At 72.4% G+C, this 55353-nt stretch carries 51 protein-coding genes and 1 pseudogene (2 of these 52 cut by a window edge); 24 read left to right on the top strand and 28 right to left on the bottom strand.

Annotation, left to right across the window (positions count from 1 at the left end; all coding sequences use genetic code 11):
- A protein-coding gene (locus tag ACGFU6_RS28100) for a pseudouridine synthase (protein ID WP_393614864.1) crosses the window boundary here: on the top strand, positions 1 to 309 show its 3' portion. Its footprint begins 627 nt before the window's first position; 309 of the gene's 936 nt are visible here — the last part of the coding sequence; its start codon lies off the left edge, out of view; the stop codon is at positions 307 to 309.
- Positions 310 to 320: 11 nt separating this feature from the next.
- Here the strand turns inward: ACGFU6_RS28100 and ACGFU6_RS28105 are convergent, their stop codons facing one another.
- The 3 genes from ACGFU6_RS28105 to ACGFU6_RS28115 all read right to left on the bottom strand — a co-directional run bounded on the left by ACGFU6_RS28105 (position 321) and on the right by ACGFU6_RS28115 (position 2822).
- On the bottom strand, positions 321 to 950 hold the full coding sequence (locus ACGFU6_RS28105; RefSeq protein WP_393614866.1) for an MBL fold metallo-hydrolase: 630 nt from the start codon (positions 948 to 950) through the stop codon (positions 321 to 323).
- Positions 950 to 2035 carry an S-(hydroxymethyl)mycothiol dehydrogenase gene (locus ACGFU6_RS28110; RefSeq protein ID WP_393614868.1) on the bottom strand — a complete coding sequence of 362 codons (1086 nt, stop codon included), beginning with the start codon at positions 2033 to 2035 and terminating at the stop codon, positions 950 to 952. Before ACGFU6_RS28110 ends, ACGFU6_RS28105 begins: the two co-directional genes overlap by 1 nt.
- Positions 2036 to 2120: 85 nt before the next feature.
- On the bottom strand, positions 2121 to 2822 hold the full coding sequence (locus ACGFU6_RS28115) for a FadR/GntR family transcriptional regulator (RefSeq protein WP_393614870.1): 702 nt from the start codon (positions 2820 to 2822) through the stop codon (positions 2121 to 2123).
- A 143-nt stretch (positions 2823 to 2965) separates the two neighbouring features.
- Between ACGFU6_RS28115 and ACGFU6_RS28120 the strand changes: the two genes are divergently transcribed.
- Together ACGFU6_RS28120 and ACGFU6_RS28125 are read left to right on the top strand one after the other, a co-directional pair.
- Positions 2966 to 3475: a gluconokinase gene (locus ACGFU6_RS28120; protein WP_393614872.1), complete on the top strand. Its 510-nt coding sequence runs from the start codon at positions 2966 to 2968 to the stop codon at positions 3473 to 3475.
- Between the two features lie 11 nt (positions 3476 to 3486).
- Positions 3487 to 4884: a gluconate:H+ symporter gene (locus tag ACGFU6_RS28125; RefSeq protein WP_393614874.1), complete on the top strand. Its 1398-nt coding sequence runs from the start codon at positions 3487 to 3489 to the stop codon at positions 4882 to 4884.
- 74 nt (positions 4885 to 4958) lie between these two features.
- Here the strand turns inward: ACGFU6_RS28125 and ACGFU6_RS28130 are convergent, their stop codons facing one another.
- Together ACGFU6_RS28130 and ACGFU6_RS28135 are read right to left on the bottom strand one after the other, a co-directional pair.
- A complete protein-coding gene (locus ACGFU6_RS28130; RefSeq protein ID WP_393615025.1) occupies positions 4959 to 5525 on the bottom strand; it encodes a cytochrome b/b6 domain-containing protein in 567 nt (188 codons plus the stop codon).
- Between the two features lie 67 nt (positions 5526 to 5592).
- Positions 5593 to 6336 carry a molybdopterin-dependent oxidoreductase gene (locus tag ACGFU6_RS28135; RefSeq protein ID WP_393614876.1) on the bottom strand — a complete coding sequence of 248 codons (744 nt, stop codon included), beginning with the start codon at positions 6334 to 6336 and terminating at the stop codon, positions 5593 to 5595.
- Between the two features lie 109 nt (positions 6337 to 6445).
- On the opposite strand from ACGFU6_RS28135, the gene ACGFU6_RS28140 reads away from it, so the two are divergent.
- The gene (locus tag ACGFU6_RS28140) at positions 6446 to 6889 is read left to right on the top strand and encodes an ASCH domain-containing protein (protein ID WP_393614878.1); all 444 of its coding nucleotides are present in this window, start codon (positions 6446 to 6448) and stop codon (positions 6887 to 6889) included.
- Positions 6890 to 6895: 6 nt separating this feature from the next.
- On the opposite strand, the gene ACGFU6_RS28145 is transcribed toward ACGFU6_RS28140, so the two are convergent.
- On the bottom strand, positions 6896 to 8146 hold the full coding sequence (locus ACGFU6_RS28145; RefSeq protein WP_393614880.1) for an aromatic acid exporter family protein: 1251 nt from the start codon (positions 8144 to 8146) through the stop codon (positions 6896 to 6898).
- A gap of 103 nt (positions 8147 to 8249) precedes the next feature.
- Positions 8250 to 9905, bottom strand: coding sequence for an FAD-binding dehydrogenase (locus ACGFU6_RS28150; protein WP_393614881.1), 1656 nt, complete (start codon positions 9903 to 9905; stop codon positions 8250 to 8252).
- 217 nt (positions 9906 to 10122) lie between these two features.
- On the opposite strand from ACGFU6_RS28150, the gene ACGFU6_RS28155 reads away from it, so the two are divergent.
- From ACGFU6_RS28155 to ACGFU6_RS28180, 6 genes are all read left to right on the top strand, one after another.
- The gene (locus ACGFU6_RS28155; protein ID WP_393614883.1) at positions 10123 to 11016 is read left to right on the top strand and encodes a DMT family transporter; all 894 of its coding nucleotides are present in this window, start codon (positions 10123 to 10125) and stop codon (positions 11014 to 11016) included.
- A 138-nt stretch (positions 11017 to 11154) separates the two neighbouring features.
- Positions 11155 to 11793 (top strand): TetR/AcrR family transcriptional regulator, encoded by a 639-nt coding sequence (locus ACGFU6_RS28160; RefSeq protein ID WP_393614884.1) that lies wholly within the window; start codon positions 11155 to 11157, stop codon positions 11791 to 11793.
- 46 nt (positions 11794 to 11839) lie between these two features.
- On the top strand, positions 11840 to 12613 hold the full coding sequence (locus ACGFU6_RS28165) for a glucose 1-dehydrogenase (protein ID WP_393614886.1): 774 nt from the start codon (positions 11840 to 11842) through the stop codon (positions 12611 to 12613).
- 34 nt (positions 12614 to 12647) lie between these two features.
- Positions 12648 to 13160, top strand: a complete 513-nt coding sequence (locus ACGFU6_RS28170; protein WP_393614888.1) for an NUDIX hydrolase — start codon at positions 12648 to 12650, stop codon at positions 13158 to 13160.
- A gap of 43 nt (positions 13161 to 13203) precedes the next feature.
- Positions 13204 to 13599: a YidH family protein gene (locus tag ACGFU6_RS28175; RefSeq protein WP_393614890.1), complete on the top strand. Its 396-nt coding sequence runs from the start codon at positions 13204 to 13206 to the stop codon at positions 13597 to 13599.
- Positions 13596 to 13907 (top strand): DUF202 domain-containing protein, encoded by a 312-nt coding sequence (locus ACGFU6_RS28180; protein ID WP_393614892.1) that lies wholly within the window; start codon positions 13596 to 13598, stop codon positions 13905 to 13907. Before ACGFU6_RS28175 ends, ACGFU6_RS28180 begins: the two co-directional genes overlap by 4 nt.
- A gap of 31 nt (positions 13908 to 13938) precedes the next feature.
- Here the strand turns inward: ACGFU6_RS28180 and ACGFU6_RS28185 are convergent, their stop codons facing one another.
- Positions 13939 to 14874, bottom strand: coding sequence for an NADP-dependent oxidoreductase (locus ACGFU6_RS28185; protein WP_393614894.1), 936 nt, complete (start codon positions 14872 to 14874; stop codon positions 13939 to 13941).
- Positions 14875 to 14917: 43 nt separating this feature from the next.
- Between ACGFU6_RS28185 and ACGFU6_RS28190 the strand changes: the two genes are divergently transcribed.
- Positions 14918 to 15190: a winged helix-turn-helix transcriptional regulator gene (locus ACGFU6_RS28190; protein WP_393614896.1), complete on the top strand. Its 273-nt coding sequence runs from the start codon at positions 14918 to 14920 to the stop codon at positions 15188 to 15190.
- A 57-nt stretch (positions 15191 to 15247) separates the two neighbouring features.
- Here the strand turns inward: ACGFU6_RS28190 and ACGFU6_RS28195 are convergent, their stop codons facing one another.
- A complete protein-coding gene (locus ACGFU6_RS28195; protein ID WP_393614898.1) occupies positions 15248 to 16537 on the bottom strand; it encodes a glucarate dehydratase family protein in 1290 nt (429 codons plus the stop codon).
- A 155-nt stretch (positions 16538 to 16692) separates the two neighbouring features.
- On the opposite strand from ACGFU6_RS28195, the gene ACGFU6_RS28200 reads away from it, so the two are divergent.
- Positions 16693 to 17715, top strand: coding sequence for a phosphotransferase family protein (locus ACGFU6_RS28200; RefSeq protein WP_393614900.1), 1023 nt, complete (start codon positions 16693 to 16695; stop codon positions 17713 to 17715).
- A gap of 8 nt (positions 17716 to 17723) precedes the next feature.
- Entirely contained in the window at positions 17724 to 18938 is a 1215-nt protein-coding gene (locus ACGFU6_RS28205) for an acyl-CoA dehydrogenase family protein (RefSeq protein ID WP_393614902.1), read from the top strand.
- Positions 18939 to 18974: 36 nt separating this feature from the next.
- Here the strand turns inward: ACGFU6_RS28205 and ACGFU6_RS28210 are convergent, their stop codons facing one another.
- Positions 18975 to 23633, bottom strand: coding sequence for a HEAT repeat domain-containing protein (locus tag ACGFU6_RS28210; RefSeq protein ID WP_393614904.1), 4659 nt, complete (start codon positions 23631 to 23633; stop codon positions 18975 to 18977).
- 63 nt (positions 23634 to 23696) lie between these two features.
- Positions 23697 to 23861 carry a hypothetical protein gene (locus ACGFU6_RS28215; RefSeq protein ID WP_393614905.1) on the bottom strand — a complete coding sequence of 55 codons (165 nt, stop codon included), beginning with the start codon at positions 23859 to 23861 and terminating at the stop codon, positions 23697 to 23699.
- Positions 23862 to 23935: 74 nt separating this feature from the next.
- Here ACGFU6_RS28215 and ACGFU6_RS28220 point away from each other — a divergent pair.
- Positions 23936 to 24920, top strand: a pseudogene (locus ACGFU6_RS28220) (LysR family transcriptional regulator).
- On the opposite strand, the gene ACGFU6_RS28225 reads toward ACGFU6_RS28220, so the two are convergent.
- Genes ACGFU6_RS28225 through ACGFU6_RS28235 form a run of 3 tightly spaced genes read right to left on the bottom strand, consistent with a single transcriptional unit; the run spans position 24859 to position 27907 of the window.
- Positions 24859 to 25452: a TetR/AcrR family transcriptional regulator gene (locus tag ACGFU6_RS28225; protein WP_393614906.1), complete on the bottom strand. Its 594-nt coding sequence runs from the start codon at positions 25450 to 25452 to the stop codon at positions 24859 to 24861. The pseudogene ACGFU6_RS28220 and the gene ACGFU6_RS28225 sit on opposite strands and share 62 nt — an antisense overlap.
- Positions 25453 to 25490: 38 nt before the next feature.
- Positions 25491 to 27146, bottom strand: coding sequence for a class I adenylate-forming enzyme family protein (locus ACGFU6_RS28230; RefSeq protein WP_393614908.1), 1656 nt, complete (start codon positions 27144 to 27146; stop codon positions 25491 to 25493).
- Positions 27143 to 27907, bottom strand: a complete 765-nt coding sequence (locus tag ACGFU6_RS28235; protein ID WP_393614910.1) for an SDR family oxidoreductase — start codon at positions 27905 to 27907, stop codon at positions 27143 to 27145. The genes ACGFU6_RS28230 and ACGFU6_RS28235 overlap by 4 nt, the downstream gene beginning before the upstream one ends.
- 184 nt (positions 27908 to 28091) lie before the next feature.
- On the opposite strand from ACGFU6_RS28235, the gene ACGFU6_RS28240 reads away from it, so the two are divergent.
- A complete protein-coding gene (locus tag ACGFU6_RS28240; RefSeq protein ID WP_393614912.1) occupies positions 28092 to 29369 on the top strand; it encodes an exo-beta-N-acetylmuramidase NamZ domain-containing protein in 1278 nt (425 codons plus the stop codon).
- 48 nt (positions 29370 to 29417) lie between these two features.
- Here ACGFU6_RS28240 and ACGFU6_RS28245 read toward each other — a convergent pair whose 3' ends face one another.
- Positions 29418 to 32258, bottom strand: a complete 2841-nt coding sequence (locus ACGFU6_RS28245; protein ID WP_393614914.1) for a penicillin acylase family protein — start codon at positions 32256 to 32258, stop codon at positions 29418 to 29420.
- A 232-nt stretch (positions 32259 to 32490) separates the two neighbouring features.
- On the opposite strand from ACGFU6_RS28245, the gene ACGFU6_RS28250 reads away from it, so the two are divergent.
- The gene (locus ACGFU6_RS28250; protein ID WP_393614916.1) at positions 32491 to 33102 is read left to right on the top strand and encodes a hypothetical protein; all 612 of its coding nucleotides are present in this window, start codon (positions 32491 to 32493) and stop codon (positions 33100 to 33102) included.
- Positions 33103 to 33175: 73 nt separating this feature from the next.
- Here the strand turns inward: ACGFU6_RS28250 and soxR are convergent, their stop codons facing one another.
- Positions 33176 to 33658 carry a redox-sensitive transcriptional activator SoxR gene (gene soxR, locus ACGFU6_RS28255; RefSeq protein ID WP_393614918.1) on the bottom strand — a complete coding sequence of 161 codons (483 nt, stop codon included), beginning with the start codon at positions 33656 to 33658 and terminating at the stop codon, positions 33176 to 33178.
- 130 nt (positions 33659 to 33788) lie between these two features.
- Here soxR and ACGFU6_RS28260 point away from each other — a divergent pair, with 130 nt between their 5' ends.
- Positions 33789 to 34250, top strand: coding sequence for a MaoC family dehydratase (locus ACGFU6_RS28260; protein WP_393614920.1), 462 nt, complete (start codon positions 33789 to 33791; stop codon positions 34248 to 34250).
- Positions 34251 to 34272: 22 nt separating this feature from the next.
- On the opposite strand, the gene ACGFU6_RS28265 is transcribed toward ACGFU6_RS28260, so the two are convergent.
- The 3 genes from ACGFU6_RS28265 to ACGFU6_RS28275 form a co-directional block, all read right to left on the bottom strand.
- Positions 34273 to 34896 (bottom strand): TetR/AcrR family transcriptional regulator, encoded by a 624-nt coding sequence (locus tag ACGFU6_RS28265; protein ID WP_393614921.1) that lies wholly within the window; start codon positions 34894 to 34896, stop codon positions 34273 to 34275.
- Positions 34897 to 34979: 83 nt separating this feature from the next.
- On the bottom strand, positions 34980 to 35270 hold the full coding sequence (locus tag ACGFU6_RS28270) for a YiaA/YiaB family inner membrane protein (RefSeq protein WP_393614923.1): 291 nt from the start codon (positions 35268 to 35270) through the stop codon (positions 34980 to 34982).
- 91 nt (positions 35271 to 35361) lie between these two features.
- Positions 35362 to 36513, bottom strand: a complete 1152-nt coding sequence (locus ACGFU6_RS28275; RefSeq protein WP_393614925.1) for an acyl-CoA dehydrogenase family protein — start codon at positions 36511 to 36513, stop codon at positions 35362 to 35364.
- Positions 36514 to 36576: 63 nt separating this feature from the next.
- Between ACGFU6_RS28275 and ACGFU6_RS28280 the strand changes: the two genes are divergently transcribed.
- Genes ACGFU6_RS28280 through ppk2 form a run of 4 tightly spaced genes read left to right on the top strand, consistent with a single transcriptional unit; the run spans position 36577 to position 39865 of the window.
- Positions 36577 to 37251: a TetR/AcrR family transcriptional regulator gene (locus tag ACGFU6_RS28280; RefSeq protein ID WP_123528083.1), complete on the top strand. Its 675-nt coding sequence runs from the start codon at positions 36577 to 36579 to the stop codon at positions 37249 to 37251.
- A gap of 15 nt (positions 37252 to 37266) precedes the next feature.
- The gene (locus tag ACGFU6_RS28285; protein WP_393614926.1) at positions 37267 to 37977 is read left to right on the top strand and encodes an ArsR/SmtB family transcription factor; all 711 of its coding nucleotides are present in this window, start codon (positions 37267 to 37269) and stop codon (positions 37975 to 37977) included.
- A 33-nt stretch (positions 37978 to 38010) separates the two neighbouring features.
- Positions 38011 to 38976: a DMT family transporter gene (locus ACGFU6_RS28290; protein WP_393614927.1), complete on the top strand. Its 966-nt coding sequence runs from the start codon at positions 38011 to 38013 to the stop codon at positions 38974 to 38976.
- A complete protein-coding gene (gene ppk2, locus ACGFU6_RS28295) occupies positions 38942 to 39865 on the top strand; it encodes a polyphosphate kinase 2 (RefSeq protein WP_393614929.1) in 924 nt (307 codons plus the stop codon). Before ACGFU6_RS28290 ends, ppk2 begins: the two co-directional genes overlap by 35 nt.
- On the opposite strand, the gene ACGFU6_RS28300 is transcribed toward ppk2, so the two are convergent.
- From ACGFU6_RS28300 to ACGFU6_RS28340, 9 genes are all read right to left on the bottom strand, one after another.
- Entirely contained in the window at positions 39862 to 40941 is a 1080-nt protein-coding gene (locus ACGFU6_RS28300; RefSeq protein ID WP_393614931.1) for a Zn-dependent alcohol dehydrogenase, read from the bottom strand. The two genes, ppk2 and ACGFU6_RS28300, sit on opposite strands and share 4 nt — an antisense overlap.
- A 53-nt stretch (positions 40942 to 40994) precedes the next feature.
- A complete protein-coding gene (locus ACGFU6_RS28305) occupies positions 40995 to 42389 on the bottom strand; it encodes an aldehyde dehydrogenase family protein (protein ID WP_393614933.1) in 1395 nt (464 codons plus the stop codon).
- A gap of 116 nt (positions 42390 to 42505) precedes the next feature.
- Positions 42506 to 43864 (bottom strand): ABC transporter ATP-binding protein, encoded by a 1359-nt coding sequence (locus ACGFU6_RS28310; protein WP_393614935.1) that lies wholly within the window; start codon positions 43862 to 43864, stop codon positions 42506 to 42508.
- Between the two features lie 172 nt (positions 43865 to 44036).
- Positions 44037 to 46289 (bottom strand): molybdopterin oxidoreductase family protein, encoded by a 2253-nt coding sequence (locus ACGFU6_RS28315; protein ID WP_393614936.1) that lies wholly within the window; start codon positions 46287 to 46289, stop codon positions 44037 to 44039.
- Between the two features lie 152 nt (positions 46290 to 46441).
- Positions 46442 to 47062, bottom strand: coding sequence for a TetR family transcriptional regulator (locus ACGFU6_RS28320; protein ID WP_393614938.1), 621 nt, complete (start codon positions 47060 to 47062; stop codon positions 46442 to 46444).
- Between the two features lie 179 nt (positions 47063 to 47241).
- On the bottom strand, positions 47242 to 47931 hold the full coding sequence (locus ACGFU6_RS28325; RefSeq protein WP_393614939.1) for an SDR family NAD(P)-dependent oxidoreductase: 690 nt from the start codon (positions 47929 to 47931) through the stop codon (positions 47242 to 47244).
- 99 nt (positions 47932 to 48030) lie between these two features.
- Positions 48031 to 49359 carry a hypothetical protein gene (locus tag ACGFU6_RS28330; protein WP_393614941.1) on the bottom strand — a complete coding sequence of 443 codons (1329 nt, stop codon included), beginning with the start codon at positions 49357 to 49359 and terminating at the stop codon, positions 48031 to 48033.
- Positions 49356 to 50207, bottom strand: coding sequence for a hypothetical protein (locus ACGFU6_RS28335; RefSeq protein ID WP_393614943.1), 852 nt, complete (start codon positions 50205 to 50207; stop codon positions 49356 to 49358). Before ACGFU6_RS28335 ends, ACGFU6_RS28330 begins: the two co-directional genes overlap by 4 nt.
- The gene (locus ACGFU6_RS28340) at positions 50204 to 52360 is read right to left on the bottom strand and encodes a right-handed parallel beta-helix repeat-containing protein (RefSeq protein ID WP_393614945.1); all 2157 of its coding nucleotides are present in this window, start codon (positions 52358 to 52360) and stop codon (positions 50204 to 50206) included. Before ACGFU6_RS28340 ends, ACGFU6_RS28335 begins: the two co-directional genes overlap by 4 nt.
- A 122-nt stretch (positions 52361 to 52482) precedes the next feature.
- Here ACGFU6_RS28340 and hmgA point away from each other — a divergent pair, with 122 nt between their 5' ends.
- The 3 genes from hmgA to ACGFU6_RS28355 all read left to right on the top strand — a co-directional run.
- A complete protein-coding gene (gene hmgA, locus ACGFU6_RS28345) occupies positions 52483 to 53811 on the top strand; it encodes a homogentisate 1,2-dioxygenase (protein ID WP_393614947.1) in 1329 nt (442 codons plus the stop codon).
- Positions 53812 to 53954: 143 nt separating this feature from the next.
- Positions 53955 to 54740: a GntR family transcriptional regulator gene (locus ACGFU6_RS28350; protein WP_393614949.1), complete on the top strand. Its 786-nt coding sequence runs from the start codon at positions 53955 to 53957 to the stop codon at positions 54738 to 54740.
- Between the two features lie 59 nt (positions 54741 to 54799).
- Positions 54800 to 55353, top strand: the start of a protein-coding gene (locus tag ACGFU6_RS28355; protein WP_393614951.1) for a type ISP restriction/modification enzyme. It continues 709 nt past the right edge of the window; 554 of the gene's 1263 nt are visible here — the first part of the coding sequence; the start codon lies at positions 54800 to 54802; its stop codon lies beyond the right edge, outside the window.

Genomic DNA, 55353 nt, shown 5'->3' on the forward strand with positions numbered 1-55353 from the left:
CGTGAGGAGCCGGGCGAGCCGAACAGCGAGAGCCGGATCGAGCTGTTGGAGCACCGGGAGGGGCTCGGGCGCTACCGGCTGCTGCCCGCCACCGGGCGGACGCACCAGCTGCGGGTCCATATGAACAGCCTCGGGCTGCCGCTCGTCCATGACCCGGTCTACCCCGTGGTGGAGGCGGAGGGGGCGCCGGACGACTGGTCGCGCCCGCTCCAACTGCTGGCGCGGGTGCTGGAGTTCACCGATCCGGTCACGGGAGAGCCGCGCCGCTTCGAGAGCGGGCTGCGGCTCTCCGCGTGGCCGCAGGGGTGAACCTGGCGGGCTCAGTGGCCGCGGGCGATCCATTCGTCCAGGTGCGGGGCCTCCGCGCCAATGGTGGTGGAGTCGCCGTGCCCGGTGCGGACGGCGGTGTCCGGGTCGAGGGCGAGCAGCCGGTCCCTGATCGAGGCGACGATCGTCGGGAAGTGGGAGAACGACCGGCCGGTGGCGCCGGGCCCGCCCTGGAAGAGCGTGTCACCGGTGAAGACGGTGGACAGCCCGGGGGCGTACAGGCAGACGGCGCCCGGGGCGTGCCCCGGCGTGTGCAGCACCTTGAGGGTGGTACCGGCGACGGTCAGTTCCTGGCCGTCGGCCAGTTCGCCGTCGGGGGCCCGGTCCGGGTGGGTCTGCTTCCACAGCGGCAGGTCGTCGGGGTGCAGCAGGATCGGGGCGCCGGTGGCGTCGGCGAGCGCCGGTGCCGCGTCGATGTGGTCGTTGTGCGCGTGGGTGCAGATGATGGCGCGCAGCGTACGGCCGTTCAGCGCGGTCTCGATGGCGGCGGCGTCGTGGGCGGCGTCGATGACGACGGCCTCGGTGTCGTCACCGATGATCCAGACGTTGTTGTCGACGTCCCATTCGCCGCCGTCGAGGGCGAAGGTGCCGGAGGTGACGAGGTGGTCGATGCGGGCGGTCATCAGAACACCACCACCGAGCGCAGGACGTCGCCGTCGTGCATCCGGGCGAAGGCCTGCTCGATGTCGCCGAGTGCGATGGTCTCGGTGACGAACGCACCGAGGTCGATGCGGCCCTGCTGGTGCAGGTCGATGAGCATCGGGAAGTCGCGCGAGGGCAGGCAGTCGCCGTACCAGGAGGACTTGAGCGAGCCGCCGCGTCCGAAGACGTCCAGGAGCGGGAGTTCGAGCTGCATCTCCGGGGTGGGGACGCCGACCAGGACGACGGTGCCGGCGAGGTCGCGGGCGTAGAACGCCTGCTTGTACGTCTCCGGGCGGCCGACCGCCTCGATGACGACGTCGGCGCCGTTGCCGCCGGTGAGCGCGCGGATGGCCTCGACCGGGTCCTGGGTGCGGGAGTTGACGGAGTGCGTGGCACCCATCTTCTTCGCCGTCTCCAGCTTGCGGTCGTCGATGTCGACGGCGATGATCTTCGCCGCTCCGGCCAGCCGGGCGCCGGCGATCGCCGCGTCGCCGACTCCGCCGCAGCCGATGACGGCGACGGAGTCGCCCCGTCCGACCTGGCCGGTGTTGATGGCGGCGCCGATGCCCGCCATCACGCCGCAGCCGAGGAGTCCGGCGACGGCCGGGGCGACCTCGGGGTCGACCTTGGTGCACTGGCCGGAGGCGACCAGGGTCTTCTCCGCGAAGGCGCCGATGCCGAGTGCGGGTGACAGCTCTGTACTGTCGAGCAGGGTCATCTTCTGCTTGGCGTTGTGGGTGTCGAAGCAGTACCAGGGGCGGCCGCGCAGACAGGCGCGGCACTGTCCGCACACCGCGCGCCAGTTGAGGACGACGAAGTCGCCCGGTTCTACGTCCGTGACGCCCTCGCCGACGGACTCCACGACGCCCGCCGCCTCGTGGCCGAGGAGGAAGGGGAACTCGTCGTTGATGCCGCCCTGCTTGTAGTGCAGATCGGTGTGGCAGACGCCGCATGCCTGGATCTTCACCACGGCCTCACCGGGGCCGGGGTCCGGGATCACGATCGTCTCGACCCGGACCGGCTCGTTCTTTCCCGGTGCGATGACCCCTTGTACGTGCTGCGCCATTCCCGTGGTCTCCCTTTCCCGACTTTCACTGAGATCGATCACCGACAACCGTATCCCTGCGGGGACGCCCCGCGGGGCGTCCGGGTCAGGGCGCGAGTACGTCGAGTTCGTGCAGGGCGCCCACGGCGATCTCCTTCGTGAGCCGTTCCGCCTGCGCCGCGTCTCCCTCGCGGACCGCTTCCGCGAGCCGGACGTGGAGGGTGACGGCCGCCGGGTCGGGGTCCTCGAACATCACCTGGTGGTGGGTGCGCCCCGCCAGGACCTCCGCGACCACGTCCCCGAGGCGCGCGAACATCTCGTTGCCGGAGGCGTTGAGGACGATCCGGTGGAAGGCGATGTCGTGTTCGAGGTAGCCCTCCAGCTGCTGGCCGCGCGAGGTGGCGACCATGCCGAGGGCCCGTTCGGTGAGCTGCGCGCACTGGTCGGGGGTGGCGTGGCGGGCGGCGAGCGAGGCGGCGACGGGCTCGATCGCCGAGCGCAGCACCGTCAGTGAGCGCAGCTGGCGCGGCCGGTCGGCGCCGGCCAGCCGCCACCGGATGACCTGCGGGTCATAGACGTTCCACTCCTCGGTCGGCCGCACGGTCACGCCGACCCGGCGCCGGGACTCGACCAGGTGCATGGACTCCAGGACACGGATCACCTCACGCACGACCGTGCGCGAGACGTCGAAGCGCTGGGCCAGCTCGTCGGTGCGCAGCACCTGACCGGGCAGGTGTTCACCCGCGGCGATCTCCAGACCCAGGGTGTCCAGCACATGTGTATGCAGCCCCTGGCTCTGTGTGGTCATGAGCCAAGGGTACGGGGACCCCTGCGGGAACATTAAGTACGACGTTTATGTCACAGCATCTTGAATAAGTCGTACGTATGAGTTTCAGTAGCGCGACGGACCGATGTCGAGGAAGACATCGAAGAGAACAGCGAGGCAGCGCAATGAGCACCCCCCACGTCGTCGTGGTGATGGGCGTGGCAGGGACCGGCAAGACCACGATCGGTCCCCTGCTCGCCGCCGCACTGGGCGTTCCGTACGCCGAGGGCGACGACTTCCATCCCCCCGCGAACATCGCCAAGATGTCGGCCGGCACCCCGCTGGAGGATGCCGACCGGTGGCCCTGGCTCGACGCGATCGGGCAGTGGGCGCACGGCCGGGCCGGGCTCGGCGGCGTGGTCAGCAGCTCGGCCCTGAAGCGGGTCTACCGCGACCGGCTGCGCGGCGAGGCCCCCGGTGCCGTGTTCCTCCACCTGACCGGGGAGCGGTCCCTGATCGAGGAGCGGATGGCGGACCGCAAGGGCCACTTCATGCCGACCGCACTCCTCGACTCCCAGTTCGCCACCCTCCAGCCCCTGGAGGACGACGAGGCCGGTGTCGCCGTGGATGTGTCCGGCACGCCCGAGGAAATCACCCATCGAGCCGTCGCGGCACTGCGCCGGCTGGACAGCTAAGGATCATCACCGTGACCAGTCTCAGCGTCGAGACGCTGGCAGCGGACGCCGTCGAACCGATCACCTCGGCCGGCAACGCGCAGTTGGGCATCGCCGTCCTGGCGGGCATCGCCGTCATCGTCCTGCTCATCACCAAGTTCAAGATGCACGCGTTCCTCGCGCTGACCATCGGCTCGCTGGCGCTCGGTTCGTTCGCCGGCGCCGCGCCGGCGAAGACGATCGCGAGCTTCACCGCGGGCCTCGGCTCGACCGTCGCGGGCGTCGGCGTCCTCATCGCGCTCGGCGCGATCCTGGGCAAGCTGCTCGCGGACTCCGGCGGCGCGGACCAGATCGTCGACACCATCCTCGCGCGGACCAGCAAGCGGGCCATGCCCTGGGCGATGGTCCTGATCGCCTCGATCATCGGCCTGCCGCTGTTCTTCGAGGTCGGGATCGTGCTGATGATCCCGGTGGTGCTGCTCGTCGCCAAGCGCGGCAACTACTCCCTGATGCGGATCGGCATCCCGGCCCTGGCCGGCCTCTCCGTGATGCACGGGCTGATTCCCCCGCACCCCGGCCCGCTGGTGGCTATCGACGCCCTCGGCGCCAACCTCGGTGTCACGCTGGCCCTCGGTGTGGTGGTCGCGATCCCGACGGTGATCCTCGCCGGTCCGGTCTTCTCGCGCTACGCCGCCCGCTGGGTGGACATCAAGGCGCCGGAGAAGATGATCCCGCAGCGCCCGTCCGAGGACCTGGACCGCCGGCCCAGCTTCGGCGCCACGCTGGCGACGATCCTGCTGCCCGTCGTCCTGATGCTGGTCAAGGCACTCGTCGACATCGTCGTGGACGACCCCGAGCAGGGTGTCCAGCAGGTCACCGACGTGATCGGCTCGCCGCTGATCGCGCTGCTGACGGCCGTCATCGTCGCCATGTTCACCCTCGGCCGGGCGGCCGGGTTCACCAAGGGCCGGCTCTCCTCCACCGTCGAGAAGTCGCTGGCGCCGATCGCCGGTGTGCTGCTGATCGTGGGCGCGGGCGGCGGCTTCAAGCAGACCCTGATCGACGCCGGTGTGGGCCGGATGATCCTGGACTTCTCCGAGAGCTGGTCGATCCCCGCGCTGCTGCTCGGCTGGCTGATCGCCGTGGCGATCCGCCTCGCGACCGGCTCCGCGACCGTCGCCACCATCTCGGCGGCCGGTCTGGTCGCCCCGCTGGCGGACGGCATGTCGACCTCGCACGTCGCCCTGCTGGTGCTGGCCGTCGGCGCGGGCTCGCTCTTCTTCAGCCATGTCAACGACGCCGGGTTCTGGCTGGTGAAGGAGTACTTCGGCATGGACGTCGGCCAGACGGTGAAGACCTGGTCGGTGATGGAGACGATCATCTCCGTCGTCTCTCTGGTCTTCATCCTGCTGCTGTCGCTGATCCTCTAGCCGGGCCCCGCGGCCCGGTCACGGGTCACCGGTCACGGGTCACGGGTCACGGGTCACGGGTCACCGGTCACGGGTCACCGGTCCTCCTCCGGTGGCCCGGCCGGGTCCGCCGGAATCCGCCACAGCGAGTGCTCGCGACGGGCCCACCGCCGCTCGACCGACCCGGTGCGCATGCCGCGGCGTGCCTCCGGGTCGGCGTACGCCATGGCGATGTGGCCGCCCAGCACGATGCCGATCGCCAGGGCCAGCCAGTCGTGGACGAACGTGGCACCGGTCCGCCACATCAGCGGGGCCAGCCCGGTGAACCACATCAGCAGCCCGGTGCCGGTCATCACCAGCACGGCACCCGCGATCCAGGCCGCGTAGAGCTTCTGCCCGGCGTTGAACTTCCCGGCCGGCCGGGAGCCGGGCCGGCGGTCGCGCCGGCGCACGGCCGCCAGCCACGTCCGGTCGTGCGGCCCGAAGCGGTTGAGCCGCGACAGGTCGCCCCGTAGCGCCCGCGAGAGCAGCCCCACGAGCAACGGCAGCGGGATCAGCAGCCCGGACCACTCGTGCACGGTGACCACCAGCAGGCGGCGGCCGACGAGTTCGGCGAGCTGTGGCACGTACAGGCAGGCGGCCGTCGCCACGCAGGTCAGCATCAGCGCCGCCGTGGTGCGGTGCACCCACCGCACCGGACGGCCGAACCGCCGTACCCGGCCGGGCGCCTCAGACCGTGGGGGCGTCGTCACGGCCGTTGGACCGGCCGACCCAGGCGTCGACGTCATAACCGAGCTCCTCCCAGTATCCGGGGCGTACGGAGTCCGTGACGGTGATCCCGGAGAGCCATTTCGCCGACTTGTAGAAGTACATCGGGGCCACGTAGAGCCGGACCGGGCCGCCGTGGGAGTGGGACACCGGCTTGTCCTGCATGCGCAGCGCGACCAGCACGTCCGCGCGGCGGGCCTGGGCGAGGGTGAGGCTCTCGCTGTAGGTGCCGTCGAAGCAGGTGAAGCGGATCGCCCTGGCGCCCGGCCGGACACCCGCCGCGTCCAGCAGCGCCGAGAGCCGTACGCCCTCGAACGGGGTCTCGGGCACCCGCCATCCGGTCACGCACTGCACATCGCGGACCGTCCGGGTCTGCGGCAGCGCCTTCAGGGCGTCCAGGGTGTACGTGGCCGGGTGGTCGACCAGCCCGTCCACGGTCAGCCGGTAGTCGGCCGCGCCCTTCGACGGTACGGAGGAGGCCACCGAGTAGTACCGGAAGCCACCGCCGTTGGGCAGCAGGCCGGTCAGCCCGGTGGGGTCCTTGTCGGCGACCGCGCCGAGGCCGGATTCCAGGGTCCGCTGCAGGACCGGTGCGGCGACGAGACCGGCGGCGCCGAGGCCGAGCATCGTCAGGACCAGGCGGCGGCCGACGGGGGCGCCGACGGCGTCCGGATCGGGTCCGGCGCCGGGAGGGGGACTGTTCACTCCCCGATTCGAGCACTCCGGGCCGCTGGACGCCAGGGGCGGCGGCCCTCTGTCACCGGTCCGTCAGATTCTCCGCCCGGGCCCGGACCGCCGGTGACATGCTTGCGCCATGCCGAACCGTGAAGCACTCAAGCCCTTCCTCCTCGTCTTCCCGGGGCCGCTGCGCGATCAGCTGGTCGCCGCTGTGCTCGACGGACGGAAGGTGTCGACGACCGGACTGCTCGTGGAGTACGAGGTGGAGCGGGAGGAGCCGCCCCCGGTGGGCGAGCGCTCGGCGCTGATCGACTCGGACGGCCGGGAGGTCGCGGTGCTGGAAGTGACGGAGGTCCGGATCCTGCGCCTCGGGGACATCGACCTCCAGCATGTGCTCGACGAGGGCGAGGGCGACACGTCCGTCGCGCGGTGGCGGGCCGGCCACGAGCGGTTCTGGCACAGCGCCGAGATGCGGGAGGGGCTCGACGACCCGGAGTTCACGGTCGACGACGACACACTGGTCGTCGCCGAACGGTTCCGGGTCGTCGAGCGCATCGGCCCCGACGCCCCACAGGGCTGAGCGGGCTCACCGCGCCTCGGCCTCGGCCCCCTTCTCCCGGCCCGCTCCCTTCACGAGGCCCAGCCGGCGCCGGAACGTGAGGAGCCGAGGGTGGCGCTCGTGCAGCTCGGCGGAGCGGCGGTCGAGTTCCTGGCCCAGGCGCTCGGCCCGCTTCTCGATGTCCAGCTCGTCCAGGATGCGGTCCACCTCGGCGAGCAGGGCCCCGTGCAGCTGCCACTTCCTGGGGTGTTCCTGGACGGCGGCCAGCAGCATGTCCGCCACCAGGTCGCGGGTCATCCGGCTGGCGGTGAGCGCGTCGGCGAGCCGTTCCTCGGCTTCCTCCCCGCTGGCGGCCATCGGGGTGGTGATGAGCACCGAGAAGCTTTCGATGGCCCCCGCCATCTGTTCGAACAGTTCCGTGATGTGGACGGCTGCCTCGGCGGGGAACAGCGGTTCGTCGCCCCGGTCCTTGGCGAGGTCGGTCAGCGTCCTGGACAGCACCCGCACGACGACCGCGCAGATCTCCAGCGTGTCCAGACCGGTGCGCAGCACCACGCGGTGAAGCAGCCCCTGCCGCACCCTCGGGTTGTACATGAGGCTTTCCTCGGCCTGCCGGAGAGAGGCGTCCACCTCGACGATGTCGTGGTCGAGACGGCGGGCCCGGTGCAGCCGGTCGGCCGCCTCCGGGACGGTGACCGGACGGGCGAGGTCGCTGCCCAGGTCGCGGAACATCTGCCCCATCTCGCGGGCCAGTCCGTCGATGGACGTGCCCGCGGTCTGCACCCAGACGGGCGGCGCGAACAGCAGGTTGAACAGCAGGCCCACACCGGCGCCGATCAGTGTCTCGTACACGCGCTCCCACGCCATGCTGGACCGCGCGGTTTGCGAGGTGACACCGAGCACGAGCATGGCGCTGATCGCCACCTCGGGGACGAACTCGTCCACGCGGACCAGTCTGCCGATGATCAGCGCCGTGAAGATGGTCAGCCCCAGGCTCCACCAGGAAATGCCGACCAGGGCGCTGAAGCCGCTCGCGATGAGCACGCCGACGATGACGGCCACCACACGCTTGACCGACATGTTGACGGTGGCGTAGAGGGTGACCTGGACGACGAGCAGCGCGGTCAGCGGTGCGGTCAGCGGTGCGGGTTCGGTCAGCGTCGCGGTCGCCACGGCATAGGCGATCACCGCCGCGCCCGTGGAGCGCAGGGTCTGCGCGGCCACGGGTTCGGTGGTGCGCCGGACGAGGTCGATGACGGGTTCGGCTACTCCTGGCATCTTCTTCCCATGCCCGGATCCGGCGCCTCGGCACGGTTCCGGGCCTGGAACCCCACCGGACGGACGTGCACACCGCAGCGCACGGAGCCCGGTGGGACAGCCGTCAGCCGACCGCCTCCGCGGCTGCCCGGCCCGCCGCCCGGCCGGAGAAGATGCAGCCGCCGAGGAAGGTGCCCTCCAGCGAGCGGTAGCCGTGCACCCCGCCGCCGCCGAAGCCGGCCGCCTCCCCGGCCGCGTAGACCCCGGACAGCGGGGAGCCGTCGGCGGTGAGGACCCGGGAGGACAGGTCCGTCTCCAGGCCGCCGAGCGACTTGCGGGTCAGGATGTTCAGCCGTACGGCGATCAGCGGCCCGGCCTTGGGGTCGAGGATGCGGTGCGGCGCGGCCGTCCGGATCAGCTTGTCGCCCAGGTAGGTGCGGGCGCCCCGGATCGCGGTGATCTGGAGGTCCTTGGTGAAGGGGTTGGCGATCTCGCGGTCGCGGGCGGTGATCTCGCGCCGCAGGTCCTCCTCGTCGATGAGCCCTTCGCCGGTGAGGGCGTTCATGCCTCGGACCAGGGCGCCGAGGTCCTTCTCGACGACGAAGTCCGCCCCGTTGTCCATGAACGCCTTCACCGGGCCGGGCACGTCCGCGCGCGCCCGGCCGATCACGCCTCGGACGGACTTGCCGGTCAGGTCGGGGTTCTGCTCGGAGCCGGAGAGCGCGAACTCCTTGCCGATGATCTTCTGGTCCAGCACGAACCAGGTGTAGTCGTGGCCGGTGCGCATGATGTGTTCGAGGGTGCCGAGCGTGTCGAAGCCGGGGAAGAGCGGGACGGGCAGCCGCTTGCCCCGGGCGTCCAGCCAGAGCGAGGACGGGCCGGGCAGGATGCGGATACCGTGCCTGGCCCAGATCGGGTTCCAGTTCTCGATGCCCTCGGTGTAGTGCCACATCCGGTCGCGGTTGATGTGGTGGGCGCCCGCGTCCTCGGTGATGCCGACCATCAGGCCGTCCACATGGGCGGGCACGCCGGACAGCATCCTGGCGGGCGGGGTGCCGAGCCGCTCGGGCCACTGCTTGCGCACCAGGTCGTGGTTGCCGCCGATGCCGCCGGAGGTGACGATCACCGCCTGGGCCCGCAGTTCGAAGGTGCCCGCCGTCTCCCGGCTGCTCGCGGTGCCCCGGGCCGCGCCGCTCGGCTCCAGGATCTCGCCGCTGACGGTGTCGAGGGCGCCCCCGGTGCGGCCCAGACCGGTGACCCGGTGGCGGAAGCGGAAGGTGACGAGGCCCTTGGCGACGCCCTCGCGGACCCGGCGTTCGAACGGGGCGACGACGCCGGGGCCGGTGCCCCAGGTGATGTGGAAGCGGGGGACGGAGTTGCCGTGGCCGTTCGCGTCGTACCCGCCGCGCTCGGCCCAGCCGACGACGGGGAAGAACCGCATGCCCTGCGCGTGCAGCCAGGAGCGCTTCTCACCGGCGGCGAAGTCGACGTACGCGTCGGCCCACTTGCGCGGCCAGTGGTCCTCCTCGCGGTCGAAGCCCGCCGTGCCGAGCCAGTCCTGGAGGGCCAGCTCGTGGCTGTCCTTGATCCGCATCCGGCGCTGTTCGGGTGAGCCGACCAGGAAGAGACCGCCGAAGGACCAGTGCGCCTGCCCGCCGAGCGACTGCTCGGGCTCCTGGTCGAGCAGGATCACCGAGCGGCCCGCGTCGACCAGCTCGGCGGTGGCGACAAGACCGGCGAGTCCCGCCCCGATCACGATCACATCAGCGTCGTACGCCATGGGTTCCATCCTTGTCGGGGCGATCCGGACACGGTCCGGCGGAAGGACCGCACATTCCCGTGAGGTTCCTCGCGAAGTTACTGGTGCGTCAGATCTTCGGTACCGGCCGCCCCGGCGTCAACCGCCCGGTCGGCGGCGCTGCGGGCGCACCCGAGGCATCCAGGCGCTATCGTCGAAACAATTCACTCTCTTCCGGCCTGACTTGGGGTAGAGAAGCGTGTCGGTGCTGGTTCTCGTACTCGCCGTGAGCGCGGCCTGCTGTCTGGGCTTCGGCTTCGTGCTGCAGCAGGCCGCCGCCAGCCACGCCCCCAGGAGCGACTACCTGTCGCCCCGGCTGCTGCTGGACCTGATGCGGGTCCGGAGCTGGCTGGCCGGTATCGGTCTGATGGTCTGCGGGATGGTGCTGGGCGCACTGGCCCTGGGCAAGGGCGAGGTCTCCGTCGTCGAGCCGCTGCTGGCCACCAATCTGCTCTTCGCGATGACCCTGTCGCGCCACCGCACCGGCCAGCGCCTCGGCCGGCAGGGCTGGGCCGGGCTCTGGCTGCTGGCCTGCGGGGTCGCGGCGTTCCTGCTGGCCGGCGAACCGAAGGGCGGCACGGCGGTGTCGAGCCCGCTGCGGCACTGGCTGGTCATCGGCGTGGTGGCGGGCATCGCCCTGGCGCTCACCATGTACGCCGCGCGCTCCCGGTCGGTGGCGGCCCCGGCGCTCCTCGCGGTGGCGGCCGGACTGCTCTACGGACTGCAGGACGCGCTGACCCGGGTCAGCGGCCAGCTCATCGGGGACGACGGCTGGGCGGCCCTGGTGATGAGCTGGCAGCCGTACGCGGTGCTGGTGCTGGGCGTGACCGGGCTGCTCCTGGTGCAGAGCGCGTTCGAGACCGGTCCGCTGCGGATGTCGCTGCCCGCGCTGACCGCGGCCCAGCCGCTGGCCGGGATCGCCTGCGGGATCGGGTTCCTCGGCGACCAGGTGCGCACCGACACCGGCGCGCTGGCCTGGCAGGCGGCCGGGCTCGCGGCGATCGTGGTCGGGATCGTGCTGCTGGGGCTGCATCCGGCGATGCCGGAGGGGCCGGTGGGCGGGCGGCGGGCCAAGACCCTCGAACCGCACTGAGCCCGGTCGGTCCGTACCCCGCCCGCAGCGGGTGTCTCCGGTCCGTACGCACCCCGTCCGCAGCGGGTGTCCCCTTCCTCACAGCCGTGCGGCCGCTCCGTCCTGGCAATTAATAATGGCCAGCATTACAGTTGCGGCATGGCGAGAACGTCAGGACAGTCAGGACAAGAGACCAGGGACAAGCTGATCCGCGCGGCCGAGGAGGTCTTCGCCGCGCAGGGCACGGACGGCGCCCAGCTGCGGGACATCGTCCGGCTGGCGGGCCAGAGCAACCCGTCGGCGGTCCAGTACCACTTCGGTTCCCGCGCGGGACTGCTCGACGCCGTGATGGCGGGCCGCCAGGCCCGTACCGAACAGGTGGTGGCGCCGCTGCTCGACGGGCTCGCCGAGGACTGCGGCGTACGGGAGCTGCTCAACGCGCTGGTGACGGCCGAGGCGAGCCTGCTCACCGACGACCGGGGCCGGCGCTGTCTGCGGGTCTCGGCCCAGCTGAGCCACGAGACCGGCCTGCGGACCGGCCGCCCGCACCCCGCCCTGGACGGCACGGCCTACGGCCGGCTGATCGGCCGGATCGGGGACCGTCTGGACGCGCTGGCGGAGCCGGTCCGCCTGGAGCGGCTCGATCTGGCGCTCACCCTGATCGGCGCGGCGCTGGCCGACCGCGCCCGCCAGGGACTCGACGGCACCGAGCCGCTGACCGGCCAGGAGCTCTTCCTCGCCGATCTCGTCGGGACCACCACCGCGTTCCTGCACGCCCCCGCGCCGCACGGCGCGTGAACCACCCGCACCACACGAACCACCCGCACCACATGAAGGACATGTCATGACCGAGAAGAACAACCTCAGTGACCGGACCGTCGTCATCACCGGCGCCGCCCGCGGCCTCGGCGCCGAGGCCGCGCGCCTCGCCGTGGCCGGCGGCGCGAACGTGGTGATCACCGACGTGCTGGACGAGGAGGGCGCGGCCACCGCGGCCGGGCTGGGCCCGAAGGCCCGCTTCGTGCACCACGACGTGACCTCCGAGGAGGACTGGCAGCGCGTCGCCGCCTTCACCCTCGCCGAGTTCGGCCGGATCGACGGCCTGGTCAACAACGCCGGGGTCTCCACCGGGCAGCCGCTGGAGAGCGAGACGGTCGAGCACTTCCGCAAGGTCATCGACATCAACCTGACGGCCGTCTTCATCGGCATGAAGACGGTGATCCCGCTGATGAAGGAGAACGGCGGCGGCTCGATCGTCAACATCTCCTCGGCCGCCGGGCTGATGGGCCTGGCCCTGACCTCCAGCTACGGCGCGTCCAAATGGGGCGTGCGCGGGCTGACCAAGGTCGGCGCGGTGGAGCTCGGCACGGCGAAGGTACGGGTGAACTCGGTGCACCCCGGCATGGTCTACACGCCGATGACCGCCTCCGTCGGCATCCAGCAGGGCGACGGCAACTACCCCAACACCCCGATGGGCCGGGTCGGCGAGGCCGGCGAGATAGCCGAGGCCGTCGTCTTCCTGCTCTCGGACGCCGCCTCCTACATCACCGGCGCCGAACTCGCCGTGGACGGCGGCTGGACCACGGGCCCGACCGTCAAGTACGTCATGGGGCAGTGATCCCCGCCGGGCGCTCTGCTGTTGGATGAGGTGCATGACACCTTCTGACGAGCTCCTGGACATCGTCGACGAGAACGACGAGGTCGTCGGGCAGGCCACGCGCGGCGAGGCGACCGCGCGCGGCCTGCGCCACCGCTGCGCGTTCATCGAGGCCCGGAACGCCGACGGCCGGATCTTCGTGCACCGCAGGACCGCCACGAAGCTGGTCTTCCCGTCCCACTACGACATGTTCGTCGGCGGGGTGGTCGGTGCGGGCGAGAGCTACGACGAGGCGGCTCTGCGGGAGGCCGAGGAGGAGCTGGGCGTCACCGGGCTCCCCCGCCCCGAGCCGCTCTTCAAGTTCCTCTACGAGGGAGGCGGGCACACCTGGTGGTCGTACGTGTACCGGGTCCGGTGCGAGCTGCCGGTGAAGCCGCAGGTGGAAGAGGTCGCCTGGCACACCTTCCTCACCGACGACGAGCTGGCCGGGCGGCTCGGCGACTGGCCGTGGGTGCCGGACGGCATCGAGGCGTACCGGCGGCTGCGGGCGTTCCGCGAAGCATCCTGAACCGCCCCGCACCAGGTACCGAAGTGGCAGATAAGGTCCGGACGTGAACGAATTCGTACAGAGTCTGCGGCTGTGGTTCGCGCCGCGGCGGATCCGCGAAGAGGGCGACACCCCCGACTACCGCTTCTCCCTCGCCAATGAGCGGACCTTCCTCGCCTGGATCCGGACGGCGCTGGCGCTGATCGGCGGCGGCTTCGCGGTCGACCAGTTCCTGCCCGAGCTGTCCTGGGGCGTGCGCGCCGGTCTGGCGCTGGCGCTGCTCGCGGCCGGGGTGCTGTGCGCGCTGCGGGCCGTCAACCACTGGGTGCGGTGCGAGCGGGCGATGCGGCGCGGCGAGGACCTGCCGGTGTCCCGGTTCCCGACGATGCTGAGTCTCGCGGTCGCGGTGGTGGCCGTGGCGATGGTGGTGGTGGTCCTGTTCGGCTGGGAGGGGCGGTGACTTCGACGGGACGCGATCCCGGGCTCCAGCCGGAGCGGACCAGGCTGGCCTGGCGGCGCACCACGCTGTCCTGCACGGTGGTGGCACTGCTGGCGGGCAAGCAGGCGCTGCACGGCGGGGCGAGCCCGGCGGGGGTCGTCGCGCTGTCCCTGAGCGTGCTCGCCTGGCTGGGGTTCCTGCGGGTGGCGAACCGCCGGGTGCAGGGCATGGGCACCGCGCGCCCGCACCCACTCGGTGCGCGCGCGGCGCTGACGGCGGCTGGGTGCACGGTCGCCCTGGCCGTGTTCGCGGCGGCCATGCTGTTCTGACCGCCCGGACCGGGGACCGGGCGCGCGGCGGTCAGCTCTCCCAGTCCACCGTGACGACGATCTTCCCCCGGGTGCGCCCCTGGGCGTTGAGCCGGTGCGCCTCGGCCGTCTGCTCCAGCGGGAAGACCCGGTCGACGTGGACCGTGACGATGCCCCGCTCGGCCAGTTCGGCCAGATGGGCGAGGTCCTTCGCGTCGGGCCGCACGAAGGCGTACTTGCCGCCGTACGAGAACACCTCGCTGTCCACGATGGAGGCCAGCCGCCCTTCCGGCGCGAGCGTCTCGGCGGAGGCCCGCAGTGCCTCGCCGCCCACCGTGTCGAAGGCGGCGTCGATCCCGTCCGGGGCCAGCGCCCGCAGCCGGTCGACCAGCCCGTCCCCGTACTCCACGGGTTCCGCGCCGAGCTGCCGGAGGTGGTCGTGGTTGTGGGCGCTCGCGGTGCCGATGACCCGGCAGCCCGCGTGGCGGGCGAGCTGGACGGCCAGCGAGCCGACACCGCCCGCCGCCGCGTGCACCAGGACGGTGTCCCCGTTGCGGATCCGCAGCGAGCGGTGGAGCACCTGGTAGGCGGTGAGGCCGGCCAGCGGCAGACCGGCGGCCTCCTCGAAGCTCAGGCTCAGCGGTTTGCGGGCGAGGGTGCGCACGGGCGCGGCGACGTACTCCGCGAAGGTGCCCCGGCCGAGGAAGTCCTCCCGCACGTACCCGATGACCTCGTCGCCGACGGCGAACTCGTCCACGGCGACGCCTGGCTGCACGACGACCCCGGAGACGTCCCAGCCGGGGATCACCGGGAAGACCGCGTCGAGCGCGGCGTCAAGGTTCCCCTGCCGCGCCTGCCGGTCCACCGGGTTGACCGCGGCGGCCCGCACCTTCACCAGGACGGTGTCGGGGCCGACCTTGGGGTCGGGCCGCTCGCCGTACTCCAGGACGTCGGCATCGCCGTATCCGCTGTAGCTGATCGCCTTCATCCTCCGACCATCGGCGCGGCCCGGGGACGGCGCAAGTCATGCCGTGGCGGCGGCGAAGGGCGGCAGCAGGCGGCGCGGGTCGAAGCCGGAGTGCCAGAGCCCGACGAGGAAGGCCGTCGTCGCCTCCAGGTACGCGGCCCGGTCGAGCCCGCCCACTGTCAGCGGCTCGCATCCGAGGTCCGTACCAGCGCCGCCGCGGGTCGAGTACGCGCTGACGGGGCTCGGCCGGAGCCTGCTGGAGCCGATCGGGGCCCTGGGCCACTGGTCGGCGCAGTACGGCGACGCCTTCGTGGCCGCGCAGGGCCGGCACGACTGAGCGGACTCCGGGCCGGGCGCACGGGGCCGGGGAGCCCGGCCGCCCGGCGCGGGGCCCTCACCAGCGCGGGATCGACGGCGTCCGCCACCCGGGCTCGGCCTTGCGCATCGCGGCGGCGTCGTCGCGCTCGCGCATCGTGCCGTCGTCGTCGAGCCAGCGGCGGTGCAGTTCCGCCAGGCGTTCCCGGTCCAGTTCCACCCCGAGGCCCGGGGCGTCGGAGACGGTGAGCCGGCCGTCCTCGAAGACGTGGCGGGCGGTGATGACGTCCTCGGTCTGCCAGGGGTAGTGGCTGTCGCAGGCGTAGTCGAGGTTGGGGACGGTGGCCGCGACGTGCGTCATGGCGGCGAGGCTGATCCCGAGGTGGGTGTTGGAGTGCATGGAGAGCCCGACGCCGAAGGTGCGGCAGATCCCGGCGAGTTCACGGGTGCGGTGCAGGCCGCCCCAGTAGTGGTGGTCGGAGAGGATGACCTGGACGGCGTCCTTCGCGAAGGCCTCGGGGACCTCCGCGAGGGTGGTGACGCACATGTTGGTGGCCAGCGGTACGTCGGTGCCGGCCGCGACCTCGGCCATCAGCGCGGTGCCGGCCGCCGGGTCCTCCAGGTATTCGAGTACGCCCTTGAGCTGCTCGGCGACGTACAGCGAGGTCTCGACGGACCAGGCGCCGTTGGGGTCCAGCCGCAGTGGCCGACCGGGGAACGCCTCGGCCAGTGCGCGGACCGCGGCGATCTCCTGGTCGGGCGGGAAGACCCCGCCCTTCAGCTTGAAGGAGGAGAAGCCGTAGTCACGGGCGAACCGCCGCGCCTGGGCGACGACTCCGGCCGGGTCGACGGCCGCTCCCCAGTCGTCGCGCTCGCCGCCCGCCGGGTGCTCGGCCCAGCGGTAGAAGAGGTATGCGCTGTACTCGACGGTGTCGCGCACCTTGCCGCCGAGCAGCGCGTGCACCGGCAGGCCGAGCGACTTGCCCAGCGCGTCCAGGCAGGCCACCTCGAAGCCGGACACCACCGAGAGCCGCAGCTTGTCCGCGGTCTGGACGCCGCGCAGCCCGCCCGCGTCGACCCGCTCGTCGGCGGCGCGTGAATCCGCGCACACCTCGTCGGCGAGGGCGAAGAGGCCGTTCAGATCGCTGACCGGGCGGCCGACCAGGGCGGCGGCGAGCGGCTCGGCCAGTTCGAGGTACTTGCCGTCGCCGTACGTCTCCCCGATGCCGGTCACTCCGCCGCGGGTGACGACCTCCACGACAAGGCGCGGGGTGTAGGGCTGGTGGACGCCCTGGGTGTTGAGGAGCGGCGGGTCGGCAATGAGGATCGGGGTGAGCCGGACTTCTTCGATCAACAATGCTGTATCCATACGTGAACTCTATTCAGAGATACGACTGAACACCAGAGGCTGGACAGTCGATCGCGCCGGACCCGCCACATCCGGTTCCGGGAGTTCACTGGACGACATACCGACTGGTCGGCATCATGAACACCGACCGTTCATTCATCCCGGAGGTGCGCACGATGAGCCCAGTCCACCCGCCAGGCCTCGACCTCGACCGGTTGCGCGGACATCTCGACCGCGAACGGCCTGGCCTGGTGAACGGACCGCTCGACGCCCGGCTGATCGAGGGCGGGCGTTCGAACCTGACGTACATCGTCACGGACGGCACCGGCCACTGGGTCGTCCGGCGGCCGCCGCTGGGTCATGTGCTGGCCACCGCGCACGACATGAAGCGCGAGCACCGGGTGATCAGCGCACTGCACCCGACGGCCGTCCCGGTCCCCGAGACGCTGCTGCTCTGCGAGGACGACTCCGTCATCGGCTCGCCGTTCTACGTCATGGAGTACGTCGAGGGCACCCCGTACCGCACCGCGGAACAGCTCGCCCCGCTCGGCGCCGAACGCACCCGCGCGGCCGTGCTCGGCCTGGTGGACACCCTGGTGGAACTGCACGCCGTGGACCCGCAGGCCGTCGGGCTCGGCGACTTCGGGCGCCCCGAGGGCTTCCTGGACCGGCAGCTGCGCCGCTGGGGCAAGCAGCTGGACGCCTCCCGCAACCGTGACCTGGCGGGCATCGACGAGCTGCACGCGGCGCTCGGCCGCGAACTCCCCGTCTCCCCCGCACCGACGGTGGTGCACGGCGACTACCGCCTGGACAACGTCCTGATCGGCCCCGACGACCGGATCAGGGCCGTACTCGACTGGGAGATGTCCACGCTCGGTGACCCGCTCACCGACCTCGGCCTGCTGGTGATGTACAGCTCCGACCTCGGCCTGCCCGAGTCACCGGTCTCCACCACCAGCGGCGCGGCCGGCCACCCCTCCCCCGCCGAACTGATCGAGCGCTACGCCGCCCGCTCCGGCCGGGACACCTCCGCCATCTCCTGGTACACGGCCTTCGCCTGGTTCAAGCTCGCCGTGATCCTGGAGGGCATCCACTACCGCTACACGCTGGGCCAGACCGTCGGCGGCGGCTTCGACCGCATCGGCGACCTCGTCCCCGTCTTCATCGCGCACGGCCTCACCACCCTCCAGGAAGGCTGATCAACCCCATGGACTTCGCATTCGACGCCCGTACCGAGGAGCTGCGCGGCAAGCTGCTCACCTTCATGGACGAGCACGTCCACCCCGCCGAGCGGATCGCGGAGGAGCAGCGCGAGCAGCTCGCGTCGCCGTGGGACACCCCGCAGGTCGTCGAGGACCTCAAGGCGGAGGCCCGCCGGCAGGGGCTGTGGAACCTCTTCCTGCCGGACGCCGAGTACGGCGCGGGGCTGACCAATCTCCAGTACGCCCCGCTGGCCGAGATCCTGGGCCGCTCACCGCAGCTGGCGCCGACCGCGCTGAACTGCGCGGCGCCGGACACCGGGAACATGGAGGTACTCGCCCAGTTCGGCACCGACGCGCAGAAGAAGCAGTGGCTGGAGCCGCTGCTGGCCGGTGAGATCCGGTCCGCGTTCGCGATGACCGAGCCGGAGGTGGCCTCGTCGGACGCGACCAACATCGAGACCCGGATCACCCGTGACGGCGAGGACTACGTCGTCAACGGGCGCAAGTGGTACATCTCCGGGGCGATGAACCCGCACTGCGCGATCTTCATCGTGATGGGCAAGACCGACCCGGACGGCGACGACATCCGCCGCCAGCAGTCGCAGATCCTCGTCCCGCGCGACACCCCGGGGCTGACGGTGAAGCGCGCCATGAAGGTGTACGGCTACGAGGACCATTACCACGGCGGCCACGCCGAGGTGGTCTTCGACAACGTGCGGGTGCCGGCGGCGAACCTGGTGGGCGAGGAGGGCGGCGGTTTCGCCATCGCCCAGGCGCGGCTGGGGCCGGGCCGCATCCACCACTGCATGCGGCTGATCGGCATGGCCGAGCGCGCCATCGAGCTGATGTGCCGGCGCGCGGTGTCCCGCAACGCCTTCGGCAAGCCGCTCGCCCAGCAGGGTGTGGTGCAGAACTGGATCGCGGACGCCAGGGTCACGGTGGAGCAGCTGCGGCTGCTCGTGCTGAAGACGGCCTGGCTGATGGACACGGTGGGCAACCGGGGCGCGCACACCGAGATCCAGTCCATCAAGATCGCCACCCCGCGTGCGGTGGTCTCCATCCTCGACCAGGCGGTCCAGCTGTACGGTGCGGGCGGCGTCAGCCAGGACTTCCCGCTGGCCGAACTGTGGGCGGCGGCGCGGACGCTGCGGCTGGCGGACGGCCCGGACGAGGTGCACCAGCGGTCGCTGGCCCGCCGGGAGATCAAGAAGTACCTGTAGCCGGTGGCCCGGAGACGGCCGGGGCGGCGGACCGCGTCAGTGTCCGTCGGCCTCGATCCGGGCCAGGATGTCCGTGTACAGGGAGCGCCGGTCGGGCCGGGCGCGGGCGGCGGCGTGACGCAGTACCGGGACCGCCGTACCGCCCAGCTCGGCCAGCGCCTCGGCCGCCGCGACGCGCACGGTCGCGTGCGGGTGCCCGAGCAGCCCGGTGACGGCCGGGACCGCCGGCTCCCAGTCCGCCCGGCAGAGCGTCCGGAGCGCCATGCGCACGACGTCCGGCCGGGAGTCGTCCAGCAGCAGTTCGGTGTGGCGCAGGTACGCAGCCCGGTCGAGCATCGCGCGCGCGGTGCGGTGGGCCCGTAGCCGGACCCTGGGCCGGGGGTGCGTCAGAAGCTCACCGAGCAGGTTCCGCAGCCGCGGGTCCCGGTCCGGTCCGGGGCCGGTGTGCGTCTCGGCCAGCCCGGTGAGCGCGCGGCAGATCTGCTCGGGGGCGCCGGTCGCGGCCAGGTCCATCAGTTCCCGCCGGGTCGGGCGGTGCCCGGTCGCGGCGGGACGGGCCGCGTCGCGGTCGCGGAGTGCGGCCAGTGCCGCCGCGTCCCGCCGACCGGCGTCCGGGCCCCGCAACGGCCCTTCCACGAGGAGCAGCCGGTCGGCGAGCTCGTCGCGTCCTTCGGCCCGCAGGCGGCGGCAGGTCCGCGTCAGTGCCGGGGTACGCAGGAGCGGGCGGCCGACGAGCAGGTCCAGGAAGCCCCAGGCCGCGGCGTCGAGGCGGTCGCCCAGTGCCACGGCCAGCGCGTCGGCGGGGTGGGCGCGCAACGCGGTCCCGAGGGCCGCGGCCTCGGCGGGCGGTGCGTGCTCCCACCACTCAAGGAGCAGCGGCAGGAGCCGTTCCCGCTGCTGCGGATCGAGCCCGGTGGCCACGGCTGCCACCCTGTCGCGCAGGATTCCGTCGCCCCGGAGCTCGCTCTCGCCGATGCCGGCCAGCGCGCTGCCGAGTCCGGTCACGGCTACGGCGGGCAGGGAGACCCGGCCGTTCAGGTACGCGCGCAGCACGGCCGGGCGGGCCTCCGGCTCGGGCCACCCCGCCAGCGCCTCGGCGGCGGTCTGCCGGCGCCCCGCCTCCGCCGAGCCGAGCATGGCGAGCAGCCGCTCCCGCAGGGCCGCCGAACGCGGCTGGTCCAGGTCGTCGGCACGGACCCGGCGCGGCGGCGGTTGCGGGGCGCGGGCGCTCTCCGCGAGGGTCCAGGGCGGCGCGTCCAGGGGCTGGAGCCGTGTCATCCAGTCGATGAGCGCGTCCCGGGCCCCGGCGTCAGCCCCGTTGTGGGCCTCGATCAGGGCGGCCAGCCGGTCCCGGGAGGAGACGGTGCCCTCGTCCGTGCGGCGGAACTCCGCCAGTGTGCCCGGCTGCCCGACCGCCTCGGCCAGCGCGGACCGCCAGGCCAGGGCCGCTTCGGACCAGGGTGCGGCGTCCCGCCGGGGCTTAGGTACGGCGAAGGCCTCGCGGAGCACGGCGGTCGCGGCCCGCCCGGGGTCGGCGCCGAGCCGGGCCTCCGCGAGGGCCCGGTCGAGATCGGCGCGGACCGGTATCGCACCGAGGCGGCGCAGCAGCGTCAGGGTGGACCGGTCGGGCGTCGCCGGTGCGGGGGCCAGGACGCGTACCGCGGTGACGGCGGCCGGTTTCGCGGTGGCCGTCAGCAGCGGCGCCACCTCTTCGAGTACGGCGATCAGTGTGTTCCGGTGGGCGTCGTGGGCGTCGGCCAGCGCGTCCAGCAGGAGCGGGGCGGACCGGGCGAGCGCCGTGAGGTCCGGGCCGCTCCGGGGCCTGGAACAGAGCGTCAGCGCGAACCGCAGCACTTCGGCGCCCCGCGCCCTGCCCTGGGCCGCCGTGTCCTGGGCCGCCGTGTTCCGGGCCGCCGCGTACTGGGAGCCCGCCAGCGCGAGCCAGTCGGCCAGCAGCGGGCCCAGCCGGTCCGCCTGGGCGAAGCCGAGCCGCTCGCCCCGCGCCACGAGGCGCAGTGCCGTCCGGGGGTCCCAGCCCCCGGTCGCCAGGGCCTCGACGTCGCGCTCCGCCTCGCCGGAAACCTCCCAGGGGGCGGCGGGCCGCAGGGTGATCCCGTGCGCGGCCATGGCCGGCGCCAGGTCCGTCACGACGCCGGCAGCCAGGGCGATGTGGCGGGACCCGACCAGGGTGAGCAGCGGGATCGCCACCGGTGACTCCTGCTCGTCCAGTGCCCGCACCGAGCGTGCGGTGAGGACGCCGTGCAGGCCCAGCAGCAGCCGGCCGGTGGCCTCCTCCCGGCTGTGTTCGGCGGCGGCGACGAGGGTGGCCGCGTAGGCGTCCCCGAGGACGGCGCGCAGGGCGGCGACGAGGGAGGCACGCAGGGCGAGGTTGCTCTCCTGCCCGAGCCGGGACAGGAGCTCGGGGAGCGCCGCCGGTGCGCCTGCCCGCACCAGCGCCTCGGCCGCCGTCTTCCTGATGTTCATGTTCGGGTGGCCGAGGCAGGCGGCGACCGCGGCGCTCGCCCAGTGGGCACGGGCGTGGCCCAGGGCGAGCAGGGCCTGCCGGACGGTCTGGATGTCCTTCGCCCTCGTCAGTGCGATGAGCGAAGCCGACAGCGCCTGGGCGTCCTCGCCCGTGGCGTCGTGTGCAAGCAGGGCGATGACGCGCCCCCGCACGTGCCGGTCGCGGTGGCGCAGCAGTCGGTGCACCCGTGCGCGGGTGCCGGTCCAGGGGGCCCTGAGCAGCAGTTCGAGCAGGACCACGTGCTCGTCGTCGGAGAGTCCCGGGCGGTCGACGAGGTCCAGCGCCGTGCTCGCGACGAGCGCGTGCCCGGCGTTCTCCGCCTCCACGCCGAGCAGGCAGACGGGCCGGATCGCGCCCCGCTCGTGGAGCCGGCGGCCGAGGGCGCTCAGGGCGTCCAGGACCTCCTGCGGCACGGCGGGCTCACCGGCCGGCTGCCCGTGTTCCCCGGTCCGGGGCGCCGCGTCCGGCCTCCTCGAAGCGGCCAGGCCGGCCACGACGCGCGACAGCAGGTCGGTGATGGCCGGGAGGGTCGCGGCATCGCCGTGGGCAGCGAGCCGGCACAGCGCCTCCACCGGTGCGTCCGGGTCCAGGTGGGAGGTCAGCAGGGCCAGTTCGGCCGCGTCGGGTCCGCCGAGGCCGGCCGCGACGCGCGGCGGCAGGTCGACGGGGTCGAGCCGGTCGAGCAGGGCGCGGCGCCGGTCCGGGTCCCGGTTCAGCTGCCAGAGCAGTTCGAGGGCGCGGCCTCGTGCGGGGCGCAGGTGGGGCGCCGTCACTCCGGTGGCGAGGCCCAGCCCTTCGGCCAGGGCCCGTACCGTCCGGTCCCCGCCGATCGCCTCCAGCGTGTCCAGGGCGGCGTCCGGCGCGGCGGGCAGCAGGGCGAGCACGGCCTCCTCGGCATCGGTGTGACGCAGTGCGCGGATCGCGCCGAGGAAGGGCACGGGCTCGGGGGCCGAGGGCAGCAGGCGGGTGATGACGTCACCGACCGGGAGGTCGCCCGTGCCCTGTCCGGCCAGGGCGACGAGCAGTTCGAGCCGCCGCGGCCAGCCCGGATCGGCGGCCGGCGCGTCCGTCAGTACCCGAAGCGCTTCGTGGCGGGAGGTGAAGAGGATCGTCGCCACGTCGCGGGCCGGGATCGAGTGATCGGACAGGGCCAGGCCGACGAGTGTGTGGACCTGGGGGTCGTGGGGGAAGTGCCCGCGGCGGTGGAGCCCGCGCAGGCAGACCACCGCCGGGCCGCCGAGCAGCAGGGGATCGCCGGCCGCGACGGCGATCAGGTCGCCGATGTCGTCGCGGTCCGCCAGTTCGCCGAGCAGTTCCATCCCGCGCCGGCGCAGGCCGGGCGCCTGCCGGGGGTCCTCGACGACCCCGCGCAGCAGCTCGCGGTGGCCGTGGCGGGCGGCGGCCGTCAGGGCTGCTCCGGCAACGGCGGGCCGTTCCCGCACGGCGTCCTCGGCCGGTACCCCGGCCTGCTGCGGCACCGAGCCCTCCGGCACCTCCCCGGTCCGTTCCCGTACCGGGCGGGGGAAGAAGAACGGAGCGAGAAGGGCGGGCGGCAGCGGGGCCGTCGCGGCCCACGGTTCGGCCAGTTCGCCCAGCGCGCCCGCGACGACCGGGACGCTGTCCGCCGCCAGCAGGGCGATCAGCTTCTCGCGGACCGCCGCCGGGGCGAGCAGTCCGGCGTGCAGTCCCTCACGGGCCAGCCGCAGCGCCTCGGCCCGCAGCACCGGATCACCGGTGTCCGCCAGCTCGTCCACCAGCCGGTCCGGCCGGAGCGCGGCGGTGATGCTCATCCCGCGCACGGCCTGGTGGAGGATCTCGTTTGGGGCCTCCTCGCGGAGGATCCCGGGATCGTGGAAGACGTCGGCGCGCAGCCAGGCGATCCGCACCGTTGCCGGCAGGTGCCCGGCCGTACGCCACTGGGGCCGGGGGCGGCCCGTCAGCCGGTCGCCGAGTCGCTCGTAGAGGCCGGCCAGGAGGAGATCGGCCTCCGGCGGTCCGGTGAGGGCGGTGGGCAGCAGTCCGGCGAGTACGTCCCTCTCCACGTCGTCGGACGGGGGGCACGCGGTGACGAGCTCGGTCAGCCGGACGAGTGCCGCGTGACGCCGCACGGGGTCCTCGTGGCCGGTCTGCCGGCCCAGGGCGTGGATCTCTTCGTCGACCGGCGTCCGCATCGTCGGATGCTAACCGGGTGCGTCGCGGCCGCACCAACCCGTTTCGGGCCCGTGCCCGCCGGCTCAGTAGCCGCCGTACGGTACGTGGTCGGCCAGCGCCAGGTCCCGGGCGAAGGCCCGCACCCGCAGCAGGCACCGTGCGAGGATCCGGACGGTCAACGGGCGGTGCGGCCCGTAGGCCACGGTCCACAGGGCAGGAACACGCGTCGATGTCTGAATGTGCGCCATGTATCCAGCGTGGCCCCGCCGGCCGGTTCGGTCCAACAGATGGTTTCGCTGGCTGCCATCACTATTGTAGATGGATGGAGATTCGCCAGCTCCGCCACTTCATGGCGGTGATCACGCACGGCAGCTTCACCGCCGCCGCACGCGCCGAACTGATCGTGCAGTCCGCGCTGAGCACGTCCGTGCGCAACCTCGAACGGGAGCTGGGAGCCGAACTGTTCGACCGCACCGGCCGCCGGGTGGTGCTGACGGAGGCGGGGCGGGCCCTGCTTCCCTCGGCCCGGACGGTGCTCGCGGGGACGGACGACGCCCGCGACGCGGTGGCCGCCGTGTCGGGTCTGGCAACCGGGCGGGTGCGGATCGGCACGATCCAGACGCTGACCTGTGTGGATCTCGCCGCCGAACTGGCCGCTTTCCACCGGCTGCGGCCCGGGGTGCAGATCTCCTTGCGGGAGGCGACGACCCCGGAGCTGGTGGCGGGGGTGCTCGCGGGTGAGCTGGACCTCGCCTATCTGGCCCCGGATGCCGCCGAACTCCCGGACGGCATCGCGGCGTTCGCCTCCTGGCAGGAGGACCTGGTCCTGATCACCGCCCCGGGCCACCGGCTGGCGACGGCCGGGCGCACCCTGATCAGGGACCTCGCCGACGAGCCGTTCGTGGACTTCCGGGCCGGTACGGGTCTGGAGACGGCGGTGCGGCGGCTGGCGGCGCACTGCGGTCTGGAGCGCCGGATCACCTGCGATGTCACCCAGATCCGGCTGCTCGTGGATCTCGTACGGGCGGGCATCGGCGTGGCGATCGTGCCGCGCCGGATCGGTGAGGACGCCGGGCTGCCGTGTGTGTCCATCCGGCAGCCGGAGCCGGGCCGGACGGTGCTGCTGGTGGGCCGGGCTCCCCGGCCGCGCAATCCGGCGGCGGAGGCGCTGCTGGGGCGGCTGGCCGACGAGGGACCCTGAACCGCCGAGCGCGGCGCCTCCGCTCCCGGTCGCCTGTGCAGGCCCTAAGGGCGCAGCGCGCGCAGCAGCAGGTCGGCCAGATGGTCGGCGACCTCCTGCTGGCTGAGCGGGCCGTCCGGCCGGTACCAGGTGGAAAGGTGGTGGACCGAGCCGAAGTGGTAGTCGACGATCAGGTCCGCCGGCGTGGCGGTGGAGAACACCCCGCTGCGCTGCCCCTCCTCCACCAGGGCGCGGAAGCGCTCGTGGTAGCGGCGCCGCTCCAGCCGTACCTGCTTGTTCTTCTCGGGGCTCAGGTGGTGCATCGAGCGGAAGAAGATCGAGGCGTCGTCGAGGTTCTCGATGGTGGTGACGACCACGTCGGCCGCCGCGTCGCGCAGTCGCCGCTCCACGGGCGCGTCGGCGTCCGCGAAGGCGTCGAGGCGCTCCTGCTGGAGCCGCAGCACCCGGGCGTAGACCTCCTGGAGGAGGTCCTCCTTGGAGCCGAAGTAGTGGTACAGCGCGCCCTTGGTGACGCCGGCCGCCTCCACGATCTCCTGGACCGAGGTGCGGTCGTACCCCTGCTCGGCGAAGAGCCGGGTGGCGGCGGCGAGCAGCCGCTGGGGAACGGGGGTGCCGCTCCCGTCCGTCGCCTTGGCCATGGCCGCCGCCTTCCATCCGTGCAGTGCGTGAACCGGTCCTAGCGGGGTGAACGCAGTTCCCGCCTGAGGATCTTCCCACTTGCCGTCTTGGGAAGTTCGGTCAGGACCTCGACTTCGCGCGGGTACTTGTACGCGGCGAGCCGTTCCTTGCAGTACGCGCCCAGTTCGCCCGGTTCCACCGAGGTGCCCGGGCGCAGGCTGACGTAGGCGCGGACCGTCTCGCCCCGGTAGGCGTCGGGGACGCCCACGACGGCCGCCTCGCGGACCGCCGGATGGGTGTAGAGGACGTCCTCCACCTCGCGCGGCCAGACCTTGAAGCCGGAGGCGTTGATCATGTCCTTCTTGCGGTCGACGACGTAGAGCCAGCCCTCGCGGTCCATGAAGCCGATGTCGCCGGTGCGCAGTTCGCCGTCCGGGAAGGCTGCGGCGGTGGCCTCGGGCAGTCGCCAGTAGCCGGAGACGACCTGCGGTCCGCGCACCGCGATCTCGCCCTGCTCGCCGAAGGGCACGTCCGCGCCGTTCTCGTCGATGATCCGCACCACCGTGTCCGGGCCCGGCACGCCGACCGAGAGGGTCCCGGACACCGGGTCCACCGGGGCCTCGCGCTCCGGCGGCACGGAGGCGCAGGGCGCGGTGCACTCGGTGAGGCCGTAGCCGTTGCGGATGTACGGGCCGAAGTCCGCCCGGAACTTCTCGACGAGTGCGGGCGGCAGGGGCGCGCCGCCGGAGGAGATCACCCGGAAGGAGCCGAAGTGCGCCGGGGTGACGCCGGGGGTCGCGGCGAGCGCCATGAAGGCGGTCGAGGGGCCGACGGTGTAGGCGGGGCGGTGCTCGGTGAAGGCGTCCAGGACCACGCCGGGGTGGAAGCGGTACGCCAGGACCAGGGTGCCGGCGTTGGCGAGGCAGGCGGCCAGCTGGCAGACCATGCCGGTGATGTGGAAGAGCGGGGCGAGGGCGAAGTAGGCGGAGCCCTCGGGGACGGGGTGGCCGGTGCGCTGGCGCTCGGCGTTGACCATGATGTTGCCGTGCGCGTTCATGGCGCCCTTGGGGGTGCCGCTGGTGCCGGAGGTGTAGCTGATCAGCGCCACGTCGGCGGCGGTGAGCTCCCGGCCGGCCGGAGCGGCGAGGCCGTGGCGTGCGACGGCCACCAGATCGTCGGCGTCGTCGGCGGGCAGCCGGTCGAATTCGAGCACCCGCTCGTCGTTCGTGGTCTGGAAGTCCAGTTCGCAGGCGGTGACGGCGATCCGGACGGCCGGGGCGGCCGCCGCGGTGTCCCGCAGATAGGCGTCCCAGGCCCGGTCCGAGCAGATCAGCGCGGAGACCTCGGCGTCCTTCAGGACGTGGCCGACCTCGCCGGACTTGTACATCGGGTTGAGCGGGACGACCGTCGCCCCGGCCTTCCAGGCGCCGAGCAGCGCGATGACGAAGTGCGGCGAGTTCTGCAGCATGATCGCGACCCGGTCGCCGCGCTCCAGCCCCCGCGCGGCCAGGTGACCGGCCACGGAGTCGGAGAGCGCGTCGGTCTCTCGGTAGCTGAGGCGCCCGTCGAAGTAGGCCAGTGCCGGGTGGTCCGGGGTGCGGGCCACCGAGGCGCGGAAGGCGTGCACCAGGGTGGCGGCGGGGTGGACCGGGGCCCGCTGGGCCTCGCTGAGCAGCGGGAGCCAGGGCTTCGCCGCGTAGATCGACTCGGTCATGCGCCGGTCGCCTCCCACTTCTGCTGGAGATGGTTCATGCTGCCGAGCCAGTGGTCGGTGTCCTTGGCCCGGGACCGGTAGTACGTGGCGACCTCCGGGTGCGGCAGGACGAGGAAACGGTCCTCGGCCATGGCCGCGAAGAGCGCGTCGGCGACGGCCTCGGGCTCGATGGCGCCGGGGGCGAGCACGAGTTCCCCGGCCGATCCGGCGGCGGTCAGCATGTCGGTGCGCACGCCCTGCGGGCAGATCGCGTGGACCTTGACGCCGCGGTGGCCGTAGGTGAGGGCGAGCCACTCCGCGAAGGCGACCACCCCGTGCTTGGTGACGCTGTAGGGCGCCGCGCCGATCATCGTGAGCAGCCCGGCGGCCGACGCGGTGGAGACGAACCTGCCGCTGCCGCGCTCCAGCCAGTCCGGGAGCAGCGCCCTTGCCGCGCGGACGTGGGCCATCACGTTGACGTCCCAGGCGGCGGCCCAGACCTCCTCGTCCGCGAAGACGTCACCGGGCGAGGCGAGCCCCGCGTTGGCGCAGTAGATGTCCACCGTGCCGTCCAGGGCGTCCCGGGCGGCGTCGAGGATCCCGGAGGCGTCACCGGCGACGGCGACGCCGCCGATCTCCCGGGCCAGCGCCCCGATCCGGCCCTCGTCGAGGTCGTTGACCACGACCCGTGCGCCCTCGGCGGCGAATCTGCGGGCCAGCGCGGCTCCGATGCCGCCTCCGGCCCCCGTGACCACTACGCCCGCGCCCTGCACCGTACTCATCGGTCCCGCCTCTCTCTGCCGGCTGCACCAGCAGACTAACCAGTCGGTATGTCGTCGGGGAAGAGGCGGGCGCCCCTCATACGTCACTCCTGCCGCATCGGGGGCGTCCGGCTCGTTCCCTGCGGACCCGGTGCGCGCTAGCGTGCGTGACCATGACAGACGTCGCGATCATGGAGGTAGCCGAATGAGCCTGACCAGACGCGGTTTGCTGGCCGCCGGCGGTGCCGTCGGAGCTCTCGCGGCGACCGCCGCACCCGCCGCCGCCGGCACGTCGCACGGCAAGGGACACGGGCACGGGGGCGGCGGACACGGCGGCCTCCGCACCGGCTTCGACCGGCTGGCTGCGGACGGCTACGCGCTCCTGAAGGGGCAGCGGGTCGGGATCGTCACCAACCCGACGGGGGTCACCTCCGAACTCCGGCACATCGTCGATGTGATGCACGGGGACGGGCGGGTGAACCTGACGGCCGTCTTCGGCCCCGAGCACGGCTTCCGCGGCACCGCGCAGGCGGGCGGCTCGGAGGGCCGGTACGACGACCCCGCGACCGGGCTGCCGGTATACGACACGTACCTCAAGAGCGGGCAGCCACTGGCCGACGTGTTCACGCAGTCCGGCGTCGACACGATCGTCTTCGACATCCAGGACGCGGGCGCGCGCTTCTACACCTACATCTGGACGCTGTACGACTGCATGGAGGCGGCGGCCCTCGCGGGCAAGAGGTTCGTCGTCCTGGACCGGCCGAACCCGGTGTCCGGGCGGGCGGCCCTGGGGCCGGTCCTCGATCCGGCCTTCGGCACCTTCGTGGGGCGCCGGGAGATCTCCCAGGCGCACGGGATGACGGTCACCGAGCTCGCCCTGCTGTTCAACGGGGAGTTCCTCGCGGACCGTCCGGCCGAGCTGGAGATTGTGAAGATGTCGGGGTGGTCGCGCTCGGACTTCTTCGACGCGAGCGGTCTGCCGTGGGTGCCGCCGAGCCCGAACATGCCGACGCCCGACACGGCGCTCGTCTACTCGGGCACCTGCCTCTTCGAGGGCACGAACCTCTCCGAGGGGCGCGGCACGACGCGCCCGTTCGAGCTGCTGGGCGCGGAGGGCATCGACCACACGTGGGCGGCCGCCGCGAACGCGCTCGCCCTGCCCGGAGTGGCCTTCCGCGAGGCGTACTTCGCGCCGACGTTCTCCAAGTTCGAGGGGAAGACGGTGGGCGGGGTCCAACTGCACGTCCAGGACCGCGAGGTCTTCGATCCGGTGCGCACCGGGATCGCGCTGCTGGTGACGGCGAAGCAGACCTGGAGCGGGTTCGCCTGGCGGTCGGACAACTGGATCGACAAGCTCACCGGCAACACCCGGGTCCGCACGATGATCGACGCGGGCGCGGACACGGACGAGGTGGTGGGGGCGTGGGCGAAGGACCTCGCCGCGTTCCGGGCCGTGCGCAAGCGGTACCTGCAGTACCGCTGATGGTGTGCCGGGCGGGCCCCCGCGAGGGACCCGCCCGGCCGGCCGGCGTCAGCGGTGCGCCGGGAACTCCACCACCTGCTGGTACGTCGGGCGGTTCTGCCAGTGGATCGCCTTCTGCGCGATCCCGCCCAGTGCCCGGTGGATGATCGAGTCGGTGCACCACTGCTCACCGGCCTTGCAGGTGGCGTCGGCCGGATAGACCTCGGCCGACGGTACCGCCGCCGCCTGCTTCAGCGAGGACAGCAGCGCCGCGCGGCAGCTGCTCAGATCGCCGTTGCCGCAGTAGGTCCTGGCCAGCGGCCCCTTGACCGGCTGTCCGAGCACCTGGCGCAGGTCCTTGTCCGCGAACCCCCACCAGCCGTACTGGAACGCCGAACCGCTGTGCGCGCCGCTCGGCCCGTGGCTGGCCGCCGGGGACTCGTCGGTGGCGAGGTTGGCGGTCAGCGCCCCGTACAGGTCGTCACCGAGGCCGGGCCTGAACTCCGCGTCGATCAGCTTCGGCCACCACGCGTCCATGATCCGTACCGCGTCGGCGTAGGTGTACGCGTGCGAACCGGGGCTGCTCTCCTTGCGCTGGGCGCCCGCCGCCCGCCAGGAGTCCAGCTGCTGGACCACCGCGTTCAGCTCCGGGTCGGTGACCGGCTGGGAGCGGATCACCTTCAGCAGTTCGGGCAGCAGCTGCTCCCCGCGCAGGTCGGTGAGTGCCGCGTCCGCCATGGCGCGGGTGAGCGAGGCGCGGGTCACGCCGCCCTCCTGGACCAGCTTGGACACCCGCTCGTCGAGCAGGTCGGCCCGGTGCACCGCGCTGAGCCCGAAGCCGGCGGAGGCGTATCCCTCGGCCTGCTTGTTGTTCCAGGACACGTAGTAGTCCTGGCCGCTGGAGTGCGGGTGCTCGGCGAACGGGGTGTAGTCGGCGGTGTTGGCCGCCCGGTCGTAGCCCTGCCACTCGTACGCCTTCTCGGCCTTGATCGGCAGCGCCGGGTCGACGCCGGGGGCGCGCACCGGGTTCATGCCGCTGTTGTAGAAGGCGGCGGTGCGCGAGTCGGCGTAGAACCAGTTGAAGGCGTAGTCGATGTTGCTCGCCGCCCGCTGGAAGGAGGCGGCGTCGCTCACGTAGGAGGGATCGTTGAGCATCTGGAAGCCGACGATCGAGTCGGCCTCGTGCCGGTAGGTGGTGCGCAGCGAGGTGTACGCGACCGGCTTGCCGTCCACCGTGGCGCGGTGGGTGACCACTCCGTAGCCGGTGCGCCACACCTGCATCCGGTAGGAGCCCTTGGCCGTGGAGTCGGCGACGGTGGGGCTCCAGGAGTTGGTGCGCTCCAGCTTCTCCATGGCGGTGCAGTCGCCCCGGTCGAGGTAGTGCGTGGAGTTCTTGGTGGGCGCCGAGCCGTCGGGCTCGCACAGTTCGACGGTGTAGGTGTCGGTGATGTCCTGGCCCGCGGAGGTGGCGCTCCAGGCGTAGTCCTGGCCCCGGCCCATCTGGATGTACATGCCGACACCGGCGAAGGAGACACCCCGGGCGCTGATGCCGGGACCCTGGATCTCCTGGAGCATCATCAGCTGCGGGGCGAAGTAGCCGGTCTGCGGGCCGAACACGGCGATCGGGTTCCCGCTCGCGGTGCTCTTGCCGGAGACCAGCAGGGCGTTGGACATCCCGCGCTTCTGGGCGCCGGTGCCGGAGCCGGGGAGCGAGCCCTCGGGGATGACCCCGTCGTCGTAGATGCCCTGGGCCTTCTTGAGCTCGGCGGGTGCCTTGACCGGGGCCTTGGCGTCGGTGCCCGCCGAGCCGGTGCGGTCGTGGATCAGGGGTTCGGCGGTGACCGAGCCGGGGTCCGGGAGCGCTGTGCCGACGGCGTTGTCGGGCTTGTTCGCGTACGGGAACGAGGTGCCGTCGTGGACGGTGAGCACGGCCTCGGGGTCGTTGCGCTGCCGGAACGACTCCCAGACCTTGGTGCCTTCGGCCACTCCGTACTTCTGCTGGGCGGAGAGCAGCGAGAGCGCGGCCTGGACCTCGCCGCCACCGCCGCCGCCGAACTGGCCGCCGACCACGGAGGCGATCGAGATCAGGTCGGTCAGCTCGAACGGCTGGATCTCACCGACGTTGGTGATGGCGTCGATCTTGCCGGTGAGGACGTACTCGCCGGGGAAGTAGCGGCCCTTCTTCGACTTCTCGCGGTAGGAGTTGATGCCGTCCACATAGGCCTGGGCATCGGCCATGGCCTGCTCGCCGCGGGCACCCTCGTGGGTCCTTATGTACTCGACCTGGGCCTTGAGATCGTCCTCGGTGTACGGGGCCTGCGGCCAGAACTGCTGTTCCAGGCCCTGGTTGGCCAGCGCGCCGCCGGCGAACGAGGTGAGCTGCCCGCGCCCGATGTGGCGGAAGAGGTCCATGAGCCAGAGCCGGTCCTGCCCGGCCGCGAACCCGGCGCCGAACTCGGTGCCGTAGCGGGTGGTGCCCTTGATGTGCGGGACGCCGGACACCTTGTCGCGGGTGATGGTGACGTCGCTCCGGGGCGCGGTGACGGACTCGACCTGGTCCTTGGGGACGCCGAAGGAGGCGTCGTTGAAGAAGTCGGTGAGCTTCTGGTCGGTGAGGCCGGTGTGCCCGGCCACCAGCCCGTCGTAGCGGTTGAGCTGGTCGTCGCTGTGCGCGGGGTGGGTGCCGAACGCCTTGTTGCCCAGAATCTCGACGAGGGTGGCATTGCCGTTCTCGCCGGGGGGCAGGATGTCGTCGCACTGTCCCTGGCAGTAGTCGGGTACGGGATCCGGCTCGGCGGCGCCCGCGTGGGGCGCGGTGGCCAGCAGTGAGGCGCCGAGTGCGAGAACGGCCGCGATCGTGGCGGCCCGGAACTTGCCGGTGCGGGCGGTGGTGCCGGTGCGTGGGGGCATGCGTGCTCCTCGGAAAGGCCGATGCGCCGGACGTTACCGGCGGTATGACCCGTCGGTAAGGTGAACATCAGTCACCTTTTCCGAATCGCCACATGCGGCCACATGACGACCGGTCATCTCATTGGCTGGACCGCCGCACTCATGGATGGAGCCGATCCGGGCAGTCGTACGTCCATTGGTTGACGCCCGGTTTTCGGGGCGACGGAGTACGAGCGACGGAGGTGGCAGCGCAATGGCCGGTTTCCGGAGTCTTGCGAGACAGGTCCGCGATCCGCGGAGCGATCTGGCACTGCGGCGGTACTCGCTGCGCAAGTGCCTGGAACGCTTCGCCCCTTACGGGCACCGGGCGACCTGGGACCACCTGTGTGCCAGGCACGGAATAGGGCACGAGGACCGGGCCCCCGATCCGGTGCGGCTGATGCGCGCGCTGGAGGAGCTGGAGACCGCCCGCGCGGTCTGGCTCGGCTACGAGGCGGGGTTCGCCGAGCGCCGCCGGCGGGAGAAGCACGACGGACTGCGCCGGCCCGGCGCGTTCGACGACTGGCACCGGCGCACCTGGGGCGGGAACGGGGTCGCCCGGTGCGACGACCCGGCCGTCCATCCGGCCGCGCCCCTCGCGGAGGTGCTGGCGCGGCTGATCTCCGCCCTGGAGTCGGAGCCGGGCGAGGCCTGCCCGGTCTGCGCACAGGGCCGGATCGCCTGGCGGCAGGACCTGGACAGCGAGCCGTGGTCCGGCCCGGTCTGCACCGGGTGCGGAATCGTGGTGCCGCAGCCCGTGCTCACCCGGGCGGCACTGGCGAAGGCCCGGCGGACCCGGCTGTGCGGCCTGGCATCGGTGGCCTGAGGAACGGAGCGGCCCGCCCGGCGTCCGACGACGCACGGCTGCCGGACGGGCAACACATACGTACGGGCCCGCCTCAGCACCCTCCCCCGGCGCCCTTCGCGACCTTGCCCGGCATCAGCCGCGAGCCGCTCATCCGCTCACCGGAGATGTCGTCCGGGTTGGAGAGCACACAGTTCTCCAGCGACAGGCACCCGCAGCCGATGCAGTCGGTGAGGTGGTCGCGCAGGCGCGCCAGCTGCACGATCCGCTCGTCCAGCTCGGAGCGCCACGCCTCGGAGAGCCGTGCCCAGTCGTCGCGGTTGGGGGTGCGCTCCTCCGGGAGCTCGGCCAGCGCGTCGCGGATGGTGGCGAGCGGGATGCCGACCCGCTGGGCGGCGCGGACGAAGGCGACCCGGCGCAGCGCGTCCCTGTCGTAGCGCCGCTGGTTCCCGCTGGTGCGGCGGCTGCTGATCAGGCCCTTGGCCTCGTAGAAGTGCAGGGCCGAAACGGCGGCGCCGCTGCGCGCGGAGAGCTGGCCGACCGTGAGTTCATGGAGTGTCTGTGGGATCTGGGGCACCCCTCGAACCCTACGTGTCCCGGTACCGGCCGGTCCGTCGTTGACAGGAAGGCACCCGCGAACCATGCTGAGCAAGCGCTTAGACAGCGCGATGACGGATGGCCGAGAGCGGGAAGGCAGGGCCGGGAACATGGCAGAGCCGAGGATCTTCACGTCCGCGCAGGAGCTGCGCGACGGGGTGGGCGAGCAGCTGGGGTACAGCGACTGGCTGGAGGTCGAGCAGAAGAGGATCGATCTCTTCGCGGACGCCACCGGCGACCACCAGTGGATCCATGTGGACCCGGAGCGGGCCGCGGCCGGGCCGTTCGGTACGACGATCGCGCACGGCTACCTCACGCTCTCACTGCTGCCGGCGCTCGTGCCCCAGGTCATGCGGGTCGAGGGCATGAAGATGGGCATCAACTACGGGACCAACAAGGTCCGTTTCCCCTCCACGGTGCCCGTGGGCTCGCGGCTGCGGGCGACGGCGGTCCTCAGGAGCGTGGAGGAGGCGGGCGGCGGCGTACAGGTCACCGCGGTCGTCACGGTGGAGCGCGAGGGCGGCGACAAGCCGGCCTGCGTGGCCGAGTCGGTGTCGCGGTACTACTTCTGAGCCGGGGCCGGGGGCGGCCGGGTCACCGTCCGGCCGCGACCATGCGCAGCACGAGGCCCGCGTACAGGTCGCCGACCTCGTCCGGTGTCCGGCTGCCCTGGGCGTTGAACCACCGCGCCACGTCGATGCAGAGCGACAGCACGGCGAGCGCGGTGCCCGGCACATCGGGGACGTCGAACTCGCCCGCCGCCACGCCCTCCCCGATGATCCGGCGCACCACCGCGTCGCTCCGGCGGCGCAGTTCGATGATCTCGGCCCGGTGTTCCGGGCCGAGGGCGTCGAGTTCGTACTGCACGACGCGGGCGGTGGCGTGCCGCTCGGCGTGCCACTGGACGAAGGACCGGACCGCGGCGTCCAGCCGTTCGGCGGCGGTGCCCTCGCTGTCGGCGGCCGCTTCCAGGACGGCCAGGGCGCGGTCGTGACCGATCCTGCTGATCCGGTGGAGCAGCTCTTCCTTCGTCTTGTAGTGGATGTAGAGCGCGGCGGGGCTCATTCCGGCGCGGCCCGCGATGTCCCGGGTGGTGGTCGCGTGGTACCCGCGCTCGGCGAAGGCGTCGACGGCGGCGACGAGAAGCCGCCTGGCAGCCTCGGGCGTCACTTCGACCCACGGCGTGTTCTCGCCGTCGGTCTCCTGCGCCGTGCTCATCGTCAGTGGCCCCTCTCAGTCAGCAGGACGAACACCATACCCCGATCCTGAGCAAGCGCTTAGGGGTCCGGGGCGTGAGATCGTCAGAGCTTCTGGAAGGGGTCGTGCTCGGCGAGGATCTTCTCCAGCCGGGCCTGGTCGACCCGGCTGACCAGCTGGCCCGCCTCCTGCCGGTCCCTGATGACCTTGGCCAGGGTGAAGGAGGACGTGACGAGGTACAGGACGCCGATGGCGAGGAACCCGCGCACCCAGGCATCCGCGTCGAGGAAGTAGATACCGAGGGCCACCGCGCCCATCGCCACCCCGAAGGATGCGACGGCCTGACCGTAGAAGGCGGCGGTGCTCTGCTGCTTGACCGATGTCGTCTCACTCATGCCGCCCAGCATCCGGCGGTATGACGCACACCACATCCGTCCGGGTACTCAGTCAGGTACTCAGACGCCCGTTCGGGTGCGGGCCACGGCCTCAGAAGGCGGAGACCCCGGTCAGCGCCCGGCCGATGATCAGCTTCTGGATCTGACTGGTTCCCTCGTAGAGCGTCATCACGCGGGCGTCGCGCAACAGCTTGCCGACCGGGTACTCGTCGATGTAGCCGTAGCCGCCGAACACCTGGAGGGCGTTGTTGGCGGCGCGCACGGCGGCCTCGGAGGCGAAGAGCTTGGCCTTGGACGCGGCGGTGGCGAACTCCTCGCCCCGGTCGATCAGGTCGGCCACCCGCCAGGTGAGCAGCCGGGCGGCGTCGACGTCCACGGCGATGTCGCTGATGAGCTCCTGGACGAGCTGGTAGCCCGCGATGGGCCTGCCGAACTGCTCGCGTTCACCGGCGTATCCGACGGCGGCGTCCAGCGCGGCCTGGGCGATGCCGACACAGCCGGCCGCCACCGACATCCGCCCCTTGGCCAGGGCGGACATGGCGATCGAGAAGCCCTTGCCCTCGGGGCCGATCAGCGTGGTGGCGGGGACCCTGACGTCTTCGAGTACCACCTCGGCGGTCGCCTGGCCGCGCAGGCCGAGCTTGCCGTGGATGGTGCGCCGGCTGAGGCCGGGGGTGTCGGCGGGGACCAGGAAGGCGGATATGCCCTTGTGGCCGGGGGTGTCGTTGGTGCGGGCGAAGAGCAGCACCACATCGGCCCAGGTGCCGTTGGTGATGAACATCTTGGAGCCGTTGATGACGTAGCCCCCGCCGTCCCGCACGGCCCTGGTGGTCAGGTTCCCGGCGTCCGAGCCGGTGCCCGGTTCGGTGAGTCCGAAGCAGCCCACCGCGTCGCCCGAGGTCAGCCTCGGCAGCCACTGCCGCTTCTGCTCCTCGTCGCCCCAGGCGGCGATGGTCTTGGCGACCAGCCCCAGGGAGACGGAGACGATGCCGCGGACCGAGGAGTCGCCACGGCCGAGCTCCTCGGTCACCAGGCAGTACGCGAGGTGGTCGCCGCCCGAGCCGCCGTACTCCTCGGGGACGGTCAGCCCGAGGAAGCCGAGGGAGCCCAGCTTCTTCACGATCGACTTGTCGACGTTCTCGGCCCGGTCCCACTCGACGACGTGCGGCGCGATGTCGCGGGCGACGAAGTCCTTGGCGAGCTGCCTGACGGCTTCCTGCTCCTCGCTGAGCTCCAGGTTCATCGCTCGGCCCTCCAGTTTTAATTAGCACTGCTAGTTTAATGTCTTGGCCCTACTATGTGCCGCATGGCCCGCCCGCGCAAGCCCCTCCTCAGCAGAGACCGCATCGTCGCCACGGCGGGTGCCCTCGTGGACGCCGAGGGGCTCGACGCCGTGTCGACGCGGCGGCTGGCGGCCGAGCTCGGGGTCAGCGGACCGTCGCTGTACAACCACTTCCGCAACAAGGACGAGATCCTGGACGCGGTCGCCGACGCCGTCTCCGCACAGGTCGATCTGTCGATGTTCGACGAGTCCGACAGCCGTGACTGGCGGGCCGCCCTGCACGACTGGGCGGTCTCCTATCGTGCGGCGCTCACCGAGCACCCGCACATCGTCCCGGTGCTCGCCCAGGGCCCCGGCCGCCGCCCGGCCGGTCTGCGGGTCGCGGACGCGGTGTTCGGGGCCATGGTCCGCGCGGGCTGGCCGCCCGCCCAGGCCACGTACATCGGCGCACTGATGCGCTACTTCATCACCGGCTCGGCGCTCGGCTCCTTCGCCCGGGGTTTCGTGGACGACGAGACCGCGTACGACCCCGCCGACTACCCGCACCTCGGCCAGGCCCATCTGCTGGCCGAACGCCGCCAGCAGGTCGACGAGGGGGCCTTCGAGACGGGGCTGCGCGCGCTGATCGACGGCCTCGGCCTGCAGTACGCGCCGCCCACGGCCGCCGGGACCGTTCGGCCGGCGCCGAAGCGTTCCTGACGCATCCTGGAACACATGGCATACCCCGACCCCGCCGCGCCCCGCCTCGCCGCCCTGGCCGCCCTCCTCGCGGACGAGACCCGCGCCGTCTTCTGCCTGGCCCTGCTCGACGGCCGGGCCTGGACCGCGGGCGAACTGGCCCGGCACGCGTCAGTGGCCCCGTCGACCGCCAGCGAGCACCTGGGCAAGCTCGTCGCGGGCGGGCTGCTGGCCGAGGAGCGGCAGGGCCGGCACCGCTATGTACGGCTCGCCGGCGAGCAGGCCGCCCACCTCGTCGAGGATCTGGCGGGCCGGGAGGCCCCCGGCGCCCCCGCCGCACCCCGCACCCTGGGCGCCTCGGGCGCCGACAGCGCACTGGCCCGCGGCCGCACCTGCTACGACCATCTCGCGGGCCGCATCGGACTCGCGATCACCGACGCCATGACCGGACGGGGGCTGCTGCGGCAGGACACCGGCTTCGCGCTCACCGACGCCGGACTCGACTGGTTCGGCGCACTGGGGACCGCCCTGGAGACCGGGTCGCGGCGCCCCCTCGTACGCGGGTGCCTGGACTGGACCGAGCGCAGGCCGCATCTGGCGGGCGCCGCGGGCGCCGCTCTGTGCCGCCACGTGCTGGAGTCCGGCTGGTGCGTACGGATCGGGTCCGGGCGGGCGGTGCGGGCCACCCCGGAGGGGGAACGGGCCCTGGCCGCGCGGCTGGGCATCGAGCCGGCCACAATTCGGTAGGCGCCGAACGATCGTGGCCTTACGGTCAGGGCCATGACGACTATCCCCGCGCCACGCTCCGACTGGCGGGCCCCCGCCGCCGCCTGCACCACCGTGGTGCTGTGGGCCTCCGCCTTCGTCTCCATCCGCAGCGCGGGCGAGGCCTACTCCCCCGGCGCACTGGCCCTCGGGCGGCTGCTGACCGGCTCACTGGCGCTGGGCGCGCTCCTGCTCGTAAGACGCGAGGGCCTTCCCCCGCGGGCGGCCTGGCCGGGGATCATCGCCTCCGGACTGCTGTGGTTCGGCCTGTACATGGTGGTGCTCAACTGGGGTGAGCAGCAGGTCGACGCGGGAACGGCCGCCATGGTCGTGAACATCGGGCCGCTGCTGATCGCGCTGCTCGGCTCCCGGCTGCTCGGCGAGGGCCTGCCGCGCCGGCTGGCGATGGGCATGGGCGTGTCCTTCGCGGGCGCCGTGGTCGTGGGGCTCTCCATGTCGGGCAAGGGGAGCTCCTCCGTCCTGGGCGTGCTGCTCTGCCTGCTGGCCGCGGTGACGTACGCGGCCGGGGTGGTCGCCCAGAAGCCGGCGCTCGGGCACGGATCGGCGCTCCAGATCACCACGTTCGGCTGCCTGGTCGGCACGGTGGCGTGCCTGCCGTTCTCCGGCGCGCTGGTCTCGGACGCCGCCGACGCGCCGCTGTCCGCGACGCTGAACATGGTCTACCTCGGCCTCTTCCCGACCGCCCTGGCCTTCACCACCTGGGCCTACGCGCTGGCCCGCACCACCGCCGGGCGGATGGGCGCCACCACCTACGCGGTGCCCGCGCTCGTCGTGCTGATGGCCTGGTTGCTGCTGGACGAGGTCCCCGCCCTGCTCACCATAGGCGGCGGGCTGCTCTGCCTCGCCGGGGTGGCGGTGTCCCGGACGCGTACGCAGACTGGTGCGACGCGGAGGAATCCGGCCCGGCCGATGGAGGGACCCCGTCATGACGCGGAGCGCCGAGCGGCGGAGCGGCCCTAGCGGGAGGACGAAGGCGAAGAAGACGGCACCCACGCCGTCCCTGGTAAAGCCCGAGGGCCACCCCCGTGACGCCTGGCGGGAGGACTATCCGTACACCGAGAAGCTCCGCCGCAAGGCGTACGACAAGTCCAAGCGGGCCCTCCAGATCGAACTGCTCAAGCTCCAGCACTGGGTCAAGGAGCACGACGAGCGCCTCGTCGTGCTCTTCGAGGGCCGCGACGCCGCGGGCAAGGGCGGCACGATCAAACGGTTCACCGAGAACCTCAATCCGCGTGGCGCGCGGGTGGTGGCGCTGGAGAAGCCCACCGAGCGCGAACGCACCCAGTGGTACTTCCAGCGGTACGTGGCGCACCTGCCGGCCGCCGGGGAGATCGTGCTGTTCGACCGGTCCTGGTACAACCGGGCCGGGGTGGAGCGGGTGATGGGGTACTGCTCGACCCGCGAGTACCTCGAATTCATGCACCAGGCACCGGGGTTCGAGCGGATGCTCGCGCGGGACGGCATCCACCTGGTGAAGTTCTGGTTCTCCGTCTCGCGCGACGAGCAGCGCAACCGGTTCATGAACCGGCAGACCGATCCGGTGCGGCAGTGGAAGCTGAGCCCGGTCGACCTCGCCTCGCTCGACAAGTGGGACGCGTACACCGAGGCGAAGGAGCTGATGCTCTTCCACACGGACACGGCGGACGCGCCCTGGACCGTGGTCAAGAGCAACGACAAGAAGCGGGCCCGGCTGGAGGCGATCCGGCACGTGCTGCACCGCTTCGACTACCCGGGCAAGGACGCGTCGGTGGCCGGGGAGCCGGACCCGCTGATCGTGGGCCCGGCCGCCCAGCTGTTCGAGCAGGGGGAGATGGCGTCCCGGCTGCTGACGGGACGCTCGCGGGATTAGAAGACCACCAGGGCCCGGCCGCCCTTGCCGGCGATCATGTTGTCGAAGGCGGCCGGGATGCCGTCGAGCCCGATCCGTTCGGTGACCATCATGGAGAGGTCGAAGCGGCCCGCCGCGATGTGCGCGGCCAGCACCGGCAGATCGCGGGCCGGGTCGCTGTTCCCGTACACGCAGCCCGTCAGGGAGCGGCCCCAGTGGAAGATCTCCAGGGCGTTGAAGGTCACCTCCTGGTCCTTGCCACCGATGCCGACGACCGTGGTGCGGCCGCCCCTGCGGGTGGACTCCCAGGCGGTACGGATGGTGGCGGCCCGGCCGACGCACTCGATCGCGACGTCCGCGCCCTGGCCGCCGGTGAGGCCGCGGATCTCGCGGGGCGTGGTGGCCGAGGCGATGACGTAGTCGGTGGCGCCCGCCCGCCGGGCCAACTCCTCCTTGTCCGGGGAGACGTCCACCGCGATGATCCGCGCGGCACCCGCGATCCGGGCGGACTGGAGCACCGCGAGGCCCACGCCGCCGATGCCGAACACCACGACGGACTCGCCGGAGCGGACCCGGGCGCTGTGGTGGACCGCGCCGTACCCGGTCAGCACCGCGCAGCCGAGCAGCGCGGCGTCGGTGAGCGGGACGCCGTCCGGTGCGGGCAGCACGCAGTTCGCGGCGACCACGGTCTCCTGCGCGAAGGCGGCGACGTTCAGCCCGGGGTGGAGCTCGGTGCCGTCCGCGGTGCGGGCGTGGATGTTGGCCGCCCCGGCCAGGGCGTTGGCACAGAGCCAGACCTCGCCGATCCCGCAGTGGTGGCAATTGCCGCAGGAAGGAGCCCAGTTGAGCACCACGGCGTCACCGGGTGCGACATGGCCGACGCCCTCGCCCACGGAGAGCACGGTGCCGGCTCCCTCGTGGCCGAGGACGGCGGGCACCGGTACCCGCATCGTGCCGTTGGACAGCGAGAGGTCGGAATGGCAGACCCCGGCCGCGGCGAGCCGGACGCGCACCTGGCCGGGGCCGGGCTCGGGAAGTTCGATGCCGGTGATCTCCAGCGGGGCTCCGACGGCGGGCAGTACGGCGGCGCGGACCACGAGATGGCTCCTTGCTGATCGGGGGTGCGGGCTCGGGAACGTACTCAGGACTGTCAGAACTGGAGGGACTTGGTCTGCAGGTACTCCGCGAGGCCGTGGGCACCCAGTTCGCGGCCGACGCCGGACTGCTTGTAGCCGCCGAAGGGTGCGAGCGGGTTGAACCGGCCGCCGTTGATGTCGACCTGGCCGGTGTCCATCCGCCGGGCGAAGGCGACGGCCCGTTCGTCGTCGGCGGCCCAGACCGCGCCGGCGAGCCCGTACACCGTGCCGTTGGCGATCCGCAGGGCGTCGTCCTCGTCCTCATACTTCAGGATCGCGATGACCGGGCCGAAGATCTCCTCCTGGGCGATGGTCATCTGCGGGGTGACGTCCGCGAAGACGGTGGGGCTGACGTAGTAGCCCGTGGCGAGCGGCGCCTCGGGGCCGCCGGCGACGACGCGGGCGCCCTCCTCGATGCCCTTCTCGATGTAACCGCGCACCCGGGCCCGCTGCTTGGCGTTGACGAGTGGGCCGACCCGCTCGCCGGGCACGTACTTGGCGACGGCCGCTGCGGCCAGAGCCACGGCCTCCTCGTACCGGTCGGCGTCCACCAGCATCCGGGTCCAGGCGCTGCACGTCTGGCCGGAGTTGGACATCACGTTGGCGACGCCGACGTTGACGGCCTTGGCGAGATCGGCGCCGGGCAGGATGACGTTGGCGGACTTCCCGCCAAGCTCCAGGGCCACGCGCTTGACCGCGCCGCCGGCGGTCGCGCCGATCTGCTTCCCGACGGCGGTGGAGCCGGTGAAGGAGACCAGGTCGACGTCCTCGTGCGCGGCGAGGGCCTGTCCGGCGACCGGGCCCGTGCCGGTGACGAGGTTGAAGACCCCGGCGGGCAGGCCCGCCTCGGCGGTGGCCTCGGCGAAGAGCTGGGCGGTGAGCGGGGTGTCCTCGGCGGGCTTGAGGACGACGGTGCAGCCCGCGGCGAGCGCGGGAGCGACCTTGGCGACGATCTGGTGCAGCGGGTAGTTCCACGGGGTGATCGCGCCGACCACGCCGACCGGCTCCAGCAGGACGGTGGAGTTGCCGTGCCGCTCCTCGAAGGCGTACGTCGCGGCCAGTTCGGCGTACGAGCCGGCGACGAGCACCGGCACCCCGGCGTGCACCATCTGCGACATGGGCAGCGGGGAGCCCAGTTCGGCGGTGACCGTCTCGGCGATCTCGTCCTTGCGGGCGGCCAGCACGTCGCGCAGCGCGCCGATCCGGGCGGCGCGCTCGGCCGGCGGGGTCGCGGCCCAGCCGGGGAACGCGGCGCGCGCCGCCCGTACCGCGTCGTCGACATCGGCCGCCGTCCCGGCCGGAACGTGGGCGATGACCTGCTCGTCCGCCGGATTCACGACCGCGATCGTGTCCGTTGCCGCGGCTTGCCGCCATTCGCCGCCGATGTACATACCGTTGTGGGCCTTCATGGCTGTTCCTCCCGGGCACGGTGACGGACACGGTCGTCCTCGCCCCAAACTAGCGCCGTTAGTTTTCAGGCGCCAGAGACACAGGTCACGCCATGCCCGCCCGAACGGCCGCCCGGCTACATGTCCAGCCCGGGAACATCCCTGGGCAACGGACAGATCCGGCGCCCGTGGTGGTCGAAGACGTACAGGTGTGCCAGGTCCACCAGGAGCGGGACCTGGCCGCCGTTGCGCAGCCGCATGTCCGGACCGGTGCGCACCACGAGGTCGCTGGCGGTGACCGCGGGACGGTCGGGGCTGCGCACGGCGGGCGCCTGCGCGTCGGCGTCCGGTGCGTCCAGGACGGCGACGGTGCCGCCGAGGTGCCCGGCGGCACGTTCCCTGAGCCGCCCCAGCACTCCTGCCCCGCCTTCGGCGGCGCGGCGCCTTCGCTGGGTGCCGTGGTCCTGGCGGGCCGATTCCAGGTCCGGCACCACGGCGGGCCGCGATCCGGTGTTGAGGTGGACCAGCGCCTCGTGCCCCTGGTACTCGACGTGTTCGACGATGCCGCTGAGCGCGACCTCCCCGGGGCGGGCCTGGCTCGGCGGGGCGATCCGGACCGCTTCGGAGCGCAGCCCGACGATGATCCGGCGGCCCTGCTGGATGCGGAGCAGCTGGTGGTCCGGGCTGAGCGGTTCGGTCAGCGGGAGGCGCTGGCGGCCGAGGTCGATCGACATCCGCCCCTCCAGGGGTGCGTGCACGACGGCCTGGAGCAGGTTGATGCGCGGGGTGCCGATGAACGCGGCGACGAACACGTTCTCCGGCAGCGCGTACACCTCGCGCGGCGGGCTGACCTGCTGGAGCACTCCCCCGCGCATCACGGCGACCCGGTGGCCCAGTGACATCGCTTCCGCCTGGTCGTGGGTCACGTAGACGGTGGTGACGCCGAGTTCCCTGGTGAGCTGGGATATCTCGGCACGCAGGTGGTTGCGGAGCTTCGCGTCGAGGTTGGAGAGCGGCTCGTCCATCAGGAAGGCGGAGGGCTGGCGCGAAATGGCCCGTCCCATCGCGACGCGCTGGCGCTCTCCGCCGGAGAGCTGGCCGGGGAGCCGGTCCAGGACGCTCTCGATCCCGAGCATCCTGGCCGTGCTCTCGATGCGGTCGTTGTGGTCCTGGCGCGGGTTCTCCAGCTTCAGCGGGAAGCCGATGTTGGCCCGGTTGGTCATGGTCGGGTACAGCGCGAAGTTCTGGAAGACCATGGCCATTCCGCGTTCGCGGGGACTGAGGTGGTTCGCCGGTTCACCGTCGAGGAGCACCTCGCCCTCGGAGACGCCCTCGAGGCCGGCGATCATGCGGAGCACCGTCGATTTGCCGCAGCCCGAGGGGCCCAGCAGGACGACGAACTCGCCCGGGTCGATGGAGAGTGAGAGACGGTCGACGGCACGCGAGGACCGTCCGTACGCCTTGCTGACATTGTTCAGGGTGATGGCGCGAGTCATGTGGTTCCGCCCGGAAGGATGGTGGTGGAGCGGTGGGGAGCGGCAGCAGTGGCCTGAAATTAACCCACCGGGCGGGGTGTGGGAATGACTCGCGCACATGTTGCCGGGTACTGGGGCTGCCGGGTCGGAAGTGCCAGGTGGGATTCCGGTTCGCCTGGTCAACGGCCCCCGCTCAGCGCGCCGGTACCACCGTGACGGGGATGCCGTTGAGTACGGCGGTGCCGGAGAGCGGGTCGAGCCGGCTGCCGTCGAGCAGCTGGTTGACGTTGACGCCGGGCCGCGCGGCGGCGACCGACATCCGGGTACCGGGGCGGCTGTGCCCCCAGCCGTGCGGGAGGCTCACCACGCCCGTCCGCACGCTGTCGGTGATCTCGACCGGGGCGGTCAGCTCACCGCCGTCCGCGGTGACGGTGGCGGCAGCGCCGTCCGCCAGTCCGAGCCGGGCCGCGTCCTCGGGGTGCACCTGGAGGGTGCAGACGTTGGAACCGCCGCCGAGCGCCGCGACGTTGTGCATCCAGCTGTTGTTGGACCGCAGATGGCGGCGGCCGATGAGGACGAGAGCACCGGGCTCGGCGCCTTTAGCGAGGGCCTCGCGCAGCCTGGGCAGGTCCGCGGCGATGGGTGCGGGGAGCAGGTCGACGCGTCCGCCGGGGGTGGTGAGGACCTGCGGGATGCGGGAGGCGAGGGGGCCGAGGTCGATGCCGTGCGGGTGGGCGAGCAGCCGTTCCAGGGTGAGGCCCTCGGGGTCGGCGCCGAAGCCGTCGCCGTACGGGCCCAGGCGCAGCATCAGGTCGAGGCGGCGCTCCGGTCCGGTGCGGCCGGTGAGCGCGGCGGCGAGTGCGGCGGGCGCCCGGCCGTGCACCGCCGAGTGGGGGTCGGCCACGGCTTTGGCGAGGGTCCGGTCGATGGCCGTGGCGTCCACGGCGTCCGGCTCCGCGCCGTGCATCCCGGAGACGGCGAGGACGAGCCGGGCGAGGATCTCGCTCTCGTCCATCCGGTCCGGGTCCAGGGGGACGGCGGGCCGGGTGTAGCGGACCTGGTTGCGCACGGCGAGGGCGTTGAACGCGAAGTCGAAGTGGGCGCTCTGCGAGGGCGGCGGTGGCGGAAGCACCACATCGGCGTGGCGGGAGGTCTCGTTGAGGTACGGGTCGACGCTCACCATGAAGTCGAGCCCGTCGGCCAGCGCCCGGTCGAGCCGGTCACCGTCGGGCGCCGAGAGCACCGGGTTGGCGGCCAGCACGATCAGTGCGCGGATGCGCCCGTCGCCGGGTGTCTCGATCTCCTCGGCCAGGGCGGAGATGGGCAGTTCGCCCTTGACCTCGGGGTGTCCGGAGACCCGGCTGGCCCAGCGCCCGAGGGCGAAGCCCTTGCCGGGGGCGGCGGGCCGTGGGGCGCGCGCGGTGGCGGAGAGCGGGAAGAGCGCGCCGCCGGGGCGGTCGAGGTTGCCGGTGAGGATGTTGAGGACGTCGACGAGCCAGCTCGCCAGGGTGCCGTGTTCGACGGTGCAGCTGCCGATGCGGCCGTAGACGGCGGCGGCGGGGGCGGCCGCGAGTTCCCTGGCGATCGCGCGGATGGTGCCGGCGTCCACGTCACAGGCCCCGGCGACCGCCTCCGGCGAGAAGTCCCGCAGCTCCTGGGCGACTTCCTCGATGCCCTGGACGTGATCGGCGAGCGGTCCCGGGTCGGTCAGCTTCTCCTCGAACAGTACGTGGGCGACGGCGGCGAGCAGCAGGGCGTCGGTTCCGGGGCGGATCGCGACGTGCCGGTCGGCGAGGCGCGCGGTACGGGTGCGACGCGGGTCGACGACGGTGAGGCTGCCGCCCCGGCGGCGCAGCGCCTTGAGTTTTCCGGGGAAGTCGGGGGCGGTGCAGAGGCTGCCGTTGGATTCGAGCGGGTTGGCGCCGAGCAGCAGCAGATGGCCGGTGCGGTCGAGGTCGGGCACCGCGATGGTGTTCGGATCACCGAAGAGCAGCCCGCTGGATACGTGTTTGGGCATCTGGTCCAGGGTGCTGGCGGTGAACAGGGCCCTGGTCCGCAGGGCTCCGAGCAGGGCGGACGGGTAGAGGGCGCCGGCCATGGTGTGCACGTTGGGGTTGCCGAGGACGACCCCGGCGGCCTGCGGGCCGTGCTCCGCGGTGATGGCCGCCACGGCGCGGGCGATCGCGTCGAACGCCTCGCTCCAGCTCGCCTCCGTGAGGACACCGTCCCTGCGGACGAGCGGGGTGCGCAGCCGGTCGGGGTCCTCGTCGAGTCCGCCGATGGAGGCGCCCTTGGGGCAGACGAAGCCCTGGCTGAACACGTCGTCGCGGTCGCCCCGGGCGCCGGTGACCCTGGTCCCCTCGATGGTGAGGACGAGTCCGCAGGTGGCCTCGCAGAGGGGACAGACACGCAGGGCGGTGCGGGGGCTGCTGGGGTCGTGCGACATGGGCCCTCCCCGGGGCGACGGCAGCGTTGAGTCGCGTACACGGTCAAGCGACACCGAGCATACCGACCGGTACGCATGTCGGGGAGGTGTTTCGGCAGCCGGATGTCCCGTCGGCCGGGCCCGGTCCGGCACGCGTGCCGGCTGGGCCTTGCTCAGTCCAGCACGCGCGCCAGATAGGCCTGGATCAGCACCCGGGTCTCGGTGACGATCGCCCGGTCGCCGGAGGCGTCGATGCGGAAGGCGAGTTTGAGCAGGGCGTCGGTGGCCTCCACGCAGACCAGGACGGTGCGCAGCAGATCCTCGTCGGAGGTGCGGCCCAGATGCCCGCAGAGGAGGTCGGCCAGCCGGCTCGCGACCCGGTGGTTGGCGTCGTCGGCCGGGTCCTCGTCGGGCGCCGGTGCGCCGAAGTCGACGAGCGCGAAGCCGGATACGGAACGCTTCATCGCCAGGTACTCGTCGAGCACGGCGTCGATGGCGCGGCGCCAGTCGTCGGCCGGGATGACGGCCAGCCTGGCGGTGATGCGCTCGGCGTAGCTGTCCAGATTCCGCAGGGCGAGGGCGTCGGCGAGGGCGCGCTTGTTGGAGAAGAACCGGTAGACGGAACCGATGGGGACCTCGGCCCGTACCGCCACGGCCCGGGTCGAGAGCTGCTCGTAGCCGGTCTCGTCGAGGAGTTCGGCGCAGGCGTCGAGTATCCGGGCGAGGCGCTCGGCGCTGCGCTGCTGCACGGGGGCGCGGCGGAGGTTCGTGTTCACATGGGGCACGGACTCCATGATGCCGTGGGCCTCCTTCGCCGGGCGTAAGGACTCGGTCCGCGTGAGGCCGGGGAGCGCGGGCCCGACGGGACGGCCGGCGAGGACCGGGCCGTACTTCGGCCAGGCCCCCGCCGCCCACCACGGCGCCGCTCGTCAAGCGCGGAAAGGATCATGGATCTCGCGGTAGACCTCGCCGCCTACCAGGGCAGCGGGCCCTCCGCGTCGAAGTAGCCGCCGGTCGGGCCGTCCGGACCCGGTTGAGCCATCCGGACAATGATCTCGGCGCCCTGCTCGACGGTCTGCGTGCCCTCGTGCCGGTTCAGGTCGGTCGAGGTGTAGCCAGGCTCCACAGCGTTGATCCTCATCTGCGGGAACGCCATGGCGAACTGCACGGTAAGCATGTTGACCGCGGTCTTGGAGGCCGGGTAGGCGGCCCCCGGGTATCCCTTGCCGGCCTGGGCCAGCGAGGCCAGTCTGCTGCTGACATTGACCACGACCGGGGCGGCGGAGCGCTCCAGCAGTGGCAGGAAGGCGTGAGTGACCCGGACCAGGCCGAAGACGTTGGTCTCGAACACCTCACGCATCACGTCGGCGGTCAGCTCGGCGGCGCCGATGATGCCGCCTCCTGCTGACCGCACCTCGATTCCGGCGTTGTTGACCAGGACGTCCAGGCCGCCGCCGGCCTCGATGGTGGCCACCGCGGCGGCGACCGACGCGTCGTCGGTGACGTCGAGTTGCACGAACCGGGCGCCCAGCTCGCTCGCGGCCGCCGTGCCCCGCTCAATGTCGCGCGCCCCGACGTAGACGGTGTGCCCCGCGCCGATGAGGCGGCGGGCGGTCTCGTGGCCGAGGCCCTTGTTGGCCCCGGTGATCAAGGTTGTCGTCATGGGGTACAGCTTCCCTCTGGATGATGCGGCCGCCCAGTGGTTTACGACCGGGGGGCCGCGGCCCGTCGTGTGATCGCGTCGCCAGGGTGCGCACCGGTCTCAGGCGATGAGCAGGCTCAGCCCGCCGATGGTGTACGCGATCATCAGTACCAGCAACGGGAGTTGGCCGACCGTCGCGCGTCCCGGCGGGAAGAGGCGTACGGAGCGGTCGTGGGCCGCGACGACACCCAGGACGTGGCCGAGGACGATCGCGAGGACCTGGAGTGCGGCGACACCGCCGGGCCCCAGGGGCGGCTCGGGCGGGGCCGGGTTGTCAGTGCCGAGTGCCACCATGACCATACGCGGTCCTTCGGTGACGAAGAGTGTGAAGTAGTGGGCGACGAGATAGCCGAGGGCGATCGGGACGAGCGAGTGCGCGAAGGCGGTGAGGGGGTGCGGCAGGCGGCCGGAGAGCAGCTGGGTGGCTCCGGCGCAGAGCGCGTAGAGGGAGGCCACGAGGGCGACGGCGCCCAGGAGTCCGAGGGTGGCCGCGGTGGTGCGGCCCAGCGGGGAGGTCTGGACGGCTGTGATCCAGGAGGGTGAGTCGGAGAAGCCGTCGTAGGCGGTGGAGCCGAGCATGACGCAGACGGTGGCGACGAGTCCGGGGAGCTGTGGCGTGGCGTCGAGTCCGTTGAACGGGGAGCGCAGGACGAGGCGGTGGTCGGCGGGGCGGCGGCCGAGCGGGGAGAGCCTGGCGAGCAGTCCCGAGTAGGCCTCGAAGGCGTCGGCGTGGTCGAACCAGTGGGCCCCGTGGCGGGCGGCGCCCGCGAGGTGGACGGCGCTGTACAGGCCGAGGAAGAGCAGCAGCGCACGGGGTGACGCGGGGTCGGGGGCGACGAGTTCGAGCCAGGTGAAGGCGAGCAGCCCGGCCGCCGCCGGCCACATCCCGAGGCGTACGGGGACGGGCCGGCCTGCGCCTGGCGCGCGCCCCAGTGCGCGGCAGGCCGCGAGGTGCAGGGTGCGCAGGGGGTTGAGCAGCCGCCAGACGGGACCGAACAGCAGGGAGGCCGGGACGAGCCCGGCCCACAGGAGTACGTAGACGGCGCCGGGAGCCGGATTGCGGCCCGGGTCGGCCGGACCGAACAGTAGGTGCAGCACGACCAGGAGCGCGGCGGCCAGGCCGAGCGCGCGGGCCGCGACGCGGGTGGCGCGGGCGTCGGCCACGCACTGGACGGCGGCCGGCAGCGGGCGGCCCGCCAGTCCGCCGCGGAACCGGGAGGCGGACCAGAGCAGGCCGAGCGCGAGGAAGGAGACGAACAGTGCGGCGAAGGCGCCCGCGAACGCGTAGAAGGGCGAGAGCGGCAGGTCGTGCTGGGCGCCGATGCCATGGGCGAGGACGCTCGCCCCACCGCCCCCCGCACCGGAACCGCCGGCCGGACCGGGGGTCACCGTACGACGAGTTGGGTCAGGAGCAGATCTGACTCGTGTGTCTCGACCTCGAAGAGCCCGGTGCGGTCGGCGGTGAACGTGAGCGTGACGGTTCTGCCGGCGGGCAGCCGTGCCTCCTTGTCGTAGCCGTGCACATGAAGGGTGTCGTCGTGGTCGCTGCGGACCTTCAGCCGCACGGTCCGGCCCTTCTTGATCTCGGCGCGGCCCGGCGCCGGGCTGACCTTGCCGTCGCGGACGGAGATCTCCAGCGTGGTGCCGGGGGCGGGTGCGGCGGGCGTGGTGGCGGGTGCGGTCGTCGGAGTGGCGGTGAGGGCGGCGGTGGCCTGGACCGGGGTGGAGCCGACGGCCCAGGCGGTGTGGTCGTCGGCGTAGAGGCGGGCGGTGAGTCCGGTGCCGCCGCCGGCGCTCCGGATCAGCGATTCGGGCAGGTGGAACCAGGTTCCGTAGAGCCGGGCGAGCGGATGGCCGTCGAGGAAGAGGCGGGCGTGGCCCCGGCCGAGGAGGGCGCCGCCGCCCACGCTGTCCGGGGTGAACCGGAAGTTCCGCACCGAGAGGTGGACGTTCCAGCCGTCCTCCGAGTCCGGCCGCACGGCGACGGCCACCTCCGGCGCGCCCTCGGCGTCGACCTGGCGCAGCCGGTGACCGCCGCCGTCGTCCGAGGACAGCAGCCGGCCGGCGTCGCCGGTGGCCTGCTCGTGGCTGGTGCCCGGCTTGTGATGGGTGGTGGCCCGCCCACCGCAGCCGCCCGCGCCGAGCACGAGGGCGGCAGCGGCGAGCAGGGCGAGGACGGCCCTGCGGCCGGTCCGGGGCCGCGGGGCAACCGGTGCCTGGCCCTGAAGGCGTGTCACGGGGCGTCTCCGTCCGGGGCGGGGTCGGTGGAGGTCTGCGGCGGCGAGGCGCCGTCCGGCACGGAAGCCGAGGCAGAGCCGGGAGCCGAGGCAGAGACCGAGGCTGAGGCAGACGGGGTACCGGCAGCCGGAGCCCGCTCCGGGCCCGCCTCCTGGCCCCGTTCGCCGTGCCGGGCGGCGGCCACCACGGCCCACACCACCCAGACCACGCCGAGCAGCCCGCGCACCCAGGCGGGGCTCAGCGCAATCCACGGGATCATGAACACGCCCTTGTCGAGCGCGTCGAGCAGCGTGAGCGCGCCCAGCACCACCGTCGTCCAGCCGAGGCCCGGCCGCTCGCGCCGCAGCACCAGCCCGATGCCCGTCCACCAGAGCCCCGTCAGCAGCAGCGCGACTGCGGGCAGGTAGGAGGAGGCGAGCCCCATGGTCGACCCGGCCACGTCGAGACCGAGGCCGATGAGCCCGAGGGCCGAGGCCGCCGTGGCGAGCCGGCTGGAGCGGAGCCTGCGCCACCACAGCACGCCGCCGACCAGCACGAGCACCACCGCTATGCCCAGGGCCGCCTGGAACTCCACGCGTTCGATCCCGCGTGCGCCGTACCAGTCGCAGCCGGCCGGCAGCCGGCGGGCCTGCACGTTGTAGTCGGCGCAGACCAGCAGCTGGGCGAGCTTGACGGGTTCGCCCACCAGCCGGTCGGTGCGGCCGGTGACCGCGCCGCGTTCGTCACCGCAGGCGGGCAGCGAGCGGGGCGTCGAGGGCCCCGCGTCCGACTGCCAGCAGTTGCCGTCGCCCTGGCCGTCCCACCAGACGTCGGTGCGGTTGGGCCGCGCGTTGCCGGCCTTGTCGGTGCCGAGGTGGTTGTTGGCGTACCGGTTGTGGTGCGAGGTGTCGGTCTGCTTGCCCAGCGCGCCCTCGCCCCGGATGAACGCGGGTACGGCGCTCAGGAAGAAGGCGGCGCGCTGCTGCCCGTAGACCCAGTTGTTCTCGTAGATGTTCCAGTTGCCGCCTGCGGTGATGATGCCGGAGCCCGGCGGCATGGAGATCTGCGGGCAGACCACCCCGTTCTCGTAGCCGCGCTCGACCGGCGGCTTGGCACAGGTGCCGTCGGCGACGTACGGGTAGTAGTCGGCGTTGTTGTCGTGGATCAGGTTGCGCTCGAAGCGGGCGTGGTTCTGCGGCAGCCCGGGGTGGCCGGGGAAGGCGCTGTCCATCGAGGCGCCGCCCATGTTGTGGTCGAACTCGTTGTCGTGGACGTACACGGAGTCCCCGGCGGTGCCGGAATACCCGACCATGTTGTGGTGGCTGCGGCAGCCGGTGATCTCGATCGAGTAGCGCGGGACCCGGTAGCCGTAGCCCTCGTTGATGTCGGAGGCGCTGCCCGGGTAGATGCCGGAGTCGCCGTTGCCGTACGACTCGCAGTTCTTGTAGAGGCCGTGGTCGCTGGCGAAGGTCAGGAAGCCGTACTCGTCGTTCCAGCGGGTCAGCACGTCGTCGATGACGAAGCCGTCCTGGGCCAGGATGTACAGCGAGTTGAACGTGGTGCGCTGGGCGGTGAAGTTCCTGAAGTAGACGCCGTCGGAGCCGTCCGCCCGGACCGCGTTGAGCTTGCGGTACTTGGCGTCGATGACGACGTCCGTGCGCTCGGCGCCGGTGCCCTCGATCTGGAGGTCCTTCTTGCCGAGGATCGCCACCAGGTTCTGGTTGTGCGGGCACTTCGCCTGCTGGGCGTAGCTCAGGATCTGATAGCCGAGCTGGGAGTCGGGGGCCTTCAGCCGGGAGCACTCCCCGGTGGGCGCCGGCAGTGAGGGTTCCTCCTCGTAGAGCCCCGGCAGGACCGCGATGTTCTTCCCGGGGCCGGTGACCGCGTCGACGGCCTGCTGCAGATGGCGGTAGCCGGACTTCTGGCACCGGTCGAAGAGCTTCAGGTTCCTGGTCCGCAGGGCGTCGGGGAAGCCCGATATCCGGTGCTCGAAGTCGGCGCGGTCGCTCTTGCAGACCAGGAGGTCCGGCTCGCCCGCGCGGTACACCGGGACGCTGCCGGTTCCGTCGGGAAGGGTGACCGGACGTTCCTCGTGCGCCTGGGCGGCCGGAGCCGCGAGGAGGGCGGCCGCGAGCGCCGCCAGGATCACCAAAAGTCTACGTGTCCACGACATGTGCCGGAGAGTAGAGCATTGTTCAACTTTTGGAACCCCCCTGCGCACGGCGAATGCCGTTGACTCGCCTCCTTTTGATTCCTACGGTTACCCATAGGATTCCTTCGGCACCGGGAGCGCACATGAGCGGCATCGAGCAGGCGAGGAAGACGGCGGAAGGGCTGGAGCACTCCGCCGGTTTCGGAAATCAACACAGCTCGGAGGCGGTGCCGGGGGCACTGCCGCACGGCCGCAACTCGCCGCAGCGCGCACCCCTGGGGCTCTACGCGGAGCAGCTGAGCGGCTCGGCGTTCACCGAGCCCCGGGCCCACAACCGCCGCTCGTGGCTGTACCGGATCCGCCCCTCCGCAGCCCATCCCCCGTTCCGCCGGACCGACAACGGGACCGTGCGCACCGCCCCGTTCACCGAGTCCGTCCCCGATCCCAACCGGCTGCGCTGGGACCCGCTCCCGGAGCCCGCACCCGGAACCGACTTCCTGTCCGGCCTGTGGACGCTGGGGGGCAACGGCGACGCGGCGCAGCGCAGCGGCATGGCCGTGCACCTCTACCACGCCAACACCGCGATGACGGACCGGGTGTTCAGCGACAGCGACGGCGAGCTGCTGATCGTCCCCGAGCACGGCGGCCTCCTGCTCCGCACCGAACTGGGCCTGCTGCGAGCCGAACCGGGCCACGTGGCGCTGATCCCGCGCGGCGTCCGCTTCCGGGTAGAACTGCTCGACGCCACCGCGCGGGGCTACGTCTGCGAGAACTACGGGCAGCCCTTCACCCTCCCCGATCTGGGCCCGATCGGCGCCAACGGCCTCGCCAACGCACGGGACTTCCTCGCCCCGGCCGCCGCGTACGAGGATGTGCGGCGCCCGGTCGAGGTGGTCAACAAGTTCTGCGGCAACCTCTGGTCCGCGACATACGACCACTCGCCGCTCGACGTGGTCGCCTGGCACGGCAACCACACCCCGTACGTCTACGACCTGCACCGGTTCAATGTCATCGGCTCGGTCAGCTACGACCACCCGGACCCGTCGATCTTCACGGTGCTGACCTCGCCGTCGGACACCCCCGGGCTGGCCGGGGTCGACTTCGTGGTGTTCGCCCCGCGCTGGCTGGTCGGCGAGGACACCTTCCGGCCGCCGTACTTCCACCGCAACGTGATGAGCGAGTACATGGGCCTGATCGAGGGCGCCTACGACGCGAAGACGGCCGGCAAGGGGGGTTTCGTGCCCGGCGGCGGCTCGCTGCACAACATGATGTCGGCGCACGGCCCGGACCGGGAGACGTTCGACCGGGCGAGCGCCGCGGAGCTGAAGCCGCAGAAGATCGACGACGGTCTGGCGTTCATGTTCGAGACCCGCTGGCCCGTCACGGCGACCGGCCAGGCCGCGACCGCCGGCCATCTCCAGCACGGCTACGACGACGTGTGGCAGGGTCTGAGCAGCAACTTCAGGCCGTAGGCCGTGTCCGCGAAGTCCCGCCCGGTCCGCGACGCCTGGCACGCACACTCGCCGCGAACCAAGCCCTCCGGGCCCACGACGGGACTTCGCGGACACGACCTGTCGCATACCCAGCGCCAGTGACGACGAATGCAGGTGACCAGGTGTCGCAGACCCCTCTGAAGCCCCCCGCGCCACAGGGCGCCGCCTTCGCACCCGACTCACTGGTCCTGAACCGCAAACTGCCGCTGTGGTACCAGGTCTCACAGTCCTTGCGGGCCTCGATACTGGGCCGTACCCCGGACGCCACACTGCGGCTGCCGACCGAGGAACAGCTCGCCGCGCACTACGGCGTCAGCGTCCTCACCATGCGGCAGGCGCTCAAGGAGCTGGAGACGGAGGGGCTGATCAGCCGGCACCGGCGGCGCGGCACGTTCATCGAGCCGCGCGCCCGCCGGGTGTCGCCGGTCCGGCTGCTCGGCTCGATCGACGCGATCGTCGCCCAGCAGTCGGGAGAGCTGACCACGCTGCTCGACCACGGCCCGCTGGCCGTACCGGGCGATGTCGCGGAGCACTTCCCCGGCTGCCCGGAGGTCGTCGGCTACCGGCGGCTGCGGTGCGAGGAGGACTCCGGCGAGCCGACGAACTGGGCGCAGAACTGGCTCCATCCACAGGTCGCGGCCGGGCTCGACCCGGCGGACCTGGAACGCTGGCCGATGACCAAGGTACTGCGCGACCGGATCGGGGTCCGGATCGCGCGGATCACCGACACGGTCGAGGCCCGGCTCGCCGACCCGGTCACCGCCGAGCTGCTCCGGGTCCCGCTGCTCAGCCCGATCCTGTACTACACGGGCGTGACGTACGACGAGAGCGGCCGGGTGGTCGATGTGGCGCAGATCCGTTACCGCGGCGACCGGTTCTCGTTCTCGGTCACGGTGGAAGCGCACTGACACCCGGCCCGGTACCCGCACAAAGGCGCCCTGACGCGGGGTCCGGCAGCGCCGTTACGATGCCGGGGAAGGCGGGCGGACGTGGCGACGGGGAGGACGACACGGTGGCAGCTCCGGCAGCGGCGGGCTCCGGCGAGGGCCCGTACGGCCCGCTCCTCGACGACCTCATGCCGTGGTCCGTGCGGCCGCTCAGGACCGGGCGTCCCTGGGTGACGGCCCCGGACGCGGCCTCGCTCAGGGCCCGCTGGGAGCGCCTCGCACGGGCCGATGACACCGAGCGCGAGCGGCTGTTCGCCCCCACCCGGTCCCGTACCCCGCACACGACGGTGGCCGCGCTGCCCGGACAGGCCACCGCGACCGGCCGGTTCGCCCGCGAGCCGGGCCCGTGCCCGGAGCCGGTCCGGATCCTGCACGGCCCGTTCGACGAGCAGTGGCTGCTCCCCGACCACCGGCTGATAGACACCGCCAGGCCCGAACTGTGGCGGGTAGCCGATGGGCACCAGCTGTTCGTCGTCGAGCACGGCCGGATCCCCCAGGACACCGGCCCCGCGCTGTCCGTGACGGCGCTGCTCCCCGACGGGCACTCCCCCGCGGGCCGCCCCGGCCGCATCCG

Origin of the sequence: Streptomyces sp. NPDC048462, from assembly GCF_043200175.1 — a bacterium.
In the GTDB taxonomy this organism is placed as follows: Bacteria; Actinomycetota; Actinomycetes; order Streptomycetales; family Streptomycetaceae; genus Streptomyces.

Excerpts from the sequence above, each read along its gene's own strand:
- ACGFU6_RS28105 (WP_393614866.1), bottom strand. The coding sequence starts at position 950 with ATGACCGCCCGCATCGACCACCTCGTCACCTCCGGCACCTTCGCCCTC.
- ACGFU6_RS28110 (WP_393614868.1), bottom strand. The coding sequence starts at position 2,035 with ATGGCGCAGCACGTACAAGGGGTCATCGCACCGGGAAAGAACGAGCCG.
- ACGFU6_RS28115 (WP_393614870.1), bottom strand. The coding sequence starts at position 2,822 with ATGACCACACAGAGCCAGGGGCTGCATACACATGTGCTGGACACCCTG.
- ACGFU6_RS28120 (WP_393614872.1), top strand. The coding sequence starts at position 2,966 with ATGAGCACCCCCCACGTCGTCGTGGTGATGGGCGTGGCAGGGACCGGC.
- ACGFU6_RS28130 (WP_393615025.1), bottom strand. The coding sequence starts at position 5,525 with ATGCTGACCTGCGTGGCGACGGCCGCCTGCCTGTACGTGCCACAGCTC.
- ACGFU6_RS28140 (WP_393614878.1), top strand. The coding sequence starts at position 6,446 with ATGCCGAACCGTGAAGCACTCAAGCCCTTCCTCCTCGTCTTCCCGGGG.
- ACGFU6_RS28145 (WP_393614880.1), bottom strand. The coding sequence starts at position 8,146 with ATGCCAGGAGTAGCCGAACCCGTCATCGACCTCGTCCGGCGCACCACC.
- ACGFU6_RS28150 (WP_393614881.1), bottom strand. The coding sequence starts at position 9,905 with ATGGCGTACGACGCTGATGTGATCGTGATCGGGGCGGGACTCGCCGGT.
- ACGFU6_RS28160 (WP_393614884.1), top strand. The coding sequence starts at position 11,155 with ATGGCGAGAACGTCAGGACAGTCAGGACAAGAGACCAGGGACAAGCTG.
- ACGFU6_RS28165 (WP_393614886.1), top strand. The coding sequence starts at position 11,840 with ATGACCGAGAAGAACAACCTCAGTGACCGGACCGTCGTCATCACCGGC.
- ACGFU6_RS28170 (WP_393614888.1), top strand. The coding sequence starts at position 12,648 with ATGACACCTTCTGACGAGCTCCTGGACATCGTCGACGAGAACGACGAG.
- ACGFU6_RS28185 (WP_393614894.1), bottom strand. The coding sequence starts at position 14,874 with ATGAAGGCGATCAGCTACAGCGGATACGGCGATGCCGACGTCCTGGAG.
- ACGFU6_RS28195 (WP_393614898.1), bottom strand. The coding sequence starts at position 16,537 with ATGGATACAGCATTGTTGATCGAAGAAGTCCGGCTCACCCCGATCCTC.
- ACGFU6_RS28200 (WP_393614900.1), top strand. The coding sequence starts at position 16,693 with ATGAGCCCAGTCCACCCGCCAGGCCTCGACCTCGACCGGTTGCGCGGA.
- ACGFU6_RS28205 (WP_393614902.1), top strand. The coding sequence starts at position 17,724 with ATGGACTTCGCATTCGACGCCCGTACCGAGGAGCTGCGCGGCAAGCTG.
- ACGFU6_RS28210 (WP_393614904.1), bottom strand. The coding sequence starts at position 23,633 with ATGCGGACGCCGGTCGACGAAGAGATCCACGCCCTGGGCCGGCAGACC.
- ACGFU6_RS28215 (WP_393614905.1), bottom strand. The coding sequence starts at position 23,861 with ATGGCGCACATTCAGACATCGACGCGTGTTCCTGCCCTGTGGACCGTG.
- ACGFU6_RS28225 (WP_393614906.1), bottom strand. The coding sequence starts at position 25,452 with ATGGCCAAGGCGACGGACGGGAGCGGCACCCCCGTTCCCCAGCGGCTG.
- ACGFU6_RS28230 (WP_393614908.1), bottom strand. The coding sequence starts at position 27,146 with ATGACCGAGTCGATCTACGCGGCGAAGCCCTGGCTCCCGCTGCTCAGC.
- ACGFU6_RS28235 (WP_393614910.1), bottom strand. The coding sequence starts at position 27,907 with ATGAGTACGGTGCAGGGCGCGGGCGTAGTGGTCACGGGGGCCGGAGGC.
- ACGFU6_RS28240 (WP_393614912.1), top strand. The coding sequence starts at position 28,092 with ATGAGCCTGACCAGACGCGGTTTGCTGGCCGCCGGCGGTGCCGTCGGA.
- ACGFU6_RS28245 (WP_393614914.1), bottom strand. The coding sequence starts at position 32,258 with ATGCCCCCACGCACCGGCACCACCGCCCGCACCGGCAAGTTCCGGGCC.
- ACGFU6_RS28250 (WP_393614916.1), top strand. The coding sequence starts at position 32,491 with ATGGCCGGTTTCCGGAGTCTTGCGAGACAGGTCCGCGATCCGCGGAGC.
- ACGFU6_RS28260 (WP_393614920.1), top strand. The coding sequence starts at position 33,789 with ATGGCAGAGCCGAGGATCTTCACGTCCGCGCAGGAGCTGCGCGACGGG.
- ACGFU6_RS28265 (WP_393614921.1), bottom strand. The coding sequence starts at position 34,896 with ATGAGCACGGCGCAGGAGACCGACGGCGAGAACACGCCGTGGGTCGAA.
- ACGFU6_RS28270 (WP_393614923.1), bottom strand. The coding sequence starts at position 35,270 with ATGAGTGAGACGACATCGGTCAAGCAGCAGAGCACCGCCGCCTTCTAC.
- ACGFU6_RS28275 (WP_393614925.1), bottom strand. The coding sequence starts at position 36,513 with ATGAACCTGGAGCTCAGCGAGGAGCAGGAAGCCGTCAGGCAGCTCGCC.
- ACGFU6_RS28280 (WP_123528083.1), top strand. The coding sequence starts at position 36,577 with ATGGCCCGCCCGCGCAAGCCCCTCCTCAGCAGAGACCGCATCGTCGCC.
- ACGFU6_RS28285 (WP_393614926.1), top strand. The coding sequence starts at position 37,267 with ATGGCATACCCCGACCCCGCCGCGCCCCGCCTCGCCGCCCTGGCCGCC.
- ACGFU6_RS28290 (WP_393614927.1), top strand. The coding sequence starts at position 38,011 with ATGACGACTATCCCCGCGCCACGCTCCGACTGGCGGGCCCCCGCCGCC.
- ppk2 (WP_393614929.1), top strand. The coding sequence starts at position 38,942 with ATGACGCGGAGCGCCGAGCGGCGGAGCGGCCCTAGCGGGAGGACGAAG.
- ACGFU6_RS28305 (WP_393614933.1), bottom strand. The coding sequence starts at position 42,389 with ATGAAGGCCCACAACGGTATGTACATCGGCGGCGAATGGCGGCAAGCC.
- ACGFU6_RS28310 (WP_393614935.1), bottom strand. The coding sequence starts at position 43,864 with ATGACTCGCGCCATCACCCTGAACAATGTCAGCAAGGCGTACGGACGG.
- ACGFU6_RS28315 (WP_393614936.1), bottom strand. The coding sequence starts at position 46,289 with ATGTCGCACGACCCCAGCAGCCCCCGCACCGCCCTGCGTGTCTGTCCC.
- ACGFU6_RS28320 (WP_393614938.1), bottom strand. The coding sequence starts at position 47,062 with ATGGAGTCCGTGCCCCATGTGAACACGAACCTCCGCCGCGCCCCCGTG.
- ACGFU6_RS28325 (WP_393614939.1), bottom strand. The coding sequence starts at position 47,931 with ATGACGACAACCTTGATCACCGGGGCCAACAAGGGCCTCGGCCACGAG.
- ACGFU6_RS28340 (WP_393614945.1), bottom strand. The coding sequence starts at position 52,360 with ATGTCGTGGACACGTAGACTTTTGGTGATCCTGGCGGCGCTCGCGGCC.
- hmgA (WP_393614947.1), top strand. The coding sequence starts at position 52,483 with ATGAGCGGCATCGAGCAGGCGAGGAAGACGGCGGAAGGGCTGGAGCAC.